This window comes from Pseudomonas sp. HTZ2, from assembly GCF_033173945.1.
GTDB classification, from domain to species: domain Bacteria; phylum Pseudomonadota; class Gammaproteobacteria; order Pseudomonadales; family Pseudomonadaceae; genus Aquipseudomonas; species Aquipseudomonas guariconensis.
Genome location: NZ_CP137332.1, coordinates 2,674,093 through 2,731,763 on the forward strand (window position 1 = coordinate 2,674,093; position 57,671 = coordinate 2,731,763).

Genomic DNA, 57,671 nt, shown 5'->3' on the forward strand with positions numbered 1-57,671 from the left:
CGCCTGCAGCTCGATGAGGAACTTATCGACGATGCTCTTGATGGTTTCGTGGCTCAGGCGGCCGAACTGGATAATGGTGTCCAGACGGTTGCGGAACTCCGGCGTGAAGCTCTTGCGGATCACCTCCATAGCGTCAGACGTGTGGTCCTGCTGAGTAAAGCCGATCGAGGCCCGCGCGGCAGTTTCAGCACCGGCGTTGGTGGTCATGATCAGGATCACGTTGCGGAAGTCCGCCTTGCGCCCATTGTTATCGGTCAGGGTTCCGTGATCCATCACCTGCAGCAGCAGGTTGAAGACTTCCGGGTGGGCCTTCTCAATCTCATCGAGCAACAGCACACAATGCGGCTGCTTGGTGATCGCTTCGGTCAGCAGACCACCCTGGTCGAACCCGACATAGCCAGGAGGCGCACCGATCAGGCGCGATACGGTATGCCGCTCCATGTACTCGGACATGTCGAAGCGCACCAGCTCCACCCCAAGCGCCTTGGCCAGCTGACGGGCCGCCTCGGTCTTGCCCACACCCGTGGGGCCTGCGAACAGGAACGAGCCGACCGGCTTGTCCGGCGACTTGAGCCCGGCACGGGACAGCTTGATGGCAGTGGCCAGCGAATCGATGGCGGCATCCTGACCAAACACGGTGAGCTTGAGATCGCGCTCGAGGTTGCGCAGCAGCTCCTTGTCGGAGCTGGTGACATGCTTGGGCGGGATCCGCGCGATCTTGGCGACGATGTCCTCGACCTGAGGCACATCGATGCGCTTGACGCGACTGCCCTCTGGCTGCAGGCGCTGATAGGCACCCGCCTCGTCGATCACGTCGATAGCCTTGTCCGGCATGTGCCGGTCATTGATATAGCGCGCAGCGAGTTCGGCGGCGGCGCGCAAGGCTTCGTCGCTGTACTCGATGTTGTGATGACTCTCGAAGCGGCCCTTCAGGCCACGCAGGATGCCCACGGTATCTTCGACCGACGGCTCGGTGACGTCGACCTTCTGGAAGCGCCGCGCCAAGGCGCGGTCCTTCTCGAAAATGCCACGGAATTCCTGGAAGGTGGTCGAGCCGATGCAGCGGATGTCGCCCGACGACAGCAGCGGCTTGAGCAGGTTGGAGGCATCCATCACGCCACCGGATGCAGCACCTGCACCGATGATGGTGTGGATCTCGTCGATGAACAGAATGGCCTGCGGACGCTTGCGCAGCTCACCGAGCAACGCCTTGAAGCGCTTCTCGAAATCGCCGCGGTACTTGGTACCGGCCAGCAATGCGCCAAGGTCCAGGGAATACACCACGCTCTGTGCCAGCAGATCCGGCACCTGACCGTCGACGATGCGCTTGGCCAGACCTTCGGCAATGGCCGTCTTGCCCACGCCAGCCTCGCCGACCAGCAGCGGGTTGTTCTTGCGCCGACGAGCAAGAATCTGCGCGACGCGCTCGACTTCCTGCTCACGCCCCACCAGCGGATCGATGCGGCCCAGACGGGCCAATTCGTTCAGGTTGCTGGCATAAGCATCCAGCGGATTGCTCGAGGAAGCAGATTCGCCGCCCTCCTCGTCCTGCATGTCCTGATCGTTTTCGCTGTGCGAGCCGTGGCCCGGCACCTTGGAGATGCCATGGGCGATGTAGTTGACCACGTCGATACGTGCCACGCTCTGCTGCTTGAGCAGAAACACGGCCTGGCTTTCCTGCTCGCTGAAGATCGCCACCAGCACGTTGGCGCCGGTGACTTCGCGCTTGCCGGAGCTCTGCACATGGAACACGGCACGCTGCAGCACGCGCTGGAAGCCCAGGGTCGGCTGAGTCTCGCGGTCCTCGTCATGGACAGGGATCAGCGGCGTGGTGGAATCGATGAACTCTTGCAGGTCGTGCTTGAGCTTGTCGAGATTGGCGCCACAGGCGCGCAGAACGGTCGCGGCGGCCTCATTGTCAAGGAGTGCTAGCAGCAGGTGCTCGACGGTCATGAACTCATGACGCTTCGAACGAGCCTCCTTGAAGGCCAGATTGAGGGTGACTTCGAGCTCGCGGTTTAACATAGCTTCACCTCATACCCAAGTGGTCGGCGATTAACCGTCCTTCTCGATTTCACAGAGTAGCGGATGCTGGCTTTCCCTGGCGTATTGGTTGACCTGCATGGCCTTTGTCTCGGCGATGTCACGGGTAAACAATCCGCACACTGCCCGCCCTTCGGTATGGACGGTCAGCATGATCTTGGTCGCCAGCTCGCGGTTCAGATTGAAGAACGTCTCGAGCACTTCGACGACGAAATCCATTGGCGTGTAGTCATCGTTGAACAAAACCACCTTGTACATCGGTGGCGCCTGCAGGATCGGCTTGGCTTCCTGTACCGCCAGACCGGAGCCGTCGTCCTCGTTAGATTGCGGGCGATCCTGATTGAATGTTAGTCGAATCTGGCTGAGTGGTTGCATGGAAAGAATTTCATCATAACGACAAGTTAAGGTGATGGTTTGACCGCGTAGGCCGCTGCCGGCGCGGGGGCCGTCTGACCTTGACTATCGGCAAAACGGTGTTACAACCAATAAGAACCCACCGTGGTCGATAAAGATCCGCGCAGTCAACCAGATTTTTTCGCATGGTTCGTATGCGGATGACGTGGATGATACTCCAGTGATGGAGTCCTTTGCAGAGGGACATGAGGATGGCGAGCGGTAAAGTCAAGTGGTTCAACAATGCCAAGGGCTATGGATTCGTCAACGAGGAGGGCAAGAGCGAAGACCTGTTCGCCCACTATTCGCATATCCAGATGGACGGCTACAAGACACTCAAGGCTGGCCAGTCCGTGACCTTCGACATCGTCCAGGGACCCAAGGGGCTGCACGCCGTCAACATCTGCGGCGCCGGCGCCACGGCATCGAAAGTCGAAGTCCAGCCGGTCGAGAGCATCGTCCAGGCCTGATCCACCCCTGACCTTCTGCAGGCACATCGGCAACCGGCCAGCCCCGCAAGGGCTGGCCGGTTTTCATTGCCTTCACATGTGCTTGATCATCTCATCACCAAAGCCGGAGCTGCTGACCAACTTGGCGCCGTCCATCAGGCGCTCGAAGTCGTAGGTCACGGTCTTGGCCGCGATGGCGCCGTTGGTGCCCTTGATGATCAGGTCGGCTGCCTCGGTCCAGCCCATGTGGCGCAGCATCATTTCGGCCGACAGAATCACCGAGCCCGGATTGACCTTGTCCTGCCCGGCATACTTGGGCGCCGTACCATGGGTCGCCTCGAACATCGCGACGGTGTCGGACAGGTTGGCGCCCGGGGCGATACCGATGCCCCCGACCTCGGCCGCCAGGGCGTCGGAAAGGTAGTCGCCGTTGAGATTCAGGGTGGCGATCACATCGTACTCGGCCGGTCGCAGCAGAATCTGCTGGAGCATGGCGTCGGCAATCGCATCTTTGACCACGATCTGGCGCCCGGTCTTGGGATTCTTGAAGCTCATCCACGGGCCGCCATCGAGCAGCTCGGCCTTGAATTCGTCCCGCGCCACCTCGTACCCCCAATCCTTGAAGGCCCCTTCGGTGAACTTCATGATGTTGCCCTTGTGCACCAGGGTCACCGACTCGCGGTCGTTGTCCACGGCGTACTGCAGCGCCTTGCGCACCAGGCGCTTGGTGCCCTGCTCGGAGACCGGCTTGACGCCGATGCCGCAGTTCTCGTCGAAGCGGATCTTGGTGACGCCCATTTCCTCCTTGAGGAACTTGATCACCTTGTTGGCCTCGGCAGAGCCGGCCTTCCATTCGATGCCGGCATAGATGTCCTCGGAGTTCTCGCGGAAGATCACCATGTCGACATCACCAGGCTTTTTCACCGGGCTCGGCACGCCCTGGAACCACAGCACCGGACGCAGGCACACGTACAGATCCAACTGCTGGCGCAAGGCCACGTTCAGGGAACGGATACCCCCACCGACCGGCGTGGTCAGTGGCCCTTTGATCGACACCACATAATCGCGCACGGCATCGAGGGTTTCCTGGGGCAGCCAGGTGTCCTGGTCGTAGACCTGCGTGGCCTTCTCGCCGGCATACACCTCCATCCAGGCGATCTTGCGCTTGCCGCCGTAGGCCTTCTGCACGGCAGCATCCACTACCTTGATCATCACCGGCGAAACATCGACACCGATACCGTCGCCCTCGATGTACGGGATGATGGGATTGTCGGGAACATTGAGCGAATGGTCTGCATTGACGGTGATCTTCGCGCCGTCTGCTGGAACCTTGATTTTCTGGTATCCCATGCTGCACTACTCCGCTTTTCCAGGTGTGATTGGACATCCTGCGATCCAATGAGCCTAAACCAGCTTTCCTGAGCTGCAAGCTTCACGCTGCAAGTTGCAAGCTGACCGGCAGCGACCACTGACAAGCCCACTCACAGTTTGGCCGCGCGCAGACGCCGAGGGCTGCGGCATCGCGCCACATTGCCCTTACGCCTTTCGTCTTATAGGCGGTCCGATATCACTTAGCCCGAAGGGTTTGGTATACTCCGGCCCTGACCGTAGGGTCATTGGGGCGACCCCTTGGAAAAACGCGGCTCGCCCTCGGCCAAGAATGGCCAAAAAGCCTGGGCTGTTACCGCCGCCCAGCCGTTTGACGCTCGACTGATGCATCTACCATCACCGCTCGCAAGCCTCTCGACCAATTGCCCATGGCGCTGCCAGGGCGTAGCGCCTACCCTGCGCATCTCGAGACTTCGAGCACGCTCAGCAAAACAGAGAGTTAACCCGCATGCCCACCCGTTCCAAGATCATCTATACCTTCACCGACGAAGCTCCCGCCCTCGCCACCTATTCCCTGCTGCCGATCATCGAAGCCTTCACCGCTTCGGCTGACATCGCCGTCGAAACCCGTGACATCTCCCTGGCTGGCCGTATCCTCGCGGCGTTCCCGGAGCAACTGGGCGCCGAGAAGCGCGTAGGCGATCACCTGGCGGAGCTGGGCCAGCTGGCCACAACCCCGGAAGCCAACATCATCAAGCTGCCGAACATTAGCGCCTCGGTACCGCAGCTCAAGGCCGCGATCAAGGAACTGCAAGGCAAGGGCTTCAACATCCCCGACTACGCTGACGAGCCGAGCACGGAGCAAGAAAAAGAATCCCGCGCCCGCTACGACCGCATCAAAGGCAGCGCCGTGAACCCGGTTCTGCGCGAAGGCAACTCCGACCGCCGCGCTCCGCTGTCGGTCAAGAACTATGCCCGCAAGCATCCGCACAAGATGGGCGCCTGGACTGCCGACTCCAAGTCGCACGTCGCCCACATGACCCAAGGCGACTTCTACGGCAGCGAAAAAGCCGCACTGATCGAAGGCGATGACAGCCTGCGCATCGAGCTGGTCGGCAAAGACGGCGTTACCACCGTCCTGAAAGAAAAGACCGCCGTCAAAGCCGCTGAAGTCATCGACTGCGCCGTCATGAGCCGCAAGGCCCTCAAAGCCTTCATCGCCGAGCAGATCGCCGATGCCAAGGCCTCCGGCGTGCTGCTGTCGGTCCACCTGAAAGCCACCATGATGAAGGTCTCCGACCCGATCATGTTCGGCGTCATCGTCGAAGAGTTCTACAACGACGTGCTGGCCAAGCACGCCGCAGCCCTCGCCGAAGTCGGCTTCAACGCCAACAACGGCATCGGCGACCTGTACGCCCGCATCAAGGACCTGCCAGCTGACAAGCAGGCCGAGATCGAAGCCGACATCCAGGCCCTGTACGCCGTCCGCCCGGCCCTGGCCATGGTCAACTCCGACAAGGGCATCACCAACCTGCACGTGCCGAGCGATGTCATCGTCGACGCCTCGATGCCTGCGATGATCCGCGACTCGGGCAAGATGTGGAACACCGCCGGTGAGCTGCAGGACGCCAAGGCCGTCATCCCGGACCGTTGCTACGCCGGCATCTACCAGGCCGTGATCGAGGACTGCAAGGCCAACGGCGCCTTCGACCCGACCACCATGGGCAGCGTGCCGAACGTCGGCCTGATGGCTCAGAAGGCCGAAGAGTACGGCTCCCACGACAAGACCTTCCAGATCAAGGCCGACGGCGTCGTGCGCGTGGTCGATGGCAAGGGCAAGGTGCTGCTGGAACAGAGCGTCGAAGCCGGTGACATCTTCCGTATGTGCCAGACCAAGGACGCGCCGATCCAGGACTGGGTCAAGCTGGCCGTCAACCGCGCCCGCCTGAGCAACACCCCGGCGGTGTTCTGGCTGGACCCTGCCCGCGCCCACGACGGCGTGATGATCGAGAAGGTCCAGAAGTACCTGAAGGACCACGACACCAGCGGCCTGGACATCCGCATCCTGGCGCCGGTCGATGCCATCAAGTTCTCCCTGGCCCGCATCCGCGAAGGCAAGGACACCATCTCGGTGACCGGCAACGTCCTGCGCGACTACCTGACCGACCTGTTCCCGATCATGGAGCTGGGCACCAGCGCCAAGATGCTGTCGATCGTCCCGCTGATGAATGGCGGTGGCCTGTTCGAAACCGGCGCCGGCGGTTCGGCTCCGAAGCACGTGCAGCAGCTGGTCGAAGAGAACTTCCTGCGCTGGGATTCGCTGGGTGAGTTCCTGGCCCTGGCCGCTTCCCTGGAGCACCTGGGCAACACGTACGACAACCCACGCGCCAAAGTCCTGGCCAATACCCTGGACCAGGCCACCGGCAAGTTCCTCGACACCAACAAGTCGCCATCGCGCAAAGTCGGCGGTATCGACAACCGCGGCAGCCACTTCTACCTGACCCTGTACTGGGCCGAGGCTCTGGCTGCCCAGACCGACGACGCCGCCCTGCAGGCGCGCTTCGCACCGCTGGCCAAGACCCTGGCCGAGAACGAAGCGACCATCGTCGCCGAACTGGCTGCCGTCCAGGGCAAGCCGGCCGACATCGGTGGTTACTACGCGCCGGATGCCGAGCTGACTGCCAAGGTCATGCGCCCAAGCCAGACCCTCAACAGCGCCATTGCCGCACTGTAAGGTTCTGATGTAACACCACAAACCCCGGCCACGCACCGGGGTTTGTGCTTTTTCAGCCGCAGGTTTCAAGCTGCAAACCACAAGCAAGCGCAGTCTGCATAGCATCTTGACTTGTGGCTTGCAGCTTGGAGCTTGTCACTTAGGGAGAGCACCGACCGTGTCCTGGCAACCCCACATCACCGTCGCCACCATCGTCGAACACGAGGGCAAGTTTCTCTTCGTCGAAGAGTTCAAGGCCGGCCAACACGTCTTCAACCAACCTGCCGGGCATCTTGAGCCCAACGAGACCCTGACCCAGGCCGCCCTGCGCGAGACCCTGGAGGAAACCGCCTGGGAAGTCGAACTCACTGGCGTGGTTGGCATCTACCTCTATACCGCCCCCAGCAATGGCGTTACCTACCAGCGCATCTGTTTCGCCGCGCGCCCCGTGCATCACCACGCCGCCCGCCCCTTGGACAGCGATATTGTCCGTGCCGTCTGGCTGACCCGCGAGCAACTGCTGGCCGACCCCGCACGCTGGCGCAGCGAGCTGGTACCGCGCTGCATCGACGATTACCTGGCCGGTCCACTGCATAGCCTCGCCTTGCTGCGCGACTGACGTCCGGCCCTTGGCCTGATAGAATCGGAATTTTTCCCCCTGATACACACCGGTAGCCATGACCAGCCCAGCACTCAAAGACCCCGCCAAGACCCGCGTTATCGTCGGCATGTCCGGCGGCGTGGACTCTTCCGTCTCCGCCCTTTTGCTCATGGAGCAGGGCTACCAGGTGGAAGGTCTGTTCATGAAGAACTGGGAAGAGGACGACGGCACCGAATACTGCACCGCCCGCGAGGACCTGGCCGACGCCCAGGCCGTGTGCGATCGCATCGGTATCAAGCTGCATACCGCCAATTTCGCGGCCGAATACTGGGACAACGTATTCGAGCATTTCCTGGAGGAGTACAAGGCCGGACGTACACCGAACCCGGACATCCTGTGCAACCGCGAGATCAAGTTCAAAGCCTTCCTCGACTATGCCCTGTCCCTGGGCGCCGACCTGATCGCTACCGGCCACTATGTGCGCCGCCGCGACACCGGCGAGCTCACCGAACTGCTCAAGGGGCTGGACCCGAACAAAGACCAGAGCTATTTCCTGCATGCTGTCGGCGGCAAGGAGATCGCCCGCACCCTGTTCCCGGTCGGCGAGCTGGAAAAGCCCGAAGTACGTGCCATTGCCGAGAAGCACGGCCTGGCCACGGCCAAGAAGAAAGACTCCACCGGGATCTGCTTCATCGGTGAGCGCCGCTTCAGCGATTTCCTCAAGCAGTACCTGCCCGCCCAGCCGGGCGACATCGAGACCACCGACGGAGAAGTCATCGGGCGTCACCACGGCCTGATGTACCACACCATCGGCCAGCGCCAGGGCCTGGGCATCGGCGGCCTGAAGGACGCCGGCGACGAGCCGTGGTACGTGCTGCACAAAGACCTGACCCGCAACGTACTGGTGGTCGGTCAAGGCAACGAACACCCTTGGCTGTTCTCCCGCGCCCTGCTCGCCTCGGAGATCTTCTGGGTCAACCCGATCGACCTGAGTAGCCCGCGCAGGCTGACCGCCAAGGTGCGCTACCGCCAGAGCGACCAGCAATGCACCCTGGAGCGCACCGAGCATGGCTATCGCGCGGTCTTCGACGAGCCGCAACGCGCTGTCACTCCGGGGCAGTCGGTGGTGTTCTATGACGGCGAGGTATGCCTGGGCGGCGGTGTGATCGAGACCGCCGAGCCTTGGAGCCCTCGCCAATGAATACTCTCCAGGAGCAGTTGGTCGCCTTGGGCGGCGTGTTCCAGGCCGCAGTGCTGGTCGACCGCATCGCCCGGACCGGCCAGGCCAGCGAGGCCAATATCGGCTGCATGCTGGGTAGCCTGTTGGTGCGTGACCCCAAGGACACCCTGGAGGTGTTCGGCGGCGATGACCTGAACCTGCGCGACGGCTACCGCGCCCTGGTCGGCGCCCTGGAGCGCGACCCCAGCAGCCTTCAGCGCGAGCCGCTGCGCTATGCCCTGTCGATGCTCGGCCTGGAGCGCCAGCTGGCCAAACGGGACGACATGCTCGAGACCATCGGCAAGCGCCTGCCCCAGATCCAGGCCCAGGCCGATCATTTCGGCCTGGTTCACGATAATGTCATCGCATCCAGCGGAGCCTTGTACCAGGACACCCTCAGCACCTTGCGCCAGCGCATCCAAGTGCATGGCGACATGCGCTTCCTTCAGCAGGCCGGCAATGCCTCGAAGATCCGCGCCCTGCTGCTCTCCGGCATCCGCGCTGCGCGTCTGTGGCGTCAGCTGGGTGGGCACCGCTGGCAGCTGGTGTTCAGCCGTCGCAAATTGCTCAACGAACTGTACGACATGATGCGAGGGTAAGCTGCATGCGTCCAGCAGAAGCAGCACGTCGGCTTTTACGTGCTGCTTGCAGCTAGAAGCTCGCCGCCTACCTTTTTCATGTATGATATGCGCCCTTCCAAAAGCCTGACTGTCCGAGAACACCCCATGCAGCTCTCCTCGCTCACTGCGGTTTCCCCTGTAGACGGCCGCTACGCCGGCAAAACCCAGGCCTTGCGCCCCATCTTCAGCGAGTACGGCCTGATCCGTTTCCGCGCCCTGGTCGAGGTGCGCTGGCTCCAGCGTCTGGCCGCCCACCCGCAGATCGGCGAAGTGCCGGCGTTCTCCGCCGAAGCCAATGCCCTGCTGGACACCCTGGCCACCGATTTCAAACTCGAGCACGCCGAGCGCGTCAAGGAAATCGAGCGCACCACCAACCACGACGTCAAGGCCATCGAATACCTGCTCAAGGAGCAGGCCGCGACCCTGCCGGAACTGGCCAAGGTCAGCGAATTCATCCATTTCGCCTGCACCAGCGAGGACATCAACAACCTGTCCCACGCCCTGATGCTGCGCGCCGGCCGTGACGAAGTGCTGCTGCCGCTGATGCGCCAGATCGCCCAGGCCATCCGCGCCCTGGCCCACGCCCACGCCGACGTGCCGATGCTCTCGCGCACCCACGGTCAGCCGGCTTCGCCGACCACCCTGGGCAAAGAGCTGGCCAACGTGGTCTACCGCCTGGAGCGCCAGATCGCCCAGGTCGCCGCCGTGCCGCTGCTGGGCAAGATCAACGGCGCCGTGGGCAACTACAACGCCCACCTGTCGGCCTATTCGCAGATCGACTGGGAAGCCAACGCCCGCGCCTTCATCGAAGACGAACTGGGCCTGCAGTTCAACCCCTACACCACCCAGATCGAGCCGCACGACTACATTGCCGAGCTGTTCGACGCCATCGCCCGCTTCAACACCATCCTCATCGACTTCGACCGCGACGTCTGGGGCTACATTTCCCTGGGCTACTTCAAGCAGAAGACCGTCGCCGGCGAGATCGGCTCCTCGACCATGCCACACAAGGTCAACCCGATCGACTTCGAGAACTCCGAAGGCAACCTGGGTATCGCCAACGCCCTGTTCCAGCACCTGGCCAGCAAACTGCCGATCTCCCGCTGGCAGCGTGACCTGACCGACTCCACCGTGCTGCGCAACCTGGGCGTGGGCTTCGCCCATAGCGTCATCGCCTACGAGGCCAGCCTCAAGGGCATCGGCAAGCTGGAAGTGAACGTCGCTCGCATCGCCGAAGACTTGGACGCCTGCTGGGAAGTCCTGGCCGAGCCGATCCAGACCGTCATGCGCCGCTACAACATCGAGAACCCCTACGAGAAGCTCAAGGAGCTCACGCGCGGCAAGGGCATCAGCCCCGAAGCGCTGCAGGCGTTCATCGATGGGCTGGACATGCCAGCTGAAGCCAAGGCCGAGCTCAAGCAGCTGACCCCAGCTACCTACATCGGCAACGCGGCGGCCCAGGCCAAACGCATCTGACCTGCGCCCCGTGATCAACGCCCGGCCTGGCCGGGCGTTTTTATTCCCGGATGAAAATTACGTTTTTTCAATAGGTTGAACATGAATCCTGATACTCCACTGCAGCTGCTGGGCGGCCTGACGGCCCGTGAATTCCTTCGCGACTACTGGCAGAAGAAGCCCCTGCTGGTGCGCCAGGCCTTCCCGGACTTCGAAAGCCCGATCGACCCTGACGAACTGGCCGGCCTTGCCTTGGAAGAGGAAGTCGAGTCTCGCCTGGTGCTCGAGCACGGCGAGCGCCCGTGGGAGCTGCGCCGCGGCCCCTTCGCCGAAGACACTTTCGCCACCCTGCCAGAGCGCGATTGGACCCTGTTGGTCCAGGCAGTGGATCAGTTCGTCCCGGAAGTCGCCGAGCTGCTGGAGCATTTCCGCTTCCTGCCAAGCTGGCGTATCGATGACGTGATGGTCAGCTTCGCCGCGCCAGGCGGCAGCGTCGGCCCGCACTTCGACAATTACGACGTGTTCCTGCTCCAGGGCCACGGCAAGCGAAACTGGAAAGTCGGCCAGATGTGCGACAGCGACAGCCCGTTGCTGGAACACACCGACCTGCGCATCCTCGCCGAATTCGAACAGAGCAGCGAATGGACCCTGGAGCCTGGCGACATGCTCTACCTGCCGCCGCGCCTGGCCCACTACGGCGTGGCCGAAGACGACTGCCTGACCTATTCGGTGGGCTTCCGCGCCCCGAGCGCCGCGGAAGTGCTGACCCACTTCACCGATTTCCTCAGCCAGTTCCTGCCGGACGAGGAGCGTTACAGCGATGCCGACGCCCAGCCTGCCGCAGATCCTCACCAGATCCAGCACGATGCCCTGGACCGCCTCAAGGCCCTGCTGGCCGAGCACATGGGTGACGAGCGCCTGCTGCTGACCTGGTTCGGCCAGTTCATGACCGAGCCGCGCTATCCGGAGCTGGTGACCGGCGAAGAGCTGAGCGAAGAAGACCTGATCGACAGCCTGGAGCAAGGCGCCATCCTGATCCGCAACCCGAGCGCGCGCATGGCCTGGTCGGAAGTCGACGATAACCTGCTGCTGTTCGCCAGTGGCCAGAGCCGCCTGCTCTCGGGCCATCTGCGTGAGCTGCTCAAACTGATCTGCGCCGCCGACGCGCTGCACATCGAAAACCTTTCTCAGTGGCTCGAAGACGAAGAAGGTCTGACATTGCTGTGCCAGCTGGTCAAACAAGGAAGCCTGGGATTTGCCAATGAATAAGATCAGCGTTCGCCTCGCCGACTGGCATAAAGACAACGCCGATATCCGCCGCATCCGCGAGGCGGTGTTCGTCGCCGAGCAGCACATTCCACCAGAGCTGGAGTTCGACGCCGAAGACCAGGACGCCCTGCACTTCCTAGCCCTGGAAGGGGACTACCCGATCGGCACCGCACGCCTGCTGCCCGATGGCACCATCGGGCGGATCTCGGTGCTCAAGGACTGGCGCGGGCTGAAGGTCGGCGACACCCTGGTGCGCGCAGTGATCGTCGAGGCGCAGAACCGTGACCTCAAGCAGCAGATGCTCAGCGCCCAGGTACACGCCACGCCATTCTACGAGCGCCTGGGATTCCGCGTGGTCAGCGAGGAATTCCTCGAGGCCGGCATCCCGCATGTGGACATGGTGCGCGACTCCCGCGAACCGGCCTGACCCGCAAGTCGGTCTGATTCGACGGACCTATTCGCGGGTAACCCCGCTCCCACAGGGCTCAGCGAAGCACCTGTGGAAGCGGGTTTACCCGCGAACAGTCAAGGAGGACGCTGAAACGCGCCCTGACAAAAAGCTGTATATCCATCCAGACAAAGCTTGCTTCCGCGCCCTGGCTTGCGCATTCTAGCGCCCTCATTTGCGATGAAGCGTTCCCGGCCATGCGCCTGTTCCTCTGCGAAAAACCCTCCCAGGCCAAGGACATCGCCAAAGTCCTCGGCGCCACCCGCAAGGCCGACGGTTGCTGGCGAGGCTCCGACGTCTGCGTGACCTGGTGCATCGGCCATCTGCTCGAAACTGCCCCACCCGACAGCTACGACGAGCGCTACAAGCGCTGGAACCTCGCGGACCTGCCGATCATTCCGCAAAAATGGAAGATGCTGGTCAAGCCCAAGACCGCCAACCAGTTCAAGGCCGTCAAGCGCCTGCTCGGTGAAGCCCGGGAACTGGTGATCGCCACCGACGCCGACCGCGAAGGCGAGATGATCGCCCGCGAGCTGGTGGAGCATTGTCGCTACCGCGGCCCGATCCAACGCCTGTGGCTCTCGGCCCTGGACGACGCCTCGATCCGCAAGGCCCTGGCCCGCCTGCTGCCAGGGCAGGAGACTTTCAGCCTGTACCATTCGGCCCTCGGCCGCTCCCGCGCCGACTGGCTGATCGGTATGAACATGAGCCGCCTGTTCACACTGCTGGGCCGCCAATCCGGCTACCAGGGCGTGCTGCCGGTGGGCCGGGTACAGACACCGACCCTGCGCCTGGTGGTCGACCGCGACCGCAGCATCGCTGACTTCGTGCCGGTGCCCTACTGGGCTATCGATGTGCAACTCCAGAGCAGCGGCAGCGTCTTCACCGCTCAATGGCGAGCGCCCGAAGATAACTGTGACGATCAGGGCCGCTGCCTGAACCCGGCACTGGCCAAGCAAGCCGCCGTCGACATGCAGGCCGCCGGCAGCGCCCAGGTGACCAAGGTGGCCACCGAACGCGTGCGCGAAGCGGCTCCCCTGCCCTTCGACCTGGGCACCCTGCAGGAGGTCTGCTCCAAGAAGCTCGGCCTCGGCGCCCAGGAGACCCTGGATATTGCCCAGGCCCTGTACGAAACTCACAAACTGATCACCTACCCACGTAGCGACTGCGGCTACCTGCCGCTCAGCCAGCATGGCGAGGCGCCGGGGATCCTGGCCGCCCTGCAACGCGCCGACGGCAGTCTTGCGCCTTTGCAAGGGCACCTGGAGCCCCAGCGCCGCTCGCGGGCCTGGAACGATGCCAAGGTCAGCGCCCACCACGGCATCATCCCCACCGCCGCCGCCAGCGACCCTTCGCGCCTGCCACCCAAGCACAAGGCCGTCTACACCTTGATCCGCGCCCGCTACCTGGCGCAGTTCCTGCCCAACCACGAGTACGATCGCACCCAGGCCGAATTCGACTGCGCCGGCCACGCCCTGCGCGCGATAGGCAAGCAGATCGTCGAGCCTGGTTGGCGTCGGGCCCTGCCCGAGGCGCTGACCCCGGCCAAAGGCCGCGAAGCGCCACCGCCTCAGGTGTTGCCGACCTTGAACCAAGGCCAGGCCTGCGCCGTGCATGACCTGCAACTCAAGGACCTGTGGACCCAACCGCCCAAACCCTTCACCGAAGGCGATCTGATCAAGGCAATGAAGAACGTCGCCAAGCTGGTGGACGACCCACTGCTCAAGCAGAAGCTCAAGGAAACCACCGGTATCGGCACCGAGGCCACCCGGGCCAGCATCATCCAGGGCCTGCTCGACCGCGGTTACCTGGTCAAGAACGGCAAGGCCCTGTCCGCCACACCGGCTGCCTTCAGCCTGATCGACGCCGTACCCCGCGCCATCGCCGACCCCGGTACCACCGCCATCTGGGAGCAGGCGCTGGACATGGTGCAGAGCGGCGAGATGAGCCTGGAAGAGTTCGTCGCCCGACAATCGGCCTGGATGGGAAAGCTGGTGCAGCGCTGCAGCGGCATGCGCCTGACCATCAGCGGGCCGCCGGTGCCGGCGGGGAGCAAGGGGGCGCCTTGGAAGAAAAAGCGGCGCAGTGGCGGGAAAGGCAAGGTTTCTGGCGACAGCGCCAAAGCTACGGGCAGCAAGCCGAGGCAACCACGACGCAAGGCTTCGCGTTGATGCGTCGCCTATTCCGGCCCTTTCGCGGGTTTACCCGCGAAAGGGCCGGAATAGGCACACCTCCCTCTGTCAGGTCCCGCTCTTGAGCCGGCTGAACGCCCGGGTCAGCTCCCGGTTGAAGGCTTTGGCATTGTCGTTCTTGCTGTACAACCGCGCCCTCACGTCGGCTGGTGGATAGGTCCCTGGCGCATTGCGGATCTTCGGGTCCACCAGAGCGTCGGCCGCCGTGATCGCGTTGGCATAGTGAATGGTGTCGGTGATTGGCGCGATCACCTCCGGCCGCATCAGGTAGTCCATCAATTTCCACGCGGCCTCCGGATGCGGCGCATCCTTAGGCACAACGAGCGCATCCAGCCAGATCAACGTGCCTTCCTTGGGAATGCTGTAATCCAGCGTGAACGGTTTTCCCGCCTGCTCGGCCTGGGCTTGGGCGATGGCCACGTTGCCGTTCCACGACATTGCCACGCAGGTCTCGCCGTTGGCCAGGTCGTTGATATTGCGGTCGTTGTCGAAATAGCGGATATACGGACGCACCTTGCGCAGGTGCGCCTCGGCGGTCTTGAGGTCTTCCAGGCGCTGCTGGTTGATGTCCAGCCCCAGGTAGCGCATTGTCGCGGCGAACACCTCGTTAGGGTCGTTGAGGAAACTCACCCCGCAATCGGCGAACTTCGCCACCACCTGCGGATCGAGCAGCATCGCCCAGCTGTCGCGCGGCGCATCCTCGAGCCGCGCCGCCACCGCCTGCTCTTGATAGCCCACGCCCGTGGTGCCCCAGGCGTAGGTGCCGGCATAGCGATTGCCCGGGTCGAACACCGCCATGTGCTGGCGAAACTCCTCGCCGATGCCCGCCAAGTGCGGCAACTTGCTCTTGTCCAGCGGCTGCAGGGCACCGCTGGCAATCGCCCGGCTCAGGTGCTGGCCGGCGCTGAGCACCACGTCGTAGCCACTGCCACCGGTGAGCAACTTGGTCTCGGCGGTTTCCAGGGAGTCGAAGTGGTCGGCCACCACGCGGATGCCGGTCTGCTTCTGGAAGTTGGCCAAGGTGTCCGGGGCGAGGTATTCGCCCCAGATGTAAAGATTGACGGTCGGCTGTTGTGCGTCGGCTGCCTGGGCCGCCGACGCTGCGCAACCCAGGGCGACCGCCAAGACCAGCGGGGCGAGTTTCATCAGCGACCTCCAGCGGCGTATTGCGGCATGGTGATGCAGGCGACGTTGCCGCCACCGAGCAGGATCTCCCGCGAGTTCTCGATACCGATGATGCGATGATCAGGGAACAACTCGGCCAAGGTGGCCTGCGCCACGCTGTCATTGCGATCACCGAACAGCGGCACGACGATGGCCGAGTTGCCGGCGTAATAATTGATGTAGGAGGCGCAGATCCGGGTGCCGGCCTGGCGCAGGTGGGTGCCGTCGACCTGGTCCAGCCCGGCCGCTTCCTCGGCGGTCCATTCCAGCACCTGGGGCTGCGGCAGCTTGTGTACCTTCAGCTCGCGGCCACGGCTGTCACGGGTGCTGCGCAAAATGTCATAAGCCTCTTGGTAGATCTCCCACTGCGGATCGTTGCGATCATCGGTCCACTGCAACACCACCTCGCCTGGGCGCACGAAGCAGGCCAGGTCGTCGACGTGGCCATCGGTCTCGTCGAACTTACAGCCACGCGGCAGCCAGATCACCTGCTCGGCGCCCAGGTAATCCTCGAGCCTGCGGGTGACTTCCTCCTTGCCCAGGTGGGCGTTACGGTTGCGGTTGAGCAGGCACTGTTCTGTGGTCAGTAGGCTGCCCTGGCCATCGCTCTGAATGCCACCCAGCTCGGCGATCAGGGGTGCGCGGTAGCGGTCCAGGCCCTCGATTTCGAGCATCTTCTGGGCGATCTGATCGTCCTTGTCCCAGGGATAGTAGAGGCCGCCGTCCAAACCGCCGTAGGCATTGAACTCGAAATCCACGCCGCGCACTTCGCCGGTACCGTCATTGACCACGAAGCAGGCGCCGCTGTCGCGGAACCAGGTGTCGTTGCAGGTCATCTCCACCACCCGCACATGAGCTGGCAGCAGGCGCCTGGCATTGGCGTATTGGGCGGCGGAGGCGCACACGGTCACCGGCTCGCTGGAGGCGATGGCGGTGACGATGTCGACCCAGACCTTCTGCGCAGGCTTGCCGCCGTTGCGCCACACATCCGGACGCTCCGGCCAGCCGAGCCAGCAGCGCGTCTTGCGCTCGAATTCGCCAGGCAGGCGGAAACCATCGGCCTTGGGGGTGGTGGTGAGCGAACGTGCCATGGGTCAACCTCGTCATCGGTGAGTGATGACTGCACGCTACGCCGCGCGGGCTCAGGCTTCCAACGATGAAAACTTGCCAATAGCTGAATTCAATTCAAGGTTCGGTGATCTGTTCGGTGAACCAGTCGATGAATTCGGCCACCGCGCCCCGCTCCAGACGCAGGCGCTCACACACCAACGCGTACTGGCCCTGAGCGGTCACGCTAGCGCTGAACGGGCGCACCAGGCGGCCACTTTGCAGGTCGGCCTGGCAGGTCAGGTTGTCGCCCATCGCCACGCCCTGCCCCAGTACCGCCGCCTCCAGGGCCAGCGCCGCATGGGGGAAGTACAGCTGGCGGGTGGGCAAAGCGTCCTCGGCGTGCGTGGCCAGCCAGGTGGTCCAGGTGCGTCCGTCCTGATCATCGTGCAGCAGACAATGGCGTACCAAGTCCCGTGGGCGCTTGAGCCCGCCTTGGTTGAACAGGCCCGGGCTGCACACGGGGAAGAACTGCAACAGCGGCAACGGGCGTACGAAGTGGGTGCTGGCATCCAGCGCACTGGTGCCGTAGGTGATGGCGATGTCGATATCCAAAGCCGGAGCCCCCGCGTTGATGGGCTGTTCGTGCAGGTGCAAGGTGATGTGCGGATAACGGCTGCTGAAGTCGGCAAGCCGTGCGACCAACCATTTCTGCGCCAGCTCCGCCGTGACCGCGACCCGCAGCACGGCCTGGGAGGCAGGGTCGCGCAGCTCGTCACAGGCCTTGCCGATCAGCTCGAAGGCCTGTTGTAAATGGTGCAGCAGGCGCTCGGCCTCGGTGGTCGGACGCACCTGGCGCCCCGCCCGTTCGAACAGGGCCACGCCAAGCTGATCCTCCAGTTGGCGAATCTGGTGGCTGACCGCGCTGTCGGTCACGCACAGCTCGGCGGCAGCACGGCCAAAGTGGCCATGGCGGGCGGCGCATTCGAACGTGCGCAGGGCAGTCAGGGAAGGCAGACGGCGCATCGAGGTATTCCGCGGGTCGAGGTAATCGGAGCCGAATCATATAGGGCATTTTCAGGCTCCCGTTAAGCCTTTACCCATGAAAGGGCTGGCGCCGTGAATTTTTTCTGTTACTTTTTCATGAAATTAATAACAACAAATTTCACGAGGCCCGCATGTTCAAGCAGTCCGCGCAGCACGTTGCCAGCTACTACGCCCAGACCTACCCCACCACGATCCCGCTGCGCCCTGCCCTGCAAGGCGCCTTGGACACCGACGTGTTGATTATCGGCGCCGGCTTCAGCGGCCTGCACACGGCACTGCGCTTGGTCCTGGCCGGCAAGCGCGTGGTCGTGCTGGAGGCCAGCAGGGTGGCCTGGGCCGCTTCCGGGCGCAACGGTGGCCAGGCGTTGCTGGGCTGGTCCTGTGACATGCCGCCGCTGGAAAAGGCCTTGGGCGTCGAACGCGCCCGGCGCCTCTGGGACAGCATGCGCTGGGCCGCCGAAGAGATGCGCGAGCTGCCGGAACGCCACGGCTTCGACGTGGACTACCGGGTCGGCAGCCTGTGGACCGCAGTGATGCCTCGCCGCGTGAAAATACTCGAAGAAGCCAAGCACGAAGCCGAACGGAAATGGGGCTACGACTGCCTGCGCCTGATCAGCCGTGACGAGCTGCCCGACTGGATCGACAGCCCCCGCTACCAGGCTGCCCTGTACGATCCCAACGGTGCCCACCTCAACCCCCTCAAGCTGGCCCAGGGCCTTGCCGCCGCCATCGAAGCCGCGGGCGGACAGATCTTCGAGCAAAGCCAGGTGCTCGACTACCACGAAAGCTCGAGCGGCTTCGTCGCCCGTACAGGCCTGGGCGAAGTCCGCAGCCAGGTGCTGGTGTTGGCCTGCAACGCCTACATCGACCGCCTCGACCGCGACCTGTCGCGCCGTCTGCTGCCGGTCGGCTCCTACCAGGTGGCCACCGCGCCGCTGGATCCGGCCATGGCCCAGTCGCTGCTGCCGCGCAACAGTTGCGTGATCGACAACCAGTTCGTCCCCGACTACTTCCGCCTCACGCCAGACCATCGCCTGCTGTTTGGCGGCGGTTGCACCTACCTCGGAGGCATCCCCAAGGACGTCGCCAGCGCCACGCGCCCCTACCTGGAGCGTGTGTTCCCGCAGCTCACTGGGGTGAGCCTGGACTACGCCTGGGGCGGTCATCTGGATTGCAGCATCCAGCGCACCCCGGATATCGGCCGTCTGGGCCAACGCTACTGGCTGCAGGGCTTCTCGGGGCATGGCGTGCTGCCGACCCTGGCCGCGTCCCGGGCGGTGAGCGATGCGATCCTCGGCGACGAAGACCTGCTGGGGCTGTACCAAGGCATCGACAATGGCCGCTTCCCAGGCGGCGAGCTGATGGCCGCGCCCCTGGAGGCGGCGGCGAAGGCGTGGTACCGATTGCGCGACTACGTCTGACGGAACAGGCAGGAGGGGATCTGGGGCCTGGCGTAGCCTGCAAGGAGCCGCAAAGCGCCCCCGGATCCCTGGGGCTTCACCTACTCCATGGCATGACTGGTATTCCCCGTCCTTGAGGACTACCCTGTACCGCCTCTAGCGCGGCCTTTTGCCGCACTCGCCGCCCTGTCTGTAAAAGCCCCATGCCTTTCGAACTCACCGTAGAACCGCTCACCCTGCTCATCCTCGCCCTGGTCGCCTTCGTGGCCGGTTTCATCGACGCCATCGCTGGCGGCGGGGGGCTGCTCACTACCCCGGCCTTGCTCACCGCCGGCATGCCGCCCCATCTGGTGCTGGGCACCAACAAACTCAGCTCCACCTTCGGCTCGGCCACCGCCAGCTTCACCTACTACCGACGCAAGCTGTTCCACCCCGCGCAGTGGCGCCGGGCGTTGGTCGGTACCTTGGTCGGCGCGCTGCTGGGGGCGCTGGCCGCCCACTACATGCCGGCCGATTGGCTGAACAAGATGCTGCCGGTGATCGTCTTCGCCTGTGGCGTCTACCTGTTGTTCGGCGGGACGCCCAAGGCACCGTTGGATGCCGACGCGCCGATCAAGAAGAAGTGGCAGTTCCCCCAGGGCTTTGGCCTGGGCTTCTATGACGGCGTGGCCGGCCCCGGCACCGGGGCGTTCTGGACGGTCAGTACCCTGCTGCTCTACCCCATCGACCTGGTGCGTGCCAGCGGCGTGGCGCGCAGCATGAACTTCGTCAGCAACATCGCGGCACTGACGGTGTTCATCATTTCCGGGCAGGTGGATTACATCGTCGGCCTGTGCATGGGCCTGTCGGTGATGGTCGGCGCCTTCTTCGGCGCACGCACGGCGATCAGCGGCGGCAGCAAGTTCATCCGCCCGGTGTTCATCGCCGTGGTGCTGGCGTTGACTGTACGCCTAGTGTGGCAGCACTGGGTCGGGTAGGCCCAGGCGACGTGCCACGTAGAGGTCGATCAGGTAACGGGCGATGGAGCGCCCGGCAGGCAGCGTCGGCAGATCGTGCACATTGAACCACTGGGCGTCCTCGATCTCGTCCGGTTGCATGACGATCTCGCCGCCCGCGTACTCGGCGTGGAAGCCCAGCATCATCGAGTGCGGGAAGGGCCAGCACTGGCTGCCCACGTACTGGATGTTCTTCACCTCCACCGCCACTTCCTCGCGCACCTCCCGTACCAGGCAGTCCTCGGCCGATTCGCCTGGCTCGGCAAAGCCGGCCAAGGTGCTATAGACGCCCGTGACGAAACGCGGCGAGCGCGCCAGCAGCACTTCATCCCCCCGGGTGATCAGCACGATCATGCTCGGCGAGATGCGCGGGTAGCTGCGCAGGTCGCACGGCTGACAGTACATCGCCCGCTCCCAGCGGATCTGGGTCATCGGCTGGCCGCAGCTGCCGCAGAAGCGATGTTCGCGCGCCCAGGTGCCGATCTGCGCGGCATACCCCAAGAGGGTGTAGGTCAGCATGTCGCCTTCGAGCATGAACTGGCGCAGGCCGCGCCAGCTGCAGCCGGACACTTCGGCACTGCCACGCAGCTCGAGCAGGAACACCGGCTGGCCGTCCAGGTGGCCGATGCCATGCTCGCAGAGCACGTCCAGGTCTTGCTCCTTGAGCCAATCGCGGGGGAACAGCGCGCCGTTGTCATCCATCAGGAACCCTTCCGGGCCACGGGCGACGGCCAGGCCGCCGGTGATCTGCGGGTCGAGTACTGCGGTAGTCCAACGTGCTGACATTTCGGGATCCTTAAAAGCGCGCCCCCCCCGCCCCGGTCAGTCGGCGAAGGTCGGTTTCTGTTTGCTCATGTGCGCCGCCATGGCGACCCGCAGGTCTTCGGACTGCAACATGGCGGCGTTCCAGGTGGCGATGTACTCCAGGCCATCGTCAATGCGATGGTCGCGCATGTAATTGAGCATCTCTTTGGTGCCGCTCACCGCAATCGGAGATTTTTGCGCGATTTGCGCTGCCAAGGCAAAGACTCCTTCACGCAGTGCGGCCTGATCGTCGAACACCTGATTGACCAGGCCGATGCGCTGGGCCTCGTGCGCCACGACATGGCGTCCGGTGTAGGCCATTTCGCGCATCACACCGTCGCCGATGATACGCGGCAAACGTTGCAAGGTCCCGACATCGGCGGCCATGCCCATGTCGATTTCCTTGATCGAGAACTGCGCATCGGCACTGCAGTAACGCATGTCACAGGCCGAGACCAGGTCGATCGCACCGCCCAGGCAGTAGCCCTGGATCGCCGCCAGCACCGGTTTGCGGCAGTTGTCCACGGCATTGAACGAGGCCTGCAGGCCCAGGATGGTGCGCCGAAGCAGGCGCGCATTGCGGCCCACGTCCTTGCCCATTTGCCCGGCCAGCTGAGCCAGCAAGGCCAGGTCGATACCTGCACTGAAGTGCTGGCCCGCGGCGCTCAGCACCACCACGCGCACCGCGTCGGTGTCGTCGATCCATTGGAAGATGTCGATGATTTCCTTCCAGAAGTCGCCGTTCATGGCATTGAGCTTTTCCGGACGGTTGATCTGCACATGGGCAATGTTGTCGGTCAACTCAACCTTGAATGCGCGGTACTCGGTCACGGGCAGTACTCCTGTAGGTAAAAGGTTCACGCGCCGGACTATAACGCACCCTCAAGGCCGTGCTTGTGCCAAAAGCGGGACTGAACGCCTTGCACCTGACGCCCGCATCGGGCACCTTGCGCGACTGCTGAATCAAAAGGATACAAATTCATGTCCCGCTCCCTGACCGGCGCTCTCGCCCATAACTTCCTGGGCCAGTCGCCGCTCTGGTACAAGGCCGTCATCTGCCTGTTCCTCGTGCTCAACCCCGTGCTGCTGGCAACCCTCGGTCCGGTGGTCACCGGCTGGGTGCTGGTGATCGAGTTCATCTTCACCCTGGGCATGGCGCTCAAGTGCTACCCGTTGATGCCCGGCGGCTTGCTACTGATCGAGGCGCTGCTGTTGGAGATGACCACGCCCCAGGCCCTCTATGAAGAGCTGCAGCACAATTTTCCGGTGATCCTGCTGCTGATGTTCATGGTCGCCGGCATTCACTTCATGAAGGAACTGCTGCTGTTCCTGTTCTCCAAGATCCTGCTGGGCGTGCGTTCGAAGGCCATCCTGGCGCTGCTGTTCTGCGTGCTGTCGGCATTCCTGTCGGCGTTTCTCGATGCCTTGACCGTCACGGCGGTGATCATCAGCGCCGCAGTGGGTTTCTATGCGGTCTATCACCGCGTCGCTTCCGGCGCCAACCCGCGCGAGGAGTCCGAACTCGACAGCGACCACCAGGTGCCGCAACTGCACCGTGAAGACCTGGACCAGTTCCGCGCCTTTTTGCGCAGCCTGTTGATGCATGGCGCGGTGGGCACGGCCCTGGGCGGGGTGTGCACCTTGGTAGGCGAGCCACAGAACCTGCTGATCGGCCATGAGATGGGCTGGCATTTCGCCGATTTCTTCTACAAGGTGGCGCCGGTGTCGATGCCGGTACTGGCGGCAGGCCTTGTGACGTGCGTGTTGCTGGAGAAGCTGCGGTTGTTCGGTTACGGCACGCTGATGCCCGAACGCGTGCGCCAGGTGCTGGCCAGCTATGCGGCCGAAGACGATGCCGCGCGGACCTCGGCCCAGCGCGTCGCTTTGCTGGTACAGGGGATCGCCGCATTGATCCTGATTGTCTGCCTGGGCCTGCACGTTGCCGAGGTCGGCCTGATCGGCCTGCTGGTGATCGTGCTGATCACCGCCTTCACCGGCATCACCGACGAGCACCGCCTGGGCCGTGCATTCCAGGATGCGATGCCGTTCACCGCACTGCTGGTGGTGTTCTTCGCGGTGGTCGCGGTGATCCATCAGCAGCAGTTGTTCAGCCCATTGATCACGTGGGTCCTTGCTCTGCCGGCCGACCAGCAGCCGGGCATGCTGTACCTGGCCAATGGCTTGCTGTCGGCGATCAGCGACAACGTGTTCGTCGCCACGATTTACATCACCGAGGTGAAGCAGGCGTTTCTCAACGGCGCCATGAGCCGTGAGCACTTCGAGACCCTGGCGGTGGCGATCAACACCGGCACCAACCTGCCCAGCGTGGCCACGCCCAATGGGCAGGCGGCGTTCCTGTTCCTGCTGACCTCGGCGATCGCACCGCTGGTGCGGTTGTCGTACGGGCGGATGGTATGGATGGCATTGCCTTATACCGTGGTCATGGGCGGGCTGGGCTGGTGGGCGGTGACCTACTGGCTCTGAGCGGCTAGCGCGGGCGAGAGGCGATGGCTTTGCAAGCGAGACTGTCGGGTCGAAATCAGCCCTCGGTACGCCCCGTCCCTTCCCGATCGCCCGTGTAATGTCGGGCGAACGGGAACGCCGGCAACCACGCTTCACGCCGAACGGTCCAACTTTCGTAAGTTGGCGTGAACTGATCTGGCGCATCCAGCGCTCCGAGGTGGACCTCCACCTCATCCCCGCTTCGCGAAAACACCGACGAACCGCAGCGCGGGCAGAAAAACCGTCCGGCATAGTCACCCGTCCGGCCTTCGACCTTCACCGCCTCTTCGGGGAAAATCGCCGACGCGTGAAACAGTGCCCCATGGTGTTTTCGACAATCGAGGCAATGACAAAGCCCCACTCTATAGGGCTGCCCCGAAGCCTCGAAGCGGACCTGACCGCAAAGGCAACCGCCTGTGAACAGGTGCATACCTAACCTCCTTTGGTCGTGATCTTGATGTCGCTGAAAAGGATAGTCCTACGAAGATTTCACTAGGTGTTCCGGCTCATCTTCTGGCCCAACGGCCAAATCGGCAGCCCGCCATGGCGTCGTAACAAGGACGTGCCAGGACGGTCTGGGAATAGGAAGCCCCCTTTGGCCGGCAGGATAATCGCCGCTTGGCGGCTCGGCCTGACCGGGTCGCACGTCGTCGCGTAGCGGCAAGCACAACAACAACAAACCTGCAGCGGCCAGGCACCCACAAAAGGGGCATTACGACACATGGCAAAGGAAGAGAACGTTGAAACACTCGCCCTTGGCGTGACAGATCCTTCGCAGACCGAAGAAGCCAAGAAGGATCGTCACCTCGAAGGCAAGATCGACTGGATTGTCTTCGGCATCACCAGCATCCTCGCAGTCGCATTCGTCATCTGGGGCTTCGTCAGCCAAGCGAGCCTGGCCAAAAGCGCCTCCACCGCCCAGTCCTGGGTCATCGTCCATTTCGGTTGGTTCTTCGTTCTCACCTCGACCTTGTTCGTGGTCTTCGTGCTGTGGCTGGCCGCAAGCCGCTATGGAAAAGTCCCGTTGGGGCGCGATGGCGAGGCGCCGGAGTTTCGCACCGTGTCCTGGGTAGCGATGATGTTCAGCGCCGGCATGGGCATCGGTCTGATGTTCTTCGGCGTGGCTGAGCCACTGTCGCATTACGTCTCCCCGCCTCCAGGAACTGCCGCCGGACAAACCAGCGAGGCGATGCAGGTGGCCATGGCCACTACCCTGTTCCACTGGACGCTGCACCCCTGGGCCATGTACGCCATCGTCGGCCTGGTGATCGCCTACGGCACGTTCCGGCGCGGGCGCTCGCAGCTGATTTCCACGGCGTTCCGACCGCTGATCGGCCGCCATGCCAACGGCCCCATCGGCCGCGTGATCGACATGATGGCGATCTTCGCCACTTTGTTCGGCTCCGCCGCCTCCCTGGGCCTGGGCGCCCTGCAGATCGCCGGCGGCCTGGAGTACAACGGCTGGATCGAGCATCCCGGCAAAATCTTCTACATCTCGATCATCACCCTGCTGACCGTGGCCTTCGTCGCCTCGGCGGTGTCCGGTATCGGCAAGGGCATCCAATGGCTGTCCAACACCAATATGGTGCTGGCGTTGGTGCTGGCGCTGTTCACCTTCATGGTCGGCCCGACGCTGCTGATGCTCAACCTGCTGCCGACCTCGATCGGCGTGTACATCAAGATGCTCCCGGAAATGATGGCGCGCACCAGCGCCAGCGGTGGCGAGCAGATGGACAACTGGCTGGCCGGCTGGACCGTGTTCTACTGGGCCTGGTGGATTTCCTGGACGCCCTTCGTCGGCATGTTCATCGCGCGCATCAGCCGCGGGCGCACCATTCGCCAGTTCGTCACCGGTGTGCTGCTGGTGCCTAGCCTGGTGAGCTTGATCTGGTTCACGATCTTCGGCGGTGCCGGTATCGATGCCCTGCAAGAAGGCACCTTCACCCTGGTCAATGGCGCCGTGAACAGCAACCACGCGCTCTACGAGCTGCTGGAAAGCTACCCGTGGGCGTCGGTGACTTCGGTATTGATCATGATCCTGGTGGGTATCTTCTTCGTCTCCGGCGCCGATGCCGCCTCCCTGGTGATGGGCACGCTGTCCGAGCACGGCACCACGGAGCCGTCCCGGGCCACGGTGATCTTCTGGGGCGCGCTGACCGGCACGGTAGCGGCGATCATGCTGGCGATCGGTGACCCGGCCAACCCAGGCGAGGCCCTGACCGGGCTGCAAAACCTCACGATCGTCGTGGCGTTGCCGTTCGTGATCGTGATGGTGCTGCTGTGCCTGGCGCTTTACCGCGACCTGCGCCGCGATCCGATGATGCTGCGTCACCTGCGCGGCAACGAGCTGATCGAGAAAGCCGTACTGTATGGCGCGGTCAAGCATGGCGAGGAGTTCTACATCGTCGTTCAGGAAAAGAAATCCGCCGTCAAACGCACCCACGCCGAGGCACAGGCCACAGAGACCTGAGGCCACCCAGCGCGGTGCGTGTGGGAGCGATTGCCCTGCTCCACCGCGCCGCCTGCTTCGCGGCGGTTCGACGCCGCGAACGGGCCATGGAAAATGGCACAGGATGGCCTTCAGTTGGCTTCCCTGACCGCACTCAGAAACGCCCGGGTCCGCTCCTGCTGAGGATGCTCGTACAGCTGGGCGGGCGCGCCCTGTTCGTGGATCTGCCCCTTGTAGAAGAAGCACACCCGATCCGCGAACTCGCGGGCAAAGCCCATCTGGTGGGTGACCATGAGCATGGTCAGGTTGTGCTCGCTGCCGAGCCTGCGGATGACATTGAGCACTTCACCGCACAGCTCCGGGTCCAAGGCCGAGGTGACCTCGTCGAACAGCATCACCTTGGGCCGCATGGCCAAGGCCCGGGCGATGGCCACCCGCTGTTGCTGGCCACCTGAGAGCTGCGAAGGGTAATGGTCGAACTTGTTGCCCAGCCCGACCATTTCCAGCAGTTCAGCGGCGCGCTCTCGGGCTTCGGCGGGCTTGATGCCAAGGACCTGCACTGGCGCTTCGATGACGTTCTGCAAGGCGCTCATGTGCGGGAACAGGTTGAAGCTCTGGAACACCATGCCGATCTTCGAGCGCACGCGGCGCACATGGCGGTCGTTGGCGCTCACCAGGGTGCCGTTGCGTCCTGGCATGTGGGTCAGCGATTCGCCGTCCACTTCGATCATGCCCTGGTCGATACCCTCCAGGGTCATCAGTACCCGTAGCAAGGTCGATTTGCCCGAGCCACTGGGGCCGATGATCGCCACCTTCTCGCCCGGCGCGACTTCCAGGTTCAGGCCATCGAGCACGGTGAAGTTGCCGTAGCGTTTGGTCACGTCGCGAAAGGCGACGATCGGCTGGGCGATGGCCGGTTCCGGCATGGCGTGGTCCCGCTGCAGGGGGCTGGTGGTGAGGGTGGCGAGGTTCGAGACAGGCGCGATCATTAGCGTAACTCCAGGCGCACTTCGAGGCGCCGAACCAGATAGGCCAGAGCGACGCTCAAGGCCAGGAAGAACAGACCGACCAGGGTGATCGGCTCCAGGTAGCGGAAGCTTTCGGAGCCGACGTTCTTGGCCTGCTGCATGATTTCCACCACGGTGATGGCAGAGAGCACCGGGGTGTCCTTGAGCATCGCGATCAGATAGTTGCCCAATGGCGGTAGGATCGGTCGCACCGCCTGGGGCAGGATGACCGTGCGGTAGGCCGTCCAGGGCGCGAAGTTCAGCGCCACCACCGCCTCCCACTGGCTGCGCGGCACGGCGTCCAGGCCCCCGCGATAGACCTCGGCGAGGTAGCAGGCGTAGTGCAGGCCGATGCCGAGGATGCCCGCCTGCATCGCGCTCATGTTCACGCCATAGTTGGGCAGCACGTAGTACAGAAAGTACACCTGGATCAACAGCGGTGTGCTGCGGATGAACTCGATCAGCAAGGTCACCGGCCAGGCGATGACCACTTGCCGGCTACGTCGACCGATCGCCAGGAACAGCCCCAGAACGATCGCGATCAAAAAGCCCACCAGCGTGATGCCCAGGGTCTTGATCGAGGCCTGCAGCAACTGTGGCAGGATCTGCGCGACGTAGTTCCAGTCCCAGATATTCATGACAGGCTCCCCCGCAGGCGACCACGGCCCAGGCGCCGTTCGACGCCGCGCATGGTGAAGTTGATGACTTGCGCCAAGACGAAGTACAGCAGCAGGGTCAGGCTGAAGATCTCCAGGGTCTGGAAGGTCGCCTGATCCAGTTGGCGGGCGCGGAAGCTCAGGTCTGACAAGGTGATCAAGGACACCAGCGAGGTGTTCTTGAGCAGCTCGATCAACAGGTTGGTGCCCGGAGCGATCGCCGCCAGCAGTGCCTGGGGCAGGATGACCCGGCGAAAGCGGGTGGCCGGCGGCATGTTGAGGGCGACGCAGGCTTCATATTGCCCCTTGGCCACCGAGCCGATGGCCCCACGCATCACTTCGGCGCCATAGGCACCGATGTGCAGCCCCAGGCCGACGATGGCCACCGTGTAGGCGCTCAGCTCAAGGTTGAACGGCGGCAGCGGCAGGACGAAGAACAGCCAGAACAGCTGCACCAGCAGCGACGTGCCGCGAAACAGCTCGATGTACGCCACGCAGAACCAGCTCAAGGGTCGCCAGGACGAGCGCCTGCCAAGGGCCGCGAGTATCGCGGCGACAATGGCCAGCAGCGAGCCGAAGAATGTGACCTGGACAGTGATCCAGGCGCCTTGCAGTAACAGCGGTATCAATTCACCCATGGTTCGACCTGAATAATCGGATTACGCAGGGAACGGCATGGCAAGCGCCATGCCACCTCGATTCATTGCTGGGCACACAGCTCGGCGGCGGTCTTGTCGGTCACGTTGGAGCGGTCGAAGCCGAACGGCGCGACAGTCTTCAGGTGCTCCTCGCTGCCCAGCCAGCGCTTGAGCTCGGCATTGACCGCATCACGCAGGTCCTTGTCCTCTGGGCGAAACGCCAGAGCGCCATAGCCGGTATGGGACGGATCGTCGGTGAAGTCGGTGATCGCCTGGACCTTGTCGCCGCCCTTTTTCGCCAAGCCCTTCATGGTCAGCTGAGTGCCCACGGCGGCGTCCGCGCGACCGGCACGCACGGCTTGCAACTGCGCCGTGGTGTCGGGTACCTGAAGGATCTGCTCGTCCTTGACCCCGGATTCGCGGGCGTAGGCGAGGTTGACGGTACCGGCCATTATCGCGAGCTTCACGTCGGGGTTCTTGGCGATGTCGGCATAGCTGTGCAGGCCTTTGGGGTTGCCGGCGGCCACCAGCAAGGTGTCGGGCAAGGCGTACTGCGGGTCGGTGAAGATCACCTGTTTGCAGCGCGCCGGCGTGATGTACATGCCGGCGGCGATCACATCGAAGCGCCCCGCCCGCAGACCAGGGATCAACGAGCCCCATTCGGTCAGCACGCCATCGACTTGCTTGATGCCCATCTTCTGGAAGATGACTTTGGCGATCTCGGGCGATTCGCCCGTGACTCGACCATCGGTCTCGGTGAAAGCGAACGGGGTTTCGTTGGCATATCCGATGCGGATACGGCTGTTTTCCTTGATGGTGTCGAGGGTCGTCGCCTGGGCGCTGGCTGCCAGGCCGATGGCCGCACAGGCCACCAGCAGGCGCTTGAGGGAAGAAACCGCGTTGGGGGAAGGCTGGCTCATCAATGAATCTCCTGTTTTGTTATCAAACCGTCGGCGACGGCTCTGTGTTTAGGAGGCAGTGGAGCAAAACAGCGAAGGCCGGGTGTGTCGTTCGATCGGTGCACAGCCCGAGCGTTCCGGCGGGCCGACGTAGTCTTGTTACTTACGGGTGTCGACCTTGGGCCGGAGCATACAAAAGCCCCGCAGCCGATGGGATTGCACTAGGACAATTGCCCGAAGATCCTGCGCGGGCGATGCTGTGTGCAGTCCCGGTCAGCGAAGCGATACACATGAAGAACTGGAAGAGCGTCCTCGACTCGGCGCGCATCGGCGAGTCCAAGTACAAGCTGCTGGTGCAGGCCATCGCCGGGGAGATCGAGCGCGGCGAGCTGGTCCATGACCAGCGCCTGCCACCGCAGCGCCAGGTGGCCGATGCCCTGGGAATCAGCGTGCAGACAGTGACCAATGCCTACAAGGAACTGGAGCGCCAAGGCCTGGTGCGCTGCGAGATTGGCCGTGGCAGTTTCGTCAGCCGACGCATGAGCGACCGGGTGGCTGACGACATCATCGACCTGCCCGAGCGTACCCTGGTGGATTTTTCCATCACCCGCATCCTGCATACCCAGGCGCACGAGCGCATCTGGCGCGACACCTGCGCTGAGCTCAGCGTGGAAGAGGACCAACCCTGGATCCATGCCTACCGCCCGATCGCCGGGTTCGAGAGCCATCGCGAGGCCGCGGTGCGCTGGCTGGCCGGACTGGGCATGAATGTGGAGCGCGACGACGTGCTGGTCACCAACGGCGCGGCCCATGGCATCTTCCTGGCCTTGGCGTCGCTGGCCGGGCCGGATGATGTGGTGCTCTGCGAGGGGCTGACCGACCACGGCGTGATCGGCAATTCGCAGGTGCTGGGGTTCACTCTCAAGGGCCTGGAGATGGACCGCGACGGCATCGACCCGGAGCACTTCGAGGACTTGTGCAGCAACGAACGGGTCACGGCTCTGGTGTGCACGCCCAACCTCAACAACCCCACCACCAGCCTGATGCCCGACGCCCGGCGCCGGGAGATCGCCGCCATCGCTCGGCGCTTTGGCGTGCACATCATCGAGGACGACGTCTACGGCCCCCTGCTGGGCGAGCGGCATGCGCCGCCGATCAGCCACTACGCGCCGGAGCTGTCGTTCTATTGCACCAGCATGACCAAGTCGGTGCTCACCGGGCTGCGGGTCGGCTACCTGGCGATGCCCAAGCGCCTGGCGCTACGCACCGAGAGCATCCTGCGGGTCAACAGCTGGATGGCTACCCCGCTGGTGGCGGAGATCGCCACCCGCTGGATCAACGACGGCCGCGCGGCGCAGTTGGCCGAACTGCAGCGCAAGCTGATCAGCGCCCGCCAGGCGATGGTGCGCGAACACCTGGGCGAGTACCTGTTGGGCAACCCGGCGCAGGCGCTCGGTGCCTGGCTGGGCATACCCGCGCACTGGGAAGTCGACAGCCTGGTCAGGGCACTGCGCCGTCGGCATATCGCCGTGACGCCCCCGGAACCGTTCCTGGTGCGCGGTACGCCACGGCCACGGGCGGTCAGGTTGTGTGTTGGCGCTGAATGCTCGGACACCAAGATGCGCAAGGCCCTGGCCGACATGCATGAACTGTTCGGCCAATACCCGCAGATCCATGAGCTTTGAAGCAGGACTGGAAGCCTGCGACAGGCCGCAAAGCCGCCCCGAATCCCCGCCATGAAAAAAATGTCCGGCAAATTGACCTAGTACATTCATCACGACAATTTGCCGCTCTTAGACTCCGCCCAACACAAGGTCACAGGTTGGGATGCGGTCATGTCAGTGCTTTCGCTTCACGATATCTACCTTGCCCATCAGCGCATCCAGGGGCTCGTGCGCCGCACGCCACTGGAGCACTCCCCTGCCCTGACCCGCCAGGTCGGCGTGCCGGTCTACCTCAAGCTCGAGTCCCAGCAGCTCACCGGTAGCTTCAAGCTGCGCGGCGCCAGCAACGCCATCGCCTGCCTCAGCGATGAACAGCGGGCACTGGGGGTGGTGACCGCCTCCACTGGCAACCACGGTCGGGCATTGGCTTACGCCGCGTCGCAACGGGGCGTGCCGGCGACCGTCTACCTGTCCGATCTGGTGCCCGCCAACAAGGTCCAGGCCATCCGTGACCTAGGCGCCGAAGTATGCATCGTCGGCCATTCCCAGGACGACGCCCAGCACGCCGCCCTGCGCCATGCCCAGGAACAAGGCGCGACGCTGGTTCCGCCGTTCGACCACCCGGACGTGATCGCAGGCCAAGGCACCCTGGGCCTGGAAATCCTCGAACAACTGCCCGAGGTCACCCAGGTGCTTGTACCGCTTTCCGGCGGTGGTCTGTTCGCCGGCGTCGCCTTGGCCGTCAAAAGCATCAACCCGGCCATCACCACCCACGGCATCAGCATGCACCGCGGCGCGGCCATGCACGCCAGTCTGCAGGCCGGCCACCCGGTCGAGGTGCAAGAACTGCCGACCCTGGCCGACTCCCTCGGCGGCGGTATCGGCCTGGACAACCGCCACACCTTCGCCCTCACCCAACGCCTGCTCGACCAAGTCCATCTGCTCGACGAAGCCGCCATCGCCAATGGCCTGCGTCACGCGTATCAGCAGGAGCGATTGGTGCTCGAGGGCGCCGCTGCAGTGGGTATCGCCGCCCTGCTCGAGGGCCGGGTGTCCGCTCGCGGGCCGATCGTGGTGGTGGTCAGCGGACGCAATGTCGACACCGCACAACACCTGCGGGTGATCAACGGCGCCGCTGCCTGAGGTCTTTTTTTCGCTCACTGGAGGTTCACCGATGCCGGCCATCACCTTGCTCAACGAAGCCGACCTGCGAGACTGCATCACCCTCGACCACGCTGCGATCGATACTGTCGAGCAGGCATTCGCCCTGCTGGCCACGGCCAAGGTGGCCATGCCGCCGATTCTTCGGCTGGACGTGCCGGAGCACAACGGCGAGGTGGACGTGAAAACCGCCTACCTGCCGGGCATCGAGCGATTCGCGATCAAGGTCAGCCCGGGGTTCTTCGACAACCCCAGCCTTGGCCTGCCCAGCCTCAACGGCATGATGATGCTGCTTTCAGCCCGCACCGGCCTGCTCGATGCGCTGTTGCTGGACAACGGCTACCTCACCGCCGTGCGCACCGCTGCCGCCGGCGCGGTGGCGGCGCGCTGGCTGGCCCGCGAAGACAGCCGCTGCGCGGCCCTGATCGGCAGCGGCGAACAGGCTCGCCTGCAGTTGCAGGCGCTGCGCCTGGTACGCCCGATCGAGCGGGTGCAACTGTGGGCACGCGATGCAGCAAAGGCCGCGGCGCTGGGCGATGAGCTGGGACGCGACGGCCACTTGCAGGTAGCAGTCTGCGACAGTGTCGACCAGGCCATGCACGGCGCGGACATTGCCATCACCTGCACGCCAAGCCGCGAGCCGTTGATCCATCCCAGGCACCTGAAACCCGGCCTGCACATCACCGCCATGGGCTCGGATGCCGAGCACAAGAACGAGATCGCACCGCAGGTGGTGGCCCAGGTCGAGCGCTATGTCGCCGACCGCCTTGGCCAGACCCGGTTGCTCGGCGAGCTGCACCACGCCCTGCGCGCTGGGGTGGTGAAAGACGAAAGCCGCTTCTGCGAGCTCGGCCAGGTCATCGCCGGCCAACAGCCAGGTCGCCTCAGCGCCGCTCAGATCACCTTGTGCGACCTGACCGGCACCGGCGCCCAGGACACTGCCATCGCCAACCTCGCCTTCGAGCGCGCCCGCGCTGCCGGCAAAGGCCTGGCATTCAACAGCTGAACCCACCCCACTCATCAGAGGGCATTGCAATGTCTCAGTCAGTGGTCAACCTGCCATTCAGCCGGCAGGAATACGCCCAGCGCCTGGCCAAGACCCGCGCCGCCATGCAGGCGCAGGGCCTGGACCTGTTGCTGGTCACCGATCCGTCGAACATGGCCTGGCTAACCGGCTATGACGGCTGGTCGTTCTACGTCCATCAGTGCGTGTTGCTGGCGCAGGAAGGCGAACCGATCTGGTTCGGCCGCGGCCAGGACGCCAACGGCGCCAAGCGCACGGTATTCATGGGCCACGACAACATCGTCGGCTACCCGGACATTTACGTGCAGTCGCGCGAGCGTCACCCGATGGACTACCTGTGCCAGGAAGTGATCCTGGCCAAGGGCTGGGGCGCGCTCAACATCGGCGTGGAGATGGACAACTACTACTTCAGCGCCGCTGCCTACCAGGCCCTGTGCCGCCATTTGCCCCAGGCGACCTTCAGCGATGCCGCCGGGCTGGTCAACTGGCAGCGGGCGGTGAAGTCCCCGCAGGAAATCGAGTACATGCGCATCGCCGCACGCATCGTCGAGAAGATGCATGCGCGCATCCTCGAACGCATCGAACCAGGCATGCGCAAGAATGAGCTGGTGGCTGAGATCTACAGCAGCGGCATTCTCGGTGTGGACGGCCATGGTGGGGATTACCCGGCCATCGTGCCCCTGCTACCGACCGGCGCCGACGCCAGCGCCCCGCACCTGACCTGGGACGACTCCCCGTTCGTCAAAGGCGCCGGGACCTTCTTCGAGATCGCTGGCTGTTACAAGCGTTACCACTGCCCGCTGTCGCGCACGGTGTACCTCGGCAAGCCGCCACGGCACTTTCTCGAAGGCGAGAAAGCCGTGGTCGAAGGCATCGCCGCCGGCCTTGAGGCCGCCCGCCCCGGCAACACTACCGGTGACATCGCCAAGGCGTTCTTCAAGGTGCTGGAGAAGTTCGGCATTCACAAAGACAGCCGGTGCGGCTACCCGATCGGCCTCAGTTATCCGCCGGATTGGGGCGAGCGCACCATGAGCCTGCGCCCCAGCGACACCAGCGTACTGCAACCGGGCATGACCTTCCATTTCATGCCAGGGCTGTGGATGGACGACTGGGGGCTTGAGATCACCGAAAGCATCCTGATCACCGAGACCGGGGTCCAGACCCTGTGCGACGTGCCACGCCAGTTGTTAGTCAAGGACTGATGCCATGAACGCATTCACAGACACCGAAGTGGCCAACCCGATCAGCAGCACGGTGGACTTCACCCGCGATGGCGTGCAACACGGATTTCTCAAGCTGCCTCATTCGCGTGACGACTCGGCCTGGGGCGCGGTGATGATTCCGATCACCGTGGTCAAGCACGGCGACGGCCCGACCGCGCTGCTCACCGGCGGCAACCATGGCGACGAATACGAAGGACCTGTGGCGCTCAGCAAGCTGGCCCAGCGGCTGCGCGCCGACCAGGTCAGCGGACGGGTGATCATCGTGCCGTTCATGAACACCCCGGCGTTCCATGCCGGCACCCGCACCTCGCCGATCGACCAGGGAAACCTCAACCGCAGCTTTCCGGGCAAGCCCGATGGCACAGTCACACAGAAAATCGCCGATTACTTCCGACGCACCTTGCTGCCGATGGCCGATGTGGTGCTGGACATCCACTCCGGTGGCCGCACCCTGGACTTTCTGCCCTTCGCCGCCTGCCACGTACTGCCCGACAAGGCCCAGCAGGCACGCTGCGAAGCGGGCATGCGGGCGTTCGCAGCGCCCTATGCCATGCGCATGCTGGAGCTCGATGCCCAGGCCATGTACGACACCGCTGCCGAGGCCCAGGGCAAGGTGTTCGTCACCACCGAACTGGGGGGTGGCGGCACCGCCACGGCGCGCAGCGTGGCCCTGGCCGAACGTGGCGTGCACAACCTGCTGGTGCATGCCGGCATCCTGAAAGGCGAGGTCACGCCCGACGAATCGATCATGCTCGACATGCCCGATGGCGACTGCTTCATCGCCAGCGAGCACGACGGCCTGCTGGAGATGTGCCGCGACCTGGGCGAACAGGTCAGCCAGGGCGAAGTGATCGCCCGCATCCACGACATTCGCCGCACCGGCAGCGCGCCGGTGGAGTACCGCGCCCGTCGCGACGGCCTGCTGGCCGCCCGGCATTTTCCCGGACTGGTGCAGTGCGGCGACACCCTGGCGGTGATCGCGGACGTACTGGCATAGACGGCACGCACGCGACGACAACGAGAGGTAGGGGAAACATCATGTCGAACGAATACCCATTCAAATCCCTGTGCTACGTCGACGGCCAATGGGTGCACAGCACCAGCGGCAACAGCATCGCCGTGCTCGACCCCGGCAACCGCCAGACCATCGGCCATGTGCCGCTGCTCGATCACGAGCAGATCGTCGCCGCGGTGGACGCCGCCCAGCGTGCCTTCGGCCCCTGGCGCAAGCTGCGCCTTGAGGAACGTGCGACCCTGCTGCGCCGCTGGGGTGAACTGATCATCGAACACCAGGAGGCCCTGGCGCGCATCCTCAGCCAGGAGCAAGGCAAACCGCTGGCCGAGGCCCGCGGCGAGATCGCCTATGCCGCAAGTTTCATTCCCTGGTTCGCCGAAGAGGCCCGACGCCTGTATGGCCAGACCATCCCCAGCCATATCCCCGGCGCAGACCTGGGCACGGTAAAGGAGCCGGTGGGCGTGTGCGCGCTGCTTACCCCGTGGAACTTCCCCAGCGCGATGATCACCCGCAAAGCCGCCGCCGCCCTGGCGGCAGGCTGCACCGTGGTGGTCAAGCCCGCCCACGAGACGCCCTACTCGGCGCTGGCCTTGGCCGCGCTGGCCGAGGCGGCGGGCTTTGCGCCCGGGGTGTTCAACGTGGTGATCGGCGAACCGCAGATGACGATGGAGACCCTGGTACGTGATCCACGGGTGCGCTCGGTCAGCTTCACCGGCTCCACCCGGGTCGGCAAGCTGGTGTTGCAGGCGGCGGCGCAAGACGTGAAGAAGGTCGCCCTGGAGCTCGGTGGCAACGCGCCATTCATCGTCTGCGCCGATGCCGACCTGGACCTGGCAGTGAAGGTGGCCGTGGCCGCGAAGTTCCAGACCTCCGGGCAGGACTGCTGCGCGGCCAACCGAATCATGGTCCAGCGCCCACTGTACGAGGCCTTCCTGGCGCGCTTCGCCGAGGCGGTACGGGCGCTGCGGGTAGGGCCGGCGATGGTGGACGGCCAGGAAACCCCGGCCGACGTCGGCCCCCTGATGCACCAGGGCGCGTTCGACGCCACGGTGGCACGGGTCGACGACGCCATCGCCCAAGGCGCCCGCCGCCTGGTGGGCGGTGAAACCCACGCCTTGGGCGGCTGGTTCTACCAGCCAACGGTGCTGGCCGACGTGACCCCTGGCATGCGCATCTACCAGGAAGAGAACTTCGCACCGATTGCCGGGGTCATGCCCTTCGACACCCTGGAGCAGGCCATCGAGATGGCCAACGACACCGAGTACGGGCTGGCCGCCTACATCTGCTCCAACCGCCTGGACGTGGTCCATCCGCTGATCCGACGGCTGGACCACGCCATGGTCGCGGTCAACGGCGTGAAATTCACCGGCCACCCCATCCCCTTCGGCGGCATGAAGGCCTCAGGCCTTGGCCGCGAAGGCGGCAGCGAAGGCTTCGAGCCTTTCGTCGAAACCAAATACTTTTGCCTGCACCATCAAGGTCAACTCTAAGGAGTGTTTGCCATGAACCCAGAATACAACCAGCTGTTCGAACAAGACCGCGCCCACTTCATGCACCCCTCGACCCACGCCCATGACCATGCCAGCGGCGCACTCAAGGGGCGGATCATCACCGGCGCCGAAGGCATTCGCCTGCGCGACCACGAAGGGCGCGAACTGATCGATGCCTTCGCCGGCCTGTACTGCGTCAACATCGGCTACGGCCGCACCGAGGTGGCCGACGCCATCCACCGCCAAGCCAAGGAGCTGGCGTACTACCACACGTATGTGGGCCACTCGACCGAGGCGATCATCGAGCTCTCCAGCCGGATCATCGACTGGGCGCCGGCGGGCATGAAAAAGGTCTATTACGGCCTCTCCGGCTCCGACGCCAACGAGACCCAAGTCAAGTTGGTGCGCTACTACAACAACATCCTCGGTCGCCCGAACAAGAAGAAGATCATCTCCCGTGATCGTGGCTACCACGGATCGGGCATCATGACCGGCAGCCTCACCGGCCTGCCCAGCTTCCACCAGCACTTCGACCTGCCGGTCGAAGGCGTCAAGCACACCGTCTGCCCGCACTGGTACCGCAAGGCCCCGGCCGGCATGGACGAGCAAGCCTTCGTGCAGTACTGCGCCGATGAGCTGGAGAAACTGATTCTCGCCGAAGGCCCGGAGACCGTGGCAGCCTTCATCGGCGAGCCGTTGATGGGCACCGGCGGCATCATCGTCCCGCCCAAGGGCTACTGGACGGCGATCCAGGCCGTGCTGGACCGCTACGACGTGTTGCTGATCGCCGACGAAGTGGTCTGCGCCTTCGGCCGCCTGGGCTCCAAAATGGGCAGCCAGCGCTACGGCATCCGCCCGGACCTGATCACCACCGCCAAAGGCCTGACCAGCGCCTATGCACCGCTGTCGGCGGTGATCGTCGGCGAGAAAGTGTGGAACGTGATCGAAGAAGGCTCGCGCAAGGCCGGCCCCATGGGTCACGGTTGGACCTATTCCGGCCATCCGATCTGCGCGGCAGCGGCGCTGGCTAACCTGGACATCCTCGAGCGCGAAGACCTGACCGGCAATGCAGCCGTGGTCGGCGCCTACCTCAACCAGCGCATGCGCGAGACCTTCGAAGGCCATCCGCTGGTCGGTGAAGTGCGCGGCGATGGCATGCTGTGCGCGGTCGAGTTCATGGCCGACCGTGATGCCCGTACTGCGTTCGACCCGGCCCTGAAGGTCGGCCCGCAGGTGTCGGCGGCCTGTCTGGAGCGTGGCATGATCGCGCGAGCCATGCCCCACGGCGACATCCTCGGCTTTGCGCCACCGCTGGTGCTGGACAAGCAGGATGCCGAGCGCATCGTGGCCATCACCAAGGCCGCCGTGGATGAGGTGGCCGGAAAAGTGTTGGGTTAACGAAATGGGGCGCCAAGCGCCCCCTTTTCGTCTGCAAAGCACCGCTCGGTGCCTCACGCGGCCTGCCGGCGCATGGTCAGGATGGCAGCGCCAAAACCGATGAACGTCGACCCCACCACCCGACTGACCCACCGCGACAACGCAGGACGGGTCAGCACTCCCTTGGCCCGCGACGCGAGAGCGGCATACAGGCTCAACGACACCAGCGACAAAGCCATGAAGATCGAAGTGAGGATCAGGAACTGCGGCAGCAGTGCCGCTTGTTGGTCGATGAACTGTGGGAACAAGGCCGTGAAGAACATCGTCGCCTTGGGGTTGGTCACCGCCGTGAGGAAGGCGGACTTGTAGAGTTTCCAGCGTGTGGGGCGGGCCTTCTGCGCACTCGCTTCGACGCCTTGCGCCAGCATCGGACCTTTCTTGAGCAACTGCCTGGCGCCCAGATAGAACAGATAGCCCGCGCCGAGAATCTTCACCGCGTTGAACAGCCATTCGGAACTGGCCAGCAGCGCCCCCAGGCCAAGCATTGCGGCCGCGGACAGGCAGAACAGGCCACTGGCATTGCCGATCGAGGAGCACACCGCGCTGCGCTGTCCGTGCGCCAGGCTGTTATTGATGGCCATCAAGGTGGCGGGCCCGGGGCTGGCAATGGCAATCGCGGCGACCACGGTGAAGGCGAGAATCGAATGAACGTCCATAGCCAAAGCTCTAAGCAAAATGAAGACTGAATCTTACAGAAATACCCTACTGATCGGCGCGTGGGACACATCTTTTCGATCCTCGGGCCACCGGCTTGCCTCACGGCAGGGTCACCCGTGAAAATGCCGCTATCCCCCTAAGGAGCCCATCCATGGATCTGCAGTTTCTGGGCACTTCAGCCGGTGTGCCCACCAAGGCGCGCAACGTGACCGGCACCGCCGTCATCGAAGCGACTGGAAGCCATTGGTACCTGGTCGACTGCGGAGAAGCCACCCAGCACCAATTGCTCCATACCTCGCTGTCGATCCGCGACCTGCGAGGCGTGTTCATCACCCACGTCCACGGCGACCACTGCTTCGGCCTTCCAGGCCTGCTGGCCAGCGCAGGCATGTCCGGGCGCACCGAGCCCCTGGATCTGATCACACCGGCGGCGCTGCACGACTGGATACGCCTGAGCCTTGCGGTCAGCCAGACCTTCCTGACCTTCGAACTGCGCCTATTGGCGGTGGAAGCACTCGGCACCTGGCACAACGACAATATCCAGGTGAGCACCGTGGCGCTGTCTCACCGCGTCCCCAGCCACGGCTTTGTGTTCACCGAAATCAACCCCGAACCACGCCTGGACATCCAGCGCCTGGACGCCGAGGGGATCCCGCGGGGTCCTTTGTGGGGTGAGCTGGCCCATGGCAATCCGGTCGTACACGACGGCCGCAGGCTCAATCCCCAGGATTACCTGCGCGCGTCCCGCCCTGTCCGGCGCATCATCGTCTGTGGCGACAACGACACCCCAGGCCTGCTCGCCGAGGTGGCAAAGGACGTGGATGTGCTGGTGCACGAGGCGACCTTCACCCAACCGCTGATCGAGCGCACCCAGGCCACCTTCGGCCACAGCACGGCCGCGGCGGTGGCGCAGTTCGCCGAACAGGCGGGGGTGAAGAACCTGGTGCTCACCCATTTCAGTGCCCGCTATCAGCCCAACCCCCAGCGCAGCCCGTCCATCGCAGACGTGCATCAGGAAGCCCTGGCACACTACCGCGGCAACCTGATCCTCGCGCAAGACCTGCGGCGTTATCACATGACGCGCGACGGGCACTTGACATGAAACGCCCCGACCAACGGCCATAGTGCTCGTCGAATGCTTGACCTGAGTCCAGAGCCCATCGGTTTTTCGTTGACCGTGCCCACGCCGGGCCGCAGACTTCGCGCTCGTGATTCATCCTGAGATCTGTAAAACATGCGCAAGTCATTTCCTGTAATCGCACTGTTCACCTTGGTGGCCAGCTCGTATGCCATCGCCGGCGAAACCACCAACACCGCGGTCGGCGGTGGTGTCGGCGGAGCTCTAGGGAGTGTGGTCGGTCAGGCCATTGGTGGTAGTACGGGTGCCGCGATCGGCGCCGGCGTTGGCGGCGCGGCAGGCGGTGCGGTGTCGGCCAAGCACGGCAAGAAAACCGAAGCCGCCATCGGCGGTGGCCTGGGCGCCGCAGGTGGCCAGGTGCTGGGCAACAAGGTTGGCGGCTCCACCGGCGGCGCCATCGGTGCCGGCCTGGGCGGCGCGGCGGGCAGTGCCATCGGCAACAGCATGGCCGATGACGATCACCATCACAGCCACAACTCCGGCAAGAAACACAAGCACAAGAAGCACAAGCATCACGATTGATCGCTTGGGCACTCCCACAGGGGACGACGCAACGCGTCCCTTGTGGCGCCAAAGCTCCAACCAAGCTCGACCCCCGCCTTCGTTCGACGATTACCATTGTGAAAGATGGTATTTATTCGCAATTATTTCTCATTTACACTCGCCCACTCGCTTCGAAAGCAAGCTTTCTTCCTGGGTGCATCGTGTCGTTCGATCCCGCCAAACCGACGCTGCTGACCACACTGGTCCGGCACTACGACGAGCTCGTGGAGCACATTCGCCGACGCTTCGGTGACAAAAGCTCAGCGCGCGACGTGGTGCATGACGTGTGCGTGCAGTTGCTCGAGCGAGGCGAAAAGGAAGAAGTCCGCAGTCCCCTCGCCCTGCTGCGCAAAATCTCCCACGACACCGCCATCAGCCGCTACCGTGGCGAGCGCCGTCGAGCCGCCTGGGTGGAGGCCGCCAGCGAACTGCCCGAGATCTCCTGTACCGCTGCCACCCCCGTGAACCGATACGAGGCCGAGCGTGAGTTTCAATTGCTCGTCGATGCGATCGCCGCACTGCCTGCGCGCTGTCAGGCGGTGTTCGTCCTGCATAAAATCCACGAAATCCCTCAAGCAGAAGTGGCAAAGCACCTTGGTATTTCCATCAAAACAGTGGAAAAGCATCTTCGCCTGGGGCTTGCCGCATGCAGGGCAACGCTCGGACGTGACGAGGTGCATCCATGACCCATGACACCGACAAGGGGCGATTGGATGAGGCCCTTGGACGGCATCGTGAAGACCTCAAGCGGCTGTTTCCCGTTCCGCCAGCCAAGCCGACAGCGCGCAAACCAGCCAAGGCCGCCGCGCTCATGCTGTTGGCCGCGCTGGCCATCGGTGCCCTGGGCTGGTTGAACCCTGCCTACAAGCAAGAGCGATTCACCACTGCGGTCGGCGAGCGGCGCGCTGTTGCGCTTGCCGATGGCAGCGAACTGCTGCTCGACAGCGCCAGCGCTATCGATGTCCGCTGGCGTGTGTTCAGTCGCGATGTGGATCTTCGCGCCGGCCAGGTCCTGTTCGAGGTGTCTTCGGCCGTTTACCGCCCCTTCGTGGTGTCGGCAGGTTCGGCCAGGGTCCAGGTGCTTGGCACACTGTTCAATGTCCGTCGACTGGATGACGACAATGTTCGGGTGACGTTGGCGCGGGGCCGTGTGGAAGTCGATACACCGGCAACCGTGCAAACGCCGGTCATCCTGGCGCCAGGGCAACAGGTCGATGCGATCGGTGGACAGCTCACGACGGTAGCGAAGGTTGACGCGACCAAGGCGATGGCCTGGAAACATGATCGCATCGTGTTCGAGCAAACACCGCTGGACGAGGCCGTTGCCGTGCTTCGCCACTATCGAACGGCGCCCATCGAGCTGGGTGACCCAAGCCTGGCGGCGCTCAAGGTGACTGGCGTGTTCCAGGCGCACAACGTCGATCTGCTGCTGGATCTGCTCCCAAGCATCCTGCCTGTTTCCCTGTCGCGCCAGGAAGACGGCAGCGTCCGGGTCGAACGCCGGGCGCCCGGAAAATAAATATTCAAGCGAAGGTAGGGTTTTTCGATTCCCCAGACGGCTAGTTGAAAAAGCCAACTACAAAGGAACTCGAGAAGTGCATTCTTCCCTGCGCGGTCGCTCTCTACGCTTGTCGTTACTCGCCAGCAGCCTGTTCATCGCGATATCGGCTCAAGGCCAGGAACTGGTGAACATCGACCTGCCGGCCGCCCCGCTTGGCCAGGCCATCAACACCCTGGCACAGCAATCCTCGGTACAGATCATCTTTGCAGGCGACCTGGGTGCAGGCCAACAGGCGCCTGCGCTGAAGGGGCGATTCACGCCAGAGCAAGCACTGCAAAAACTGCTCGAGCACTCAGGGCTGCAGGTACAGGCCAAGGATGCGCATACCTTCATCATCGTCCCCTCCGAGCAAATCCAGGCCACCCCCTCGCCGATCACCCGCAGCGAACCTGTTGAAATGGCGCAGATGGAAATCACCTCTTCGCGTACCCGCAGCGACCTGGTCTCGGCAACTCGGCAATCGACACTGATCGACCACGACCAGCTACAGGCACTACGCCAAGGCTCCGAGAGCCTGGCCACGGTACTGGCCAAGGCGATTCCTGGCATGTCCGACTCCAGCCGCACCGTCACCGAATACGGCCAGACCTTGCGCGGGCGCAGCATGTTGATCATGGTCGACGGCGTACCGCTCAACACCAACCGCGACTCCTCGCGCAACCTGGCCAACATCGACCCGGCACTGATCGAACAGGTCGAAGTCATCCGCGGCAGCAGCGCCATTTATGGCAGCGGCGCCACAGGCGGCATCATCTCCATCACTACCCGCCCTGCCGGTGGCGAGAACCGCGCGCAGACCAGCCTGAGCGCCACCTCGCCCCTCACCCGGCTGGGCAGCGATGGCCTGGGCGGGCAGTTCCAGCAGTATGTCGCAGGCTCCCAAGGCGCGGTGGACTATGCCTTCGATTTCGGCACCCGCCACATCGGTGCTTCGTACGATGCCCACGGCGACCGCATTGCGCCGGAACCCAGCCAGGGGGACCTGTTCGACGCCAACATCTATAACATCGGCGGCAAGCTTGGCCTGCACATCGACGAAAACCAACGGGTGCAGCTGGGTGTCAGCCACTACGACGCGCGCCAGGACACCGACTACGCCACCGACCCACGCGTCGCCAAACTGCCAGCAGGCTCGGTACCGGCCAACGCGATCAAGGGACTGGATCTGGACGAGCAGAACCGCATTCGCAACACCCTGGTGAATCTGGAATACGAGCATCTCGATATCCTCTCGAGCCGGCTTTCCGCGCAGCTGTACTACCGGGACTATTTCACGCGCTTCACGCCATTCGACGCCCGCGCCGTCGCCACCCGTGGCGGCAACGTGGACCAGGTGATGCAGAACAGCGAAGTGTTCGGCAGCCGCCTGACCTTGCGCACCCCGCTCGGGCAAAGTGGCAATACCGAATTGGTCTGGGGCGGCGACTACAACCAGGAGCGCAGCGACATGCCACTGGATGTATTCGACCCCGCGGCTTATGACGCCAGTGGTGGCCTTGTCTTCGACAAGATCGGCAAGCTCACCTACATGCCGCCGCTCAAGACCCGAAGCGCAGGCGCGTTCGCCCAACTTCAGCATCGTTTCGACGAGCACTGGTCGATCGACGGCGGGCTGCGATACGAATACTCCACCGCCCAGTTCGATGACTTCGTTCCACTGTCCGAATCCCGGGCCACCTCGCCCGTGGCAGTCGAAGGGGGGCGGATCCACTACGATGCGGTGCTTTCGAACCTTGGCATCGTCTATTCGCCAGTGCTCGGCCAGGAGATCTATGCCTCCTTCAGCCAGGGCTTCCAGCTGCCTGATGTGGGTATCCAACTGCGAAACGCACGCCGTGGTTTCGATCTGAGCGCCTCGAACCTGGAACCTGTGAAAACCAACAACTATGAGCTTGGCTGGCGAGGGGAACTGGGCAGCAACACGCTAGGCACCCTGGCGTTGTTCTACACCACGTCCAAGCTGGGCGATGTGCAAAGCTTCAACAACGGCTTGATCCTGACCCGGACCAAAGAGCGCATCTATGGCGTCGAAGCCAGCGCCGACTGGCTGTCGGACGATGAGATCTGGGGCGCCGGCGGCAGCGCGACCTGGATGCAAGGACGAGAAAAGCCAGACGGCAAAGACTGGCAAGACATGACCGGCTACCGCGTTCCTCCGCTGAAACTGACCGCTTACCTGCAGTACAAGCCGAATTTCGACTGGAGCAACCGACTGCAAGCCACCTTCTTCGACTCCAAGGACTATCGCCTCGATGGCATGGACAGCTTCGGCCGGCACCAGGTCGACACCTACACGACCGTGGATCTGATCAGCCAGTACCAGGTCTCCCCTGACGACAAGGTGAGCGTGGGCATCCAGAACCTGTTCAATCGCGACTACTACCCGCTCTACAGCCAGTTGTTGCGCAATAACAACAACACCAGCCATCTGCCAGCACCCGGCATGGTGTTGACGGCCAGTTATACGCACGACTGGTAACCCCATGGGGCACCACCGGCTATTTGGGCGCGCTACGCGCGCCCATCGCGGTTGAGCCCGCTTCCACAGGGGTGACACTGGCGTCGGAAAACTCCGCCCGATCCCGCACCGGACACTGCGCCCGGTGCAGATTCAACGCCGTATTGATGATCCCGATATGGCTGAACGCCTGCGGGAAATTGCCCAGCATCCGCTTACCCACCGGGTCGTACTGCTCGGCCAGCAGGCCCACGTCGTTGCATAGCCCGACCAGTCGCTCATACAAGGCCTGGGCTTCTTGCTGCCGCCCGAGCAACACGTACACGTCCGCCAGCCAGAACGAACACACCAGGAACGTCCCTTCCCCCGGCGTCAGGCCGTCGCTACAGCGGTCGCTGTCGTAGCGAAGCAGCAAGCCGTTGCGCAGCAGACGCTGCTCGATCTGCGCCAGGGTGCGCAGAAAGCGTGGATCGTCTGCAGGCAGGAAGCCCGTCAGGGCGATCTGCAACAGGCTTGCGTCCACTTCCCGGGAGCCATAGGCCTGGACGAAGTACTGGCGCGTAGGGTCGAGCCCCTGTTCGCAGATTTCGCGGTGGATCTGATCGGCCACTTGGCGGTAGTGCCGGCCTCGTTCGCGGTCTTCCTCGGTGGTGTCGGCCAGGCTTGCGGCGCGGTCGAAGGCGACCCAGGCCATGACCTTGGAATGCACGAAGTGCTGCCGCCCGCCGCGCACTTCCCAGATGCCTTCGTCCGGCTTACGCCAGATGCGCTCCAGGTACGGCAGGATCGCGCGGGCAATGGCCGAGCTGCGCGGATGCCGGGGCAGGCCACCGCGGATGGCCTGGGTCATGGCATCGGCGAGCTCGCCATAAATGTCCAGCTGCAACTGCCCCGAGGCGGCGTTGCCGATACGCACGGGGCGGGAGTGCTCGTAACCGCTCAGCCACGGCAGGGTGAACTCTTGCAGGTCGCGCTCACCGGCCAGGCCGTACATGATCTGCATTTGCTCGGGATTGCCGGCGACCGAACGCAGCAGCCATTCCCGCCAGGCCTGGGCCTCATCGAAGTAGCCGAGGTTCATCAGCGCCAACAGGGTCATGGTGGCATCGCGCAGCCAGCAGTAGCGGTAATCCCAGTTGCGTTCGCCACCCACACGCTCGGGCAGGGAAGTGGTCGCGGCGGCAACGATGCCACCGGTGGGGGCGTAGGTCAGGGCCTTGAGGGTGAGCAAGGAACGGCGGACCAAGGGCGTCCAAGGGCCGACATCCGGACAGCGGGCGGCGAAGGCCTGCCACTGGGCGATGGTTGTTTCCAAGGCCTGGTCGACGTCGAAGTCCGGTTGTGGCGGCAGATGCGAGAGCTGGTGACGCAGGCTGAACACCTGGCGCTCACCGGCCAGAACGCGAAAGCGGCTGACGCTGTGATAGTCGCGCGAGTGCACAGGCTCCGTGCTGCGCAGGATCATCCGGTCAGGGCCGGCGACCGCACTGAGGGTGTGCGGGTCGAGCTTCTCTACCCAAGGGACGCTGCGCCCATAGTCAAAACGCAGTACCAGATCCATCTCGAAGGCGCTTTCGCCGGCCAAGCCTTCGACGATGCGGACCACGGCGTTGTGTTCGCCCAGGGGCATGCAATCGATGACCCGGGCGCGGCCGCTGGCAGTGGTGTAGGTGGTTTCGAGCACCAAGGTGTCATCGAGGTAGCGGCGGGTGACGGTTTCGACCAGGTCGCTGGGCGCCAGTCGCCAGCGGCCGTTCTCTTCATTGCCCAACAGCGCGGCGAACACCGCCGGGGCGTCGAAACGCGGGACGCACAGCCAATCCAGGGAGCCGTCGCGGCTGACCAAGGCGGCGCTGCGGCAGTTGCCCACTAACGCGTAGTCTTCGATCGGGGCTGGCATGGGCGCTCCTTTGCAAGACGGTCGGTTTGGGGGCGCTTTGCGCCCCATCGCAGCCCTTTATCCCAAGGTGTGCCACTCCCGCTTGTCACGCGTGAGCAGCTCGTCGCCCGCCGCGGGGCCATCTTCGCCGGCGGGGTATTCATGGACCTCACCACCGCTGGCCCAGGCATCCAGGAACGGCTGCACGGCGCGCCAACCGTTCTCGATGTTGTCGGCGCGCTGGAACAGGGTCTGGTCGCCGGTGAGACAGTCGTAGATCAAGGTCTCGTAACCGGTCGCCGGGGTCATCTTGAAGAAGTCCTTGTAGGCAAAACCAAGCTCGACGTTTTCCATCACCAGCTCAGGCCCGGGACGCTTGGCCTGCAGGTCGAACCACATGCCTTCGTTGGGCTGGATCTGGATCTTCAGGTAGTTGGGCTTGGGCCGTTCCAGTTCCGACTCGCGGAACTGCGCATACGGCGCCGGCTTGAAGCAGATGGCGATCTCGGTGTCGCGCACGCTCATGCGCTTGCCGGTGCGCAGGTAGAACGGCACCCCGGCCCAGCGCCAGTTGTCGATCATCACCTTGAGGGCAACATAGGTCTCGGTGCGGCTTTGAGGGTCGACGTTCGGCTCCTGACGATACCCGGCCAGGCGCTTGCGGCCCTGCTTGCCGGCCACGTACTGGCCACGCACGGAGTGCTTGAGGGCCATCTTCTGCGACCAGGGGCGGATGGCCCCGATCACCTTGGCTTTCTCGCTGCGCACCGCATCGGCAGCGAAGGCCGCCGGCGGTTCCATGGCGACCATGGCCAGCAACTGGAACAGGTGATTGGGGACCATGTCGCGCAGGGCGCCGGTGTTGTCGTAGAAGGCGCCACGGGTTTCGACACCGACGGTCTCGGCCGCAGTGATTTGCACGTGGTCGATGTAATGGTTGTTCCAGAACGACTCGAACAGCCCGTTGGAGAACCGGCTGACCAGGATGTTCTGCACCGTTTCCTTGCCCAGGTAATGGTCGATCCGGTAGATCTGCCGCTCGCTCATCACCCCCAACAGGCAGGCGTTGAGCGCCTCGGCGCTGGCCAGGTCGGTGCCGAAGGGTTTTTCCACCACCACCCGGCGAAAACCGCCGCCGGACTCATCGAGCAGCCCGGCATCTCCCAGACGCTGCGCCACTTCCGGGAAGAAGCGCGGCGAGGTGGCGAGGTAAAAGATGGCATTGCCATGGGCGGTCTTGTCGATGCGCTTGCCGATGGCCTCATAGGTGGCCGGGTTCAGGAAATCGCCGATCTGGTAGTCCAGACGTTTGGCCAGGCGCGCCCACACTTTGTCATCCAGACACTTGTTGGAGCCCTCCCCGCCTTTGTCGCGCTCGACCATGAAGGCATGCAGGCGCTCTGCGAACGCCTCGGCCGTGGCTGGATTGTGGTCGACACCAACGATGCGAAGGTTGCGGTCCAGCAGGCCATCGCGGCTGAGGTTGTACAGCGCCGGCATCAGCAGGCGCTTGACCAGATCGCCGTTGGCGCCGAACAGGAACAACGTGCAGGGCGGCGCGGCCGGGATGCGCTGTGCCGTCATTTGCCTTTCTCGACGTGGCCGCCGAAGCCCAGGCGCATGGCCGAGAGGATCTTGTCCCCATAGGTGCCCTGCTGCTGGCGCGAACGGAAACGGGCAAACAGCGCACTGGACAGCACCGGCACCGGCACGGCCTGCTCGACGGCGGCATCGATGGTCCAACGGCCTTCGCCGCTGTCGGACACCGAGCCACTGAACTGAGCCAATTGCGGGTCAGCCACCAAGGCGTCGGCGGTCAGGTCCAGCAGCCAGGAGGTCACCACGCTGCCGCGACGCCAGACCTCGGCGATCTCGGCCACGTCCAGGTCGAAGCGCTGGTCTTCGGGCAGTTCGTTGCCGCCTTTGCTGCGCAGCAGGTCGAAGCCTTCGGCGTAGGCCTGCATCAAGCCGTACTCGATACCGTTGTGCACCATCTTCACGTAGTGCCCGGCTCCGGCAGGCCCTGCATGGATATAGCCATGCTCGGCGCGGCCATGTTCACCCTCGCGGCCCCGGGTGCGGGGGATGTCGCCTACGCCAGGGGCCAGGGCCTTGAACAGCGGCTCGAGGCGCTCGAATACGTCCTTCTCACCACCGATCATCATGCAGTAGCCGCGCTCCAGGCCCCACACGCCACCGGAGGTGCCGACGTCCAGATAATGCAGGCCCAGCTTGGCCAGCTCGGCGGCCCGGCGCATGTCGTCCTTATAGAAGGTGTTGCCACCATCGATGATCGCGTCGCCCGGCTCCAGTAGCTCGGCCAGCTGGGCGATGGTCTGCTCGGTGGGCTCACCGGCAGGCAGCATTACCCACACCGCGCGAGGTGCCTTGAGCTTCTGCACCAGCGCTCCCAGGTCGTGTGCCCCTTGGGCGCCCTCGCTCTCCAGCGTCATCACCGCGTCGCGGTTGCGGTCGTGGACCACGGTCCGATGCCCTGCGAGCATCAGACGCCTCGCGATGTTGCCGCCCATGCGGCCCAGCCCGACAATTCCCAGTTGCATGTGTCGATGCTCCCCTTATGAAATGGATGACAACGCGGTTCAGGTTTTCAGATTAGTCCAGTGCTCCGTTCGAGGGTTCACCGACGAACGGGGCGACAACGATAAACAAAAAAGTTCCCAAGGCCAGGAAAAGAATTCAGAATGCGCGCCGCGCCAAGCGTCTACGCTTGAAATTGTCACCAGCCAGAACCGCGAGGTGTTCCAATGGGTACCCTGATGCCTTCCACTCCCACCCAGACCCTCTATGTCACCGTGCGCCGTGACGAGCTGCGCCGCCTGAAGGACGAACGCGACCAATTGCGCCAGCAGGTCGCCCAGTTGAATCAGTTGCTCGAGCAGGCCCGCTGCGAAGACGACAAAGCCATTCGCATCTGATCTTTCATCGCTACTGGTGGGAGCTGATGGCTCCCACTCGACAAGATTCTCCCTTCATCCTCCGTACCGGATTCCGATAGTTCGCTGTCGCCGCCCTTCCTACAGTGGCCGCGTCGCAGGCTTGTGTTGCCTGCTTTGAGCGGAGATCGCGCATGACCTCATCCAAATACAGGTTGATCCTGACTTTCATCGGGCTTGTCGGCCTGTCGGCCCCTGCCACGGCAGCTCTGTGCAAGACCGCCAGCGAAAGGGAAGTGCTGGGGCTGTTCACGCAATGGAACGACAGCCTCAAAAGCGGCGATCCACACCAGGTCGCCAGCCTTTATCAGGACGACGCCCTGCTGCTGCCGACCGTTTCCAGGATTCCTCGCCAGACCCGTGAGGCGCGCATTGACTACTTCGAACACTTTTTGGCCAAGCGCCCCAGCGGCAAACTCGACACCTATCACCTACGCCAAAGCTGCAACGAGGCGACCCTGGCCGGTTTGTATACCTTTGATCTTGCCGCCAGCGGCCAACAAGTGGCGGCACGTTACACCTTCACCTATCGCTGGGACGGCGAACGCTGGTTGATCAGCCAGCACCATTCCTCACTATTGCCCACCGATTGATCGCTGGAGTGCCTAGGCACCCTTTCGCGTCCTGGGCTGCCTTTCAGGCGGCCCCTCTACCTTCGGCATTAACATCCTGTGACAACCCGCCAACGTTTGCGCGGACCCACGGTCATCATTTAAATGACCAGCGGGTCACAAATGTAACGCAACCTCTCCTACACTCGGGATTCTGCCCGCCAAACCGTCTGGGTAACCGGACGGAAAAAAAAAGAAACTTTCCAACAAAGCGGCAGGTCAGGAACTAAGTAGGCCAATGCACAGGGGACCTCCCCGCTTCGGCCCACCCACACCCCAAACAGCTCAACTGCCTTCGGCTGGAACGCCGATTGCACGGTGCTTGTGCGCACCACTCTGGGGCATGGACCGCACTATGAAGATTTGAACTAGAGAGAACCAACACGACATAACGCCAAAGGGTGCCAGCCACCCGATACAAGGGACGGAGAGAAGTATGATCAGTGCCGCTGTCGAACCTCACGTAGATACATTCACCCCGGACAACCGCGAACCGCTGCCGCCAGGATTCGCCACGACAGCCAAGGCACCCGGCGCCCAGCGCCGTCACAACCCGCACAAACGCAAAATCCTGTTCGTCACATCGGAAATCGCCGACCTGGTCAAGACCGGGGGTTTGGGCGACGTGTCCTCGGCCCTGCCCCGGGCCCTGTCCCATCTGCACGATGTCCGTGTGTTGATTCCTGGCTACCGCCAGGTGGTCGACAGCGACAACCCCATCCATATCGTCGGCGAACTGGGTGGGCACGCGGCGCTGCCACCCTGCAAGATCGGCCGCATGGATCTGGCCGACGGCTTGGTCATCTATGTCCTGCTCTGCCCCGAACTGTACGAGCGCGACGGCACGCCCTATGGCGCCAACAATGGCCGCGACTGGCCGGACAACCACATCCGCTTCGCCCGACTGGGCCTGGCCGCTGCGGAAATCGCCGCCGGCGAAGGCATGATCCACTGGCGCCCCGACCTGGTGCACGCCCACGACTGGCCGGCAGGCCTGGCCCCGGCGTACATGCACTGGCGCGGCCTGAACACCCCGACCCTGTTCACCATCCACAACCTGGCCTACCAGGGCGTGTTCAGCCGTGCCTGCTGCCCGGAGCTGGCCATCCCTGACCATGCCCTGCAGCAGGAAGGCATGGAGTTCTACGGCAAGCTGTCGTTCCTCAAGGCGGGCCTGGCTTATTCCAGCCATATCACCACCGTGAGCGCCACCTATGCCCGGGAGATCACCACGCCCGAATTCGGCTGCGGGCTGGATGGCTTCCTGGCCAGCAAGGCGCAGCAGGGCCTGCTCGGCGGCATTCCCAATGGCATCGACGAGAGCTGGGATTCGGCCACCGACAAGCACCTGCAGCACAATTTCAGCCTCAACGACTGGGACGGCAAGGCGCGCAACGCACAAGAAGTGCGCACGCTGTTCCAACTCGAGGCATCGCAGGGGCCATTGTTCGCCGTGGTCTCGCGCCTGGTGTACCAAAAAGGCCTGGACCTGACGCTGGGCGTGGCCGACTACATCGTCAAACAAGGTGGCCAGATCGCCATTATCGGTCGAGGCGAACCTGAGGAAGAACAGGCCATGCGCGAGCTGGCCCTGCGCTACCCGGGGCGCATCGGCGTGCGCATCGGCTTCAACGAAACCGATGCACGACGCATGTTCGCAGGCAGCGACTTCCTCCTGATGCCGTCGCGCTATGAGCCCTGCGGCCTGAGCCAGATGTACGCGCAGCGCTTCGGCTCGCTGCCGGTGGCGCGCAACACCGGTGGGCTGGCCGACACCATCGAGGACGGAGTCACCGGTTTCCTGTTCGACGCGTCCACTGTCGAGAGCTACCGCGAGGCCCTGAGCCGGGCGTTCTACGTGCACGGCAAGAAAGACCTGCTCAATGCCATGCGCTGCCTGGCCATGACCCAGCCCTTCAACTGGTGCCAGGCCGTGGAACCCTACGCCAAGCTGTACGAGGAGCTGGTCTGTCAGGCCCACGCTGGCCACTACTGAACGAGGGCACCGAAGATGCAAAGGCATGGCGCACACTTGCTGGACGCCACGTCGGCGCGCTTCGCCCTCTGGGCGCCCGATGCGCGCAGCGTGAGCTTGCAGCTGGAGCAACAACCTGCGGTCGAACTGCTGCCTGAAGCAGATGGCTGGTTCACCGGCCTGGCGCCTTGCCAGGCGGGCGACCGTTATCGCTACCGAATCGATGACACCCTGCAGGTGCCCGACCCCGCGTCGCGCTACCAGCCCGAGGGCGTGCAGGGACCCAGCCAAGTGGTGGACACCGCCAGCTATCCCTGGCGTCACCCCTGGCAAGGCCGACCTTGGCACGAGGCGGTGATCCAGGAGCTGCATGTCGGCTTGCTGGGCGGCTATGCCGGAGTCATGCGCGAACTGCCGCGCCTGGCCGAGATAGGCATCACGGCCATCGAGCTGATGCCGCTGGGGGCGTTTCCGGGGACGCGCAATTGGGGCTACGACGGCGTGTTGCCGTTCGCCCCGCAGCACACCTATGGCAGTCCGACCGAACTGTGCCGCTTGATCGACGAGGCCCATGGCCATGGCCTGATGGTGCTGCTCGATGTGGTCTACAACCACTTCGGTCCCGACGGCAACTACTTGCATCAGTACGCCAGCACGTTCTTTCGCGAAGACCGGCAGACGCCCTGGGGCGCTGCCATCGATTTTCGCCGGCCCCAGGTGCGCGAGTTCTTCATCCAGAATGCCCTGATGTGGCTATGCGACTATCGCTTCGACGGCCTGCGATTGGACGCGGTGCATGCCATCGACCAGCCGGACTTTCTCATCGAACTGGCCCAGCGCGTACGTGCCGCCGTGGCCCCAGGTCGTCAGGTATGGCTGGTGCTGGAGAACGAACACAACCAGGCCTCGCTGCTCGAGCAGGGCTTCGACGCCCAGTGGAACGACGACGGCCACAACGCCTTGCATGTCCTGTTGACCGGCGAAACGGAAGGCTACTACGCCGACTACAAGGATCGTCCGATCGAAAAACTGGCCCGCAGCCTGAGCGAGGGGTTTGTCTTCCAGGGCCAGGCCAACCGCCATGGCACGCCACGGGGCGAGCCCAGCGGGCACTTAGCGCCCAGTGCGTTCGTGCTGTTTCTGCAAAACCACGACCAGATCGGTAATCGGGCAATGGGTGAACGCCTGACCCGCCTCTGCCCGCCCCCGGCCTTGCGCGCGGCCACCGGCTTGCTGCTGCTGGCGCCAATGATTCCACTGCTGTTCATGGGCGATGAAGAAGGCAGCCGCCGGCCATTTCTGTTTTTCACCGATCATCACGATGAGCTGGCCGACGCGGTGCGCGAAGGTCGCCGTGCCGAGTTCGCCCACTTCGCTGCGTTCGCCGACCCTGCGCAGCGCGAACGCATCCCCGACCCCAACGCCCAGGCCACCTTCGACGCCTCGCAGCTCGCAGCGCAGGATGTGGTGGCCGGCTGGCACGGGCTGTACCAGCGCCTGCTGACCCTGCGCCGCCTGCATCTCACCCCACGCCTGCCTGGCAGTCGCGCCCTGGGCGCCACGGTACTGGGCGAACAGGCCCTGACCGCACGCTGGCGCCTGGGCGACGGAAGCCAATTGCGGATCGACCTTAACCTGGCCAGCGAGCCGCAATCGGTAGCACTGCCTCCAGTCGAGCGCTGGTTGTTCGACAGCAGCGACACCGCGCATCTCGACACTACCCTGCCCGCGCACAGTTGCGTGGTCAGCCTGCTGCCACCCGACCAGGAGGCTCCATGAGCGAATTGCCTTTGCACCGACTGGCCGCGCGGGTGGGCTTGGCCCGCGATTGGGTCGATGCCAACGACCGCCCCCAACGGGTCAGCGATGACGTCCTGCGCCAGGTGCTGGCAGGCCTTGGCCACCCGGCCGAAGACGAAACCGCTATCGCCGCCAGCCTCCAGGCGCTCGATGAGGCCGACGATGCCGACCATGTGCCGCCGATGCTCACCGCCGATGTGGGCCTGCCGCTGGACCTTGCGCGCTATTTCGCCCCTGGCAGCCCGGTGCAGTGCACCCTCGAGAACGGTGACCCGTTGACCCTGGCCCTCGATGGCCAGGCGCAGCTGCCGGGGGAGCTGCCCGTGGGCTATCACCAACTGAACATCGACGACCGCCCGTTCACCCTGGCGGTCGCGCCTGCGCGCTGCCATGCCTTGGACGAGGCAACCGAGCAATCACCGCCTCGGTGCTGGGGCCTTGCGGTCCAACTGTACAGTCTGCGACGCCCCGGTGACGGCGGCTACGGCGACTGCCTGGCCCTGGAGCAACTGGCCCGAGCCGCCGCGGAACGAGGCGCCGACGCCTTGGCGATCAGCCCGATCCACGCCTTGTCGGCGATCGACCAGCGCCACTACAGCCCCTACTCCCCCTCCAGCCGCCTGCTGCTCAACACGCTGTACGCCAGCCCCGCCGCACTGCTGGGCGAGCGGGAAGTGCGCATGGCGATCGAGGCGTGCCAGTTGCAGCCGCTGCTCGATGAGCTCGAGCAACTGCCGCTGGTGGACTGGCCCCGCGCCGCCGAAGCCAGGCAACAGCTGCTGCAGGCGCTGTACAAGGACTTCAGCCGGGGCGCTCACCCCCTGCAAAAGGACTTCGACAGCTACCGTGAGGCCGGTGGCCAGGCCCTGTTGCACCACTGTTGGTTCCAGGTGCTGCAGGCCGAAGCGGTAGCCCGAGGCCTGGGTGCTGACTGGCGCAACTGGCCATCGGCCTGGCACGACCCTTATCACCCGGAGGTGGAAGCCTTTGCCAGCGCCTGCCCGGCCCAGGTCGAGTTCCATGCCTTCTGCCAGTGGCTCACCGAACGCGGCCTGCAACGCGCCCAGGAGGCCGCGCGCGGCAACGGCATGGCCGTGGGCCTGATCGCGGATCTCGCCGTGGGCGCCGACGGCGCCGGCAGCCAGGCCTGGAGCCGCCAGGACGAACTGCTGGCCGATCTCAAGGTCGGCGCCCCTCCCGATATCCTCAACCGCCAGGGCCAGGATTGGGGTATCTGCGCCTTCTCTCCGGAAGGCCTCAAGCGCAACGGCTACCGCGCCTTCATCGAAATGCTGCGCGCCAACCTTGCCCACGCCGGCGGCTTGCGTATCGACCACGTCATGGGCCTGCGCAGGCTGTGGCTGATCCCGCGGGGGGCGCGGCCCAGCGAGGGCGCCTACCTGAACTACCCGCTGGACGACCTGCTGCGCCTGCTGGCCCTGGAGTCGGTGCGCCACCGGGCGGTGATTTTGGGTGAAGACCTGGGCACGGTGCCCGAAGGCCTGCGCGAAACCCTGGCGGCCAAGGCCGTGCTGGGCATGCGCGTGCTGCCGTTCGAGCAACAACCGCCGGGGCATTTCAAACCGATTCTCGACTGGCCGGACAACGCCCTGGCCACTACCGGCACCCACGATCTCGCCCCCTTGGCCGGCTGGCTGCAAGCGCGCGACATCGACTGGAGCCATCGCCTGCAACTGGTGGACGCGGCCGCCGAGCTGCATTGGCGCCACACCCGCCAACGGGAGCGTGATGGCCTGCGCCGCACCTTGGAGCAGAACTATGGCGCCCTGGCTGACGACGATGCGTTGATCGACGCGGCGATCCGCTACGTCGGACATACCCGTGCCCCCCTGGTGCTGGTCCCCCTGGAAGACTTGCTGGGCTGCGACGAACAGCCCAACCTGCCCGGCACCACCGATGGCCACCCCAATTGGCGTCGCCGCTTCGCCCGCCCGGTGCGCGAGCTGCTTGACGACGAAGACGCCGCCCGCCGCCTGGAGCTGCTGGCCCAAGCCCGCGAACAAGCCTGGGAGCGTGACCGATGAAACCCTTGACCGCCACGGTGCGCCTGCAATTGCACAGTGACTTCACCCTGGACGATGCGGTGCCCCTGGTGCCCTACTTCGCCCGCCTAGGGATCAGCCACCTGTACGCTTCGCCCATTCTCAAGGCCCGGGCGGGCTCGCGCCACGGCTACGACGTGGTCGACCCGACCCAGGTCAATCCGGAGCTGGGGGGGGAAGCGGCGCTCGAACGCCTGGTCGCCGCGCTGCGCCAGCATGGCATGGGGCTGATCCTGGACACGGTGTCCAACCACATGGCCGTGGGCGGCGCCGACAACCCTTGGTGGCAGAGCCTGCTGGCCTGGGGCCGGCGCAGCCCCTACGCAGAATTCTTCGACATTCAGTGGCACTCCAGCGACCCGCTGCTGGCCGGGCAACTGTTGCTGCCGTTCCTGGGCACTGACTACGGCGTGGCGTTGCACAACGGCGAGATCCCGCTGACGTTCGACAGCGACCAAGGCGTGCTGCAAGTCGCCCATTACGAGCACCGTTTCCCCATCTGCCCGCTGGACTACGGGCAAATCCTCGGCCAGAGCGAACACCCCGCTTTGCAAGCATTGGCTCAACACTTCAGTGCCTTGCGCGAGGCCGCCGATCCGTTGACCGACGCCCTGCCCCTGCAGGCCGAGCTGGCGCGCCTGGTTGCCGAAGGCGCGAGCCTCGACGGCGCCCTGGCCGCGTTCGACAGCCGCACCGAAGCGGGTCTGAAACGCCTGCACCTGCTGCTCGAACACCAGACCTATCGCCTGGCCAGCTGGCGCACTGCGGCCGATGACATCAACTGGCGGCGTTTTTTCGACATCAACGAATTGGGCGGGCTACGCGTGGAGCGTGCGGTGGTGTTCGAGGCAACCCACGCCAAGCTGTTCGAGCTGATCGAACGAGGCCTGGTGGACGGCCTGCGCATCGACCATATCGACGGCCTGGCCGATCCTCGCCAGTACTGCCGCAAGCTGCGCCGACGGGTCGAGCGCCTGCTCGCCCGCCGCCCTGTGCAGGCCGCCGTAGCGCATTTTCCGATCTATGTGGAGAAGATCCTCGGGGCAGGCGAGCACCTGCACCTAGACTGGCGCACCGACGGCACCACCGGCTACGAATTCATGAACCAAGTCTCGCTGTTGCAGCACGACCCGGCCGGCGAAGCCCCTTTGACCGAGCTGTGGAGCAGTATCAGCGAACGCCCGGACTTTCCCGAGGAAGTGCGCCAGGCTCGCCACTTGGTGCTCAATGCCGGCTTGGCCGGCGATTGTGAGTCCGTGGCCCAGGCCCTGTTGCAGGTGGCCCGTGGCGACCTGATGACCCGCGACCTGACCCTCGGCGCGATCCGGCGGGCGCTGCAGGCGCTGGTCGAGCATTACCCGGTGTACCGCACCTACATCAATGCCTGCGGCCGTCCGGCCGAAGACGAAGCGTTCTTCCAACACGCCCTGGCCGGCGCCCGGCAGAGCCTGGCTGAAGCCGACTGGCCACTGCTCGATCATCTGCAGCACTGGCTGGGCGGCCAACCCTGGCGCCAACTGCCCCGTGGCCTGCCCCGCAAGCACCTGCGCCATGCCTGCGTGCGCTTTCAGCAATTGACGGCACCGAGCGCGGCCAAAGCCGTGGAAGACACTGCGTTCTATCGCTCAGGACGCCTGCTGTCGCGCAACGATGTGGGCTTCGAAGCCGAACGGTTCAGC

48 protein-coding genes (2 of these 48 only partly in view) are annotated in these 57,671 nt (G+C 64.2%); 31 read left to right on the forward strand and 17 right to left on the reverse strand.

The features are described from left to right. Both clpA and clpS read right to left on the reverse strand, forming a co-directional pair. Positions 1 to 2,025, reverse strand: the 5' portion of a protein-coding gene (gene clpA / locus R6G97_RS12435; RefSeq protein ID WP_043212236.1) for an ATP-dependent Clp protease ATP-binding subunit ClpA. It extends 246 nt beyond the left edge of the window; 2,025 of the gene's 2,271 nt are visible here — the first part of the coding sequence; its start codon is at positions 2,023 to 2,025; its stop codon lies beyond the left edge, outside the window. Positions 2,026 to 2,055: 30 nt separating this feature from the next. Beyond that, positions 2,056 to 2,418, reverse strand: coding sequence for an ATP-dependent Clp protease adapter ClpS (gene clpS / locus R6G97_RS12440; RefSeq protein ID WP_043212233.1), 363 nt, complete (start codon positions 2,416 to 2,418; stop codon positions 2,056 to 2,058). A gap of 230 nt (positions 2,419 to 2,648) precedes the next feature. Between clpS and cspD the strand changes: the two genes are divergently transcribed. Continuing rightward, on the forward strand, positions 2,649 to 2,906 hold the full coding sequence (cspD, locus tag R6G97_RS12445; RefSeq protein ID WP_043212231.1) for a cold shock domain-containing protein CspD: 258 nt from the start codon (positions 2,649 to 2,651) through the stop codon (positions 2,904 to 2,906). A 72-nt stretch (positions 2,907 to 2,978) separates the two neighbouring features. Here the strand turns inward: cspD and icd are convergent, their stop codons facing one another. Then, on the reverse strand, positions 2,979 to 4,235 hold the full coding sequence (gene icd / locus R6G97_RS12450) for an NADP-dependent isocitrate dehydrogenase (RefSeq protein ID WP_070572558.1): 1,257 nt from the start codon (positions 4,233 to 4,235) through the stop codon (positions 2,979 to 2,981). Between the two features lie 487 nt (positions 4,236 to 4,722). On the opposite strand from icd, the gene R6G97_RS12455 reads away from it, so the two are divergent. The 8 genes from R6G97_RS12455 (at position 4,723) to R6G97_RS12490 (ending at position 14,710) form a co-directional block, all read left to right on the forward strand. Continuing rightward, complete coding sequence (locus R6G97_RS12455) at positions 4,723 to 6,948, forward strand: NADP-dependent isocitrate dehydrogenase (RefSeq protein ID WP_043212228.1); 2,226 nt, start codon at positions 4,723 to 4,725, stop codon at positions 6,946 to 6,948. 157 nt (positions 6,949 to 7,105) lie between these two features. Beyond that, on the forward strand, positions 7,106 to 7,546 hold the full coding sequence (locus R6G97_RS12460) for an NUDIX hydrolase (protein WP_090344495.1): 441 nt from the start codon (positions 7,106 to 7,108) through the stop codon (positions 7,544 to 7,546). Positions 7,547 to 7,604: 58 nt separating this feature from the next. After that, positions 7,605 to 8,729 (forward strand): tRNA 2-thiouridine(34) synthase MnmA, encoded by a 1,125-nt coding sequence (gene mnmA, locus R6G97_RS12465; protein WP_043212224.1) that lies wholly within the window; start codon positions 7,605 to 7,607, stop codon positions 8,727 to 8,729. After that, a complete protein-coding gene (gene hflD / locus R6G97_RS12470) occupies positions 8,726 to 9,346 on the forward strand; it encodes a high frequency lysogenization protein HflD (protein WP_043212222.1) in 621 nt (206 codons plus the stop codon). Before mnmA ends, hflD begins: the two co-directional genes overlap by 4 nt. 126 nt (positions 9,347 to 9,472) lie before the next feature. Beyond that, positions 9,473 to 10,843: an adenylosuccinate lyase gene (gene purB / locus R6G97_RS12475; RefSeq protein WP_043212220.1), complete on the forward strand. Its 1,371-nt coding sequence runs from the start codon at positions 9,473 to 9,475 to the stop codon at positions 10,841 to 10,843. A gap of 81 nt (positions 10,844 to 10,924) precedes the next feature. Continuing rightward, positions 10,925 to 12,091 (forward strand): ribosomal protein uL16 3-hydroxylase, encoded by a 1,167-nt coding sequence (locus tag R6G97_RS12480; RefSeq protein WP_043212218.1) that lies wholly within the window; start codon positions 10,925 to 10,927, stop codon positions 12,089 to 12,091. Further along, on the forward strand, positions 12,084 to 12,518 hold the full coding sequence (locus R6G97_RS12485) for a GNAT family N-acetyltransferase (protein ID WP_043212214.1): 435 nt from the start codon (positions 12,084 to 12,086) through the stop codon (positions 12,516 to 12,518). The genes R6G97_RS12480 and R6G97_RS12485 overlap by 8 nt, the downstream gene beginning before the upstream one ends. Before the next feature lie 218 nt (positions 12,519 to 12,736). Then, a complete protein-coding gene (locus R6G97_RS12490) occupies positions 12,737 to 14,710 on the forward strand; it encodes a DNA topoisomerase III (protein ID WP_317847044.1) in 1,974 nt (657 codons plus the stop codon). Between the two features lie 69 nt (positions 14,711 to 14,779). On the opposite strand, the gene R6G97_RS12495 is transcribed toward R6G97_RS12490, so the two are convergent. From R6G97_RS12495 to R6G97_RS12505, 3 genes are all read right to left on the reverse strand, one after another. Then, the gene (locus R6G97_RS12495) at positions 14,780 to 15,877 is read right to left on the reverse strand and encodes an extracellular solute-binding protein (protein WP_090344487.1); all 1,098 of its coding nucleotides are present in this window, start codon (positions 15,875 to 15,877) and stop codon (positions 14,780 to 14,782) included. Next, complete coding sequence (aguA, locus tag R6G97_RS12500; protein WP_043212208.1) at positions 15,877 to 16,986, reverse strand: agmatine deiminase; 1,110 nt, start codon at positions 16,984 to 16,986, stop codon at positions 15,877 to 15,879. Before aguA ends, R6G97_RS12495 begins: the two co-directional genes overlap by 1 nt. A 94-nt stretch (positions 16,987 to 17,080) precedes the next feature. Continuing rightward, positions 17,081 to 17,968 carry a LysR substrate-binding domain-containing protein gene (locus R6G97_RS12505; RefSeq protein WP_043212206.1) on the reverse strand — a complete coding sequence of 296 codons (888 nt, stop codon included), beginning with the start codon at positions 17,966 to 17,968 and terminating at the stop codon, positions 17,081 to 17,083. A 152-nt stretch (positions 17,969 to 18,120) separates the two neighbouring features. Here R6G97_RS12505 and R6G97_RS12510 point away from each other — a divergent pair, with 152 nt between their 5' ends. Then, positions 18,121 to 19,410, forward strand: coding sequence for an NAD(P)/FAD-dependent oxidoreductase (locus R6G97_RS12510; RefSeq protein WP_317847045.1), 1,290 nt, complete (start codon positions 18,121 to 18,123; stop codon positions 19,408 to 19,410). 182 nt (positions 19,411 to 19,592) lie between these two features. Then, complete coding sequence (locus R6G97_RS12515) at positions 19,593 to 20,366, forward strand: TSUP family transporter (protein ID WP_043212203.1); 774 nt, start codon at positions 19,593 to 19,595, stop codon at positions 20,364 to 20,366. Here R6G97_RS12515 and nudC read toward each other — a convergent pair. Continuing rightward, entirely contained in the window at positions 20,340 to 21,170 is an 831-nt protein-coding gene (gene nudC, locus R6G97_RS12520; protein ID WP_317847046.1) for an NAD(+) diphosphatase, read from the reverse strand. The genes R6G97_RS12515 and nudC overlap by 27 nt on opposite strands. A 36-nt stretch (positions 21,171 to 21,206) precedes the next feature. After that, positions 21,207 to 22,019 (reverse strand): crotonase/enoyl-CoA hydratase family protein, encoded by an 813-nt coding sequence (locus R6G97_RS12525; RefSeq protein WP_317847047.1) that lies wholly within the window; start codon positions 22,017 to 22,019, stop codon positions 21,207 to 21,209. Positions 22,020 to 22,169: 150 nt separating this feature from the next. On the opposite strand from R6G97_RS12525, the gene nhaB reads away from it, so the two are divergent. Further along, the gene (gene nhaB / locus R6G97_RS12530; RefSeq protein ID WP_043212198.1) at positions 22,170 to 23,672 is read left to right on the forward strand and encodes a sodium/proton antiporter NhaB; all 1,503 of its coding nucleotides are present in this window, start codon (positions 22,170 to 22,172) and stop codon (positions 23,670 to 23,672) included. A gap of 55 nt (positions 23,673 to 23,727) precedes the next feature. Here the strand turns inward: nhaB and R6G97_RS12535 are convergent, their stop codons facing one another. Next, complete coding sequence (locus R6G97_RS12535; RefSeq protein WP_070572581.1) at positions 23,728 to 24,120, reverse strand: GFA family protein; 393 nt, start codon at positions 24,118 to 24,120, stop codon at positions 23,728 to 23,730. Between the two features lie 291 nt (positions 24,121 to 24,411). Here R6G97_RS12535 and R6G97_RS12540 point away from each other — a divergent pair, with 291 nt between their 5' ends. After that, positions 24,412 to 26,160: a BCCT family transporter gene (locus tag R6G97_RS12540; protein WP_043212194.1), complete on the forward strand. Its 1,749-nt coding sequence runs from the start codon at positions 24,412 to 24,414 to the stop codon at positions 26,158 to 26,160. Positions 26,161 to 26,270: 110 nt separating this feature from the next. Here the strand turns inward: R6G97_RS12540 and ehuA are convergent, their stop codons facing one another. From ehuA to ehuB, 4 genes are all read right to left on the reverse strand, one after another. Beyond that, a complete protein-coding gene (gene ehuA, locus R6G97_RS12545; RefSeq protein WP_043212192.1) occupies positions 26,271 to 27,128 on the reverse strand; it encodes an ectoine/hydroxyectoine ABC transporter ATP-binding protein EhuA in 858 nt (285 codons plus the stop codon). Next, on the reverse strand, positions 27,128 to 27,784 hold the full coding sequence (ehuD, locus tag R6G97_RS12550) for an ectoine/hydroxyectoine ABC transporter permease subunit EhuD (protein WP_102082432.1): 657 nt from the start codon (positions 27,782 to 27,784) through the stop codon (positions 27,128 to 27,130). The genes ehuA and ehuD overlap by 1 nt, the downstream gene beginning before the upstream one ends. After that, entirely contained in the window at positions 27,781 to 28,440 is a 660-nt protein-coding gene (ehuC, locus tag R6G97_RS12555; protein ID WP_043212187.1) for an ectoine/hydroxyectoine ABC transporter permease subunit EhuC, read from the reverse strand. The genes ehuD and ehuC overlap by 4 nt, the downstream gene beginning before the upstream one ends. Positions 28,441 to 28,502: 62 nt before the next feature. Further along, positions 28,503 to 29,360: an ectoine/hydroxyectoine ABC transporter substrate-binding protein EhuB gene (ehuB, locus tag R6G97_RS12560; RefSeq protein ID WP_043212186.1), complete on the reverse strand. Its 858-nt coding sequence runs from the start codon at positions 29,358 to 29,360 to the stop codon at positions 28,503 to 28,505. Between the two features lie 269 nt (positions 29,361 to 29,629). Here ehuB and ehuR point away from each other — a divergent pair, with 269 nt between their 5' ends. The 7 genes from ehuR to R6G97_RS12595 all read left to right on the forward strand — a co-directional run bounded on the left by ehuR (position 29,630) and on the right by R6G97_RS12595 (position 38,314). Then, positions 29,630 to 31,024 carry a MocR-like ectoine utilization transcription factor EhuR gene (gene ehuR, locus R6G97_RS12565; protein WP_317847048.1) on the forward strand — a complete coding sequence of 465 codons (1,395 nt, stop codon included), beginning with the start codon at positions 29,630 to 29,632 and terminating at the stop codon, positions 31,022 to 31,024. A 150-nt stretch (positions 31,025 to 31,174) separates the two neighbouring features. Continuing rightward, positions 31,175 to 32,146 (forward strand): hydroxyectoine utilization dehydratase EutB, encoded by a 972-nt coding sequence (eutB, locus tag R6G97_RS12570; RefSeq protein WP_090344467.1) that lies wholly within the window; start codon positions 31,175 to 31,177, stop codon positions 32,144 to 32,146. Between the two features lie 31 nt (positions 32,147 to 32,177). Then, the gene (gene eutC, locus R6G97_RS12575; protein ID WP_090344465.1) at positions 32,178 to 33,170 is read left to right on the forward strand and encodes an ectoine utilization protein EutC; all 993 of its coding nucleotides are present in this window, start codon (positions 32,178 to 32,180) and stop codon (positions 33,168 to 33,170) included. A gap of 29 nt (positions 33,171 to 33,199) precedes the next feature. After that, positions 33,200 to 34,390, forward strand: coding sequence for an ectoine hydrolase DoeA (doeA, locus tag R6G97_RS12580; RefSeq protein ID WP_317847049.1), 1,191 nt, complete (start codon positions 33,200 to 33,202; stop codon positions 34,388 to 34,390). A gap of 4 nt (positions 34,391 to 34,394) precedes the next feature. Continuing rightward, the gene (gene doeB / locus R6G97_RS12585; RefSeq protein ID WP_043212028.1) at positions 34,395 to 35,408 is read left to right on the forward strand and encodes a N(2)-acetyl-L-2,4-diaminobutanoate deacetylase DoeB; all 1,014 of its coding nucleotides are present in this window, start codon (positions 34,395 to 34,397) and stop codon (positions 35,406 to 35,408) included. 41 nt (positions 35,409 to 35,449) lie between these two features. Continuing rightward, positions 35,450 to 36,916, forward strand: coding sequence for an NAD-dependent succinate-semialdehyde dehydrogenase (locus tag R6G97_RS12590; protein WP_043212031.1), 1,467 nt, complete (start codon positions 35,450 to 35,452; stop codon positions 36,914 to 36,916). A 12-nt stretch (positions 36,917 to 36,928) separates the two neighbouring features. Then, entirely contained in the window at positions 36,929 to 38,314 is a 1,386-nt protein-coding gene (locus R6G97_RS12595) for an aspartate aminotransferase family protein (protein WP_043212033.1), read from the forward strand. Between the two features lie 53 nt (positions 38,315 to 38,367). Here R6G97_RS12595 and R6G97_RS12600 read toward each other — a convergent pair whose 3' ends face one another. Further along, the gene (locus tag R6G97_RS12600; RefSeq protein WP_317847051.1) at positions 38,368 to 39,009 is read right to left on the reverse strand and encodes a LysE family translocator; all 642 of its coding nucleotides are present in this window, start codon (positions 39,007 to 39,009) and stop codon (positions 38,368 to 38,370) included. 152 nt (positions 39,010 to 39,161) lie between these two features. Here R6G97_RS12600 and R6G97_RS12605 point away from each other — a divergent pair, with 152 nt between their 5' ends. The 5 genes from R6G97_RS12605 (at position 39,162) to R6G97_RS12625 (ending at position 44,731) form a co-directional block, all read left to right on the forward strand. Continuing rightward, the gene (locus R6G97_RS12605) at positions 39,162 to 40,112 is read left to right on the forward strand and encodes a ribonuclease Z (RefSeq protein ID WP_182815553.1); all 951 of its coding nucleotides are present in this window, start codon (positions 39,162 to 39,164) and stop codon (positions 40,110 to 40,112) included. Positions 40,113 to 40,244: 132 nt separating this feature from the next. Beyond that, positions 40,245 to 40,670 carry a glycine zipper domain-containing protein gene (locus R6G97_RS12610; RefSeq protein ID WP_182815555.1) on the forward strand — a complete coding sequence of 142 codons (426 nt, stop codon included), beginning with the start codon at positions 40,245 to 40,247 and terminating at the stop codon, positions 40,668 to 40,670. Positions 40,671 to 40,852: 182 nt separating this feature from the next. Continuing rightward, complete coding sequence (locus R6G97_RS12615; protein WP_289717842.1) at positions 40,853 to 41,377, forward strand: RNA polymerase sigma factor; 525 nt, start codon at positions 40,853 to 40,855, stop codon at positions 41,375 to 41,377. Then, complete coding sequence (locus tag R6G97_RS12620) at positions 41,374 to 42,210, forward strand: FecR family protein (RefSeq protein ID WP_317847052.1); 837 nt, start codon at positions 41,374 to 41,376, stop codon at positions 42,208 to 42,210. Before R6G97_RS12615 ends, R6G97_RS12620 begins: the two co-directional genes overlap by 4 nt. Before the next feature lie 76 nt (positions 42,211 to 42,286). Beyond that, positions 42,287 to 44,731: a TonB-dependent siderophore receptor gene (locus R6G97_RS12625; protein ID WP_043212042.1), complete on the forward strand. Its 2,445-nt coding sequence runs from the start codon at positions 42,287 to 42,289 to the stop codon at positions 44,729 to 44,731. 19 nt (positions 44,732 to 44,750) lie between these two features. Here R6G97_RS12625 and R6G97_RS12630 read toward each other — a convergent pair whose 3' ends face one another. From R6G97_RS12630 to gnd, 3 genes are read right to left on the reverse strand one after another with little or no spacing between them, the layout of a single operon-like run. Beyond that, complete coding sequence (locus R6G97_RS12630) at positions 44,751 to 46,610, reverse strand: glycoside hydrolase family 15 protein (RefSeq protein WP_317847053.1); 1,860 nt, start codon at positions 46,608 to 46,610, stop codon at positions 44,751 to 44,753. A gap of 57 nt (positions 46,611 to 46,667) precedes the next feature. Beyond that, positions 46,668 to 48,173 (reverse strand): glucose-6-phosphate dehydrogenase, encoded by a 1,506-nt coding sequence (gene zwf / locus R6G97_RS12635; RefSeq protein ID WP_043212043.1) that lies wholly within the window; start codon positions 48,171 to 48,173, stop codon positions 46,668 to 46,670. Beyond that, positions 48,170 to 49,150, reverse strand: coding sequence for a phosphogluconate dehydrogenase (NAD(+)-dependent, decarboxylating) (gnd, locus tag R6G97_RS12640; protein ID WP_043212045.1), 981 nt, complete (start codon positions 49,148 to 49,150; stop codon positions 48,170 to 48,172). Before gnd ends, zwf begins: the two co-directional genes overlap by 4 nt. Positions 49,151 to 49,354: 204 nt before the next feature. Here gnd and R6G97_RS12645 point away from each other — a divergent pair, with 204 nt between their 5' ends. From R6G97_RS12645 to R6G97_RS12670, 6 genes are all read left to right on the forward strand, one after another. Then, positions 49,355 to 49,525, forward strand: coding sequence for a DUF6026 family protein (locus tag R6G97_RS12645; protein WP_167358085.1), 171 nt, complete (start codon positions 49,355 to 49,357; stop codon positions 49,523 to 49,525). 152 nt (positions 49,526 to 49,677) lie between these two features. Then, a complete protein-coding gene (locus R6G97_RS12650) occupies positions 49,678 to 50,136 on the forward strand; it encodes an SgcJ/EcaC family oxidoreductase (RefSeq protein ID WP_043212046.1) in 459 nt (152 codons plus the stop codon). A gap of 454 nt (positions 50,137 to 50,590) precedes the next feature. Continuing rightward, on the forward strand, positions 50,591 to 52,150 hold the full coding sequence (gene glgA / locus R6G97_RS12655) for a glycogen synthase GlgA (protein WP_043212048.1): 1,560 nt from the start codon (positions 50,591 to 50,593) through the stop codon (positions 52,148 to 52,150). 15 nt (positions 52,151 to 52,165) lie between these two features. Then, entirely contained in the window at positions 52,166 to 53,908 is a 1,743-nt protein-coding gene (gene treZ / locus R6G97_RS12660) for a malto-oligosyltrehalose trehalohydrolase (protein ID WP_317847054.1), read from the forward strand. After that, positions 53,905 to 55,974 carry a 4-alpha-glucanotransferase gene (gene malQ / locus R6G97_RS12665; protein WP_317847055.1) on the forward strand — a complete coding sequence of 690 codons (2,070 nt, stop codon included), beginning with the start codon at positions 53,905 to 53,907 and terminating at the stop codon, positions 55,972 to 55,974. Before treZ ends, malQ begins: the two co-directional genes overlap by 4 nt. Further along, positions 55,971 to 57,671: the 5' portion of a malto-oligosyltrehalose synthase gene (locus R6G97_RS12670; protein ID WP_317847056.1), read on the forward strand. It continues 1,074 nt past the right edge of the window; only the first 1,701 of its 2,775 coding nucleotides appear in the window; it begins with the start codon at positions 55,971 to 55,973; its stop codon lies beyond the right edge, outside the window. Before malQ ends, R6G97_RS12670 begins: the two co-directional genes overlap by 4 nt.

Bases quoted from the DNA above. Each gene is read 5' to 3' on its own strand.
- clpS (WP_043212233.1), bottom strand. From the start codon at position 2,418: ATGCAACCACTCAGCCAGATTCGACTAACATTCAATCAGGATCGCCCG.
- cspD (WP_043212231.1), top strand. From the start codon at position 2,649: ATGGCGAGCGGTAAAGTCAAGTGGTTCAACAATGCCAAGGGCTATGGA.
- icd (WP_070572558.1), bottom strand. From the start codon at position 4,235: ATGGGATACCAGAAAATCAAGGTTCCAGCAGACGGCGCGAAGATCACC.
- R6G97_RS12455 (WP_043212228.1), top strand. From the start codon at position 4,723: ATGCCCACCCGTTCCAAGATCATCTATACCTTCACCGACGAAGCTCCC.
- mnmA (WP_043212224.1), top strand. From the start codon at position 7,605: ATGACCAGCCCAGCACTCAAAGACCCCGCCAAGACCCGCGTTATCGTC.
- hflD (WP_043212222.1), top strand. From the start codon at position 8,726: ATGAATACTCTCCAGGAGCAGTTGGTCGCCTTGGGCGGCGTGTTCCAG.
- purB (WP_043212220.1), top strand. From the start codon at position 9,473: ATGCAGCTCTCCTCGCTCACTGCGGTTTCCCCTGTAGACGGCCGCTAC.
- R6G97_RS12480 (WP_043212218.1), top strand. From the start codon at position 10,925: ATGAATCCTGATACTCCACTGCAGCTGCTGGGCGGCCTGACGGCCCGT.
- R6G97_RS12485 (WP_043212214.1), top strand. From the start codon at position 12,084: ATGAATAAGATCAGCGTTCGCCTCGCCGACTGGCATAAAGACAACGCC.
- R6G97_RS12490 (WP_317847044.1), top strand. From the start codon at position 12,737: ATGCGCCTGTTCCTCTGCGAAAAACCCTCCCAGGCCAAGGACATCGCC.
- R6G97_RS12495 (WP_090344487.1), bottom strand. From the start codon at position 15,877: ATGAAACTCGCCCCGCTGGTCTTGGCGGTCGCCCTGGGTTGCGCAGCG.
- aguA (WP_043212208.1), bottom strand. From the start codon at position 16,986: ATGGCACGTTCGCTCACCACCACCCCCAAGGCCGATGGTTTCCGCCTG.
- R6G97_RS12505 (WP_043212206.1), bottom strand. From the start codon at position 17,968: ATGCGCCGTCTGCCTTCCCTGACTGCCCTGCGCACGTTCGAATGCGCC.
- R6G97_RS12510 (WP_317847045.1), top strand. From the start codon at position 18,121: ATGTTCAAGCAGTCCGCGCAGCACGTTGCCAGCTACTACGCCCAGACC.
- R6G97_RS12515 (WP_043212203.1), top strand. From the start codon at position 19,593: ATGCCTTTCGAACTCACCGTAGAACCGCTCACCCTGCTCATCCTCGCC.
- nudC (WP_317847046.1), bottom strand. From the start codon at position 21,170: ATGTCAGCACGTTGGACTACCGCAGTACTCGACCCGCAGATCACCGGC.
- nhaB (WP_043212198.1), top strand. From the start codon at position 22,170: ATGTCCCGCTCCCTGACCGGCGCTCTCGCCCATAACTTCCTGGGCCAG.
- R6G97_RS12535 (WP_070572581.1), bottom strand. From the start codon at position 24,120: ATGCACCTGTTCACAGGCGGTTGCCTTTGCGGTCAGGTCCGCTTCGAG.
- R6G97_RS12540 (WP_043212194.1), top strand. From the start codon at position 24,412: ATGGCAAAGGAAGAGAACGTTGAAACACTCGCCCTTGGCGTGACAGAT.
- ehuA (WP_043212192.1), bottom strand. From the start codon at position 27,128: ATGATCGCGCCTGTCTCGAACCTCGCCACCCTCACCACCAGCCCCCTG.
- ehuD (WP_102082432.1), bottom strand. From the start codon at position 27,784: ATGAATATCTGGGACTGGAACTACGTCGCGCAGATCCTGCCACAGTTG.
- ehuC (WP_043212187.1), bottom strand. From the start codon at position 28,440: ATGGGTGAATTGATACCGCTGTTACTGCAAGGCGCCTGGATCACTGTC.
- ehuB (WP_043212186.1), bottom strand. From the start codon at position 29,360: ATGAGCCAGCCTTCCCCCAACGCGGTTTCTTCCCTCAAGCGCCTGCTG.
- ehuR (WP_317847048.1), top strand. From the start codon at position 29,630: ATGAAGAACTGGAAGAGCGTCCTCGACTCGGCGCGCATCGGCGAGTCC.
- eutB (WP_090344467.1), top strand. From the start codon at position 31,175: ATGTCAGTGCTTTCGCTTCACGATATCTACCTTGCCCATCAGCGCATC.
- eutC (WP_090344465.1), top strand. From the start codon at position 32,178: ATGCCGGCCATCACCTTGCTCAACGAAGCCGACCTGCGAGACTGCATC.
- doeA (WP_317847049.1), top strand. From the start codon at position 33,200: ATGTCTCAGTCAGTGGTCAACCTGCCATTCAGCCGGCAGGAATACGCC.
- doeB (WP_043212028.1), top strand. From the start codon at position 34,395: ATGAACGCATTCACAGACACCGAAGTGGCCAACCCGATCAGCAGCACG.
- R6G97_RS12590 (WP_043212031.1), top strand. From the start codon at position 35,450: ATGTCGAACGAATACCCATTCAAATCCCTGTGCTACGTCGACGGCCAA.
- R6G97_RS12595 (WP_043212033.1), top strand. From the start codon at position 36,929: ATGAACCCAGAATACAACCAGCTGTTCGAACAAGACCGCGCCCACTTC.
- R6G97_RS12600 (WP_317847051.1), bottom strand. From the start codon at position 39,009: ATGGACGTTCATTCGATTCTCGCCTTCACCGTGGTCGCCGCGATTGCC.
- R6G97_RS12605 (WP_182815553.1), top strand. From the start codon at position 39,162: ATGGATCTGCAGTTTCTGGGCACTTCAGCCGGTGTGCCCACCAAGGCG.
- R6G97_RS12610 (WP_182815555.1), top strand. From the start codon at position 40,245: ATGCGCAAGTCATTTCCTGTAATCGCACTGTTCACCTTGGTGGCCAGC.
- R6G97_RS12620 (WP_317847052.1), top strand. From the start codon at position 41,374: ATGACCCATGACACCGACAAGGGGCGATTGGATGAGGCCCTTGGACGG.
- R6G97_RS12630 (WP_317847053.1), bottom strand. From the start codon at position 46,610: ATGCCAGCCCCGATCGAAGACTACGCGTTAGTGGGCAACTGCCGCAGC.
- zwf (WP_043212043.1), bottom strand. From the start codon at position 48,173: ATGACGGCACAGCGCATCCCGGCCGCGCCGCCCTGCACGTTGTTCCTG.
- gnd (WP_043212045.1), bottom strand. From the start codon at position 49,150: ATGCAACTGGGAATTGTCGGGCTGGGCCGCATGGGCGGCAACATCGCG.
- R6G97_RS12645 (WP_167358085.1), top strand. From the start codon at position 49,355: ATGGGTACCCTGATGCCTTCCACTCCCACCCAGACCCTCTATGTCACC.
- R6G97_RS12650 (WP_043212046.1), top strand. From the start codon at position 49,678: ATGACCTCATCCAAATACAGGTTGATCCTGACTTTCATCGGGCTTGTC.
- glgA (WP_043212048.1), top strand. From the start codon at position 50,591: ATGATCAGTGCCGCTGTCGAACCTCACGTAGATACATTCACCCCGGAC.
- treZ (WP_317847054.1), top strand. From the start codon at position 52,166: ATGCAAAGGCATGGCGCACACTTGCTGGACGCCACGTCGGCGCGCTTC.
- malQ (WP_317847055.1), top strand. From the start codon at position 53,905: ATGAGCGAATTGCCTTTGCACCGACTGGCCGCGCGGGTGGGCTTGGCC.